This window comes from Pseudoduganella lurida (assembly GCF_007830455.1).
Taxonomy (GTDB): Bacteria; Pseudomonadota; Gammaproteobacteria; order Burkholderiales; family Burkholderiaceae_D; genus Rugamonas; species Rugamonas lurida.
In genome coordinates this window covers 633,286-687,826 of sequence record NZ_VLLB01000002.1, presented here as the reverse complement: position 1 = coordinate 687,826, position 54,541 = coordinate 633,286, and the positions used below count along the sequence as shown (strand labels likewise).

General features: G+C 67.0%; 35 protein-coding genes (1 of these 35 cut by a window edge). 25 read left to right on the top strand and 10 right to left on the bottom strand.

The genetic code is table 11. The annotated features are described in order from the left end of the window. Positions 1–545, top strand: a 545-nt coding sequence (locus IP91_RS09515; RefSeq protein WP_259772447.1) for a flagellin, incomplete at its 5' end; no start/stop codon positions are given. A gap of 736 nt (positions 546–1,281) precedes the next feature. Next, positions 1,282–4,335 carry a TonB-dependent receptor gene (locus tag IP91_RS09510; protein WP_145648676.1) on the top strand — a complete coding sequence of 1,018 codons (3,054 nt, stop codon included), beginning with the start codon at positions 1,282–1,284 and terminating at the stop codon, positions 4,333–4,335. A 141-nt stretch (positions 4,336–4,476) separates the two neighbouring features. On the opposite strand, the gene IP91_RS09505 is transcribed toward IP91_RS09510, so the two are convergent. After that, positions 4,477–5,577 (bottom strand): NADH:flavin oxidoreductase/NADH oxidase, encoded by a 1,101-nt coding sequence (locus IP91_RS09505; protein WP_145648675.1) that lies wholly within the window; start codon positions 5,575–5,577, stop codon positions 4,477–4,479. A 14-nt stretch (positions 5,578–5,591) separates the two neighbouring features. Between IP91_RS09505 and IP91_RS09500 the strand changes: the two genes are divergently transcribed. The 10 genes from IP91_RS09500 (at position 5,592) to IP91_RS09455 (ending at position 24,685) form a co-directional block, all read left to right on the top strand. Continuing rightward, on the top strand, positions 5,592–5,852 hold the full coding sequence (locus tag IP91_RS09500; protein WP_145648674.1) for a hypothetical protein: 261 nt from the start codon (positions 5,592–5,594) through the stop codon (positions 5,850–5,852). A gap of 56 nt (positions 5,853–5,908) precedes the next feature. Beyond that, the gene (locus IP91_RS09495) at positions 5,909–7,159 is read left to right on the top strand and encodes a XylR family transcriptional regulator (RefSeq protein WP_145648673.1); all 1,251 of its coding nucleotides are present in this window, start codon (positions 5,909–5,911) and stop codon (positions 7,157–7,159) included. 5 nt (positions 7,160–7,164) lie between these two features. Further along, positions 7,165–8,199 (top strand): aldose epimerase family protein, encoded by a 1,035-nt coding sequence (locus IP91_RS09490; protein ID WP_371860609.1) that lies wholly within the window; start codon positions 7,165–7,167, stop codon positions 8,197–8,199. Between the two features lie 116 nt (positions 8,200–8,315). After that, positions 8,316–11,786 carry a GDSL-type esterase/lipase family protein gene (locus IP91_RS09485; RefSeq protein ID WP_229474186.1) on the top strand — a complete coding sequence of 1,157 codons (3,471 nt, stop codon included), beginning with the start codon at positions 8,316–8,318 and terminating at the stop codon, positions 11,784–11,786. Positions 11,787–11,889: 103 nt separating this feature from the next. Beyond that, positions 11,890–14,901, top strand: coding sequence for a TonB-dependent receptor (locus IP91_RS09480; RefSeq protein WP_145648671.1), 3,012 nt, complete (start codon positions 11,890–11,892; stop codon positions 14,899–14,901). A 26-nt stretch (positions 14,902–14,927) separates the two neighbouring features. Then, positions 14,928–16,577, top strand: coding sequence for a GH35 family beta-galactosidase (locus IP91_RS09475; RefSeq protein WP_145648670.1), 1,650 nt, complete (start codon positions 14,928–14,930; stop codon positions 16,575–16,577). Further along, positions 16,574–19,435 carry a glycoside hydrolase family 31 protein gene (locus IP91_RS09470; protein ID WP_145648669.1) on the top strand — a complete coding sequence of 954 codons (2,862 nt, stop codon included), beginning with the start codon at positions 16,574–16,576 and terminating at the stop codon, positions 19,433–19,435. The genes IP91_RS09475 and IP91_RS09470 overlap by 4 nt, the downstream gene beginning before the upstream one ends. Before the next feature lie 23 nt (positions 19,436–19,458). Then, positions 19,459–21,630: a beta-glucosidase family protein gene (locus IP91_RS09465; protein WP_229474183.1), complete on the top strand. Its 2,172-nt coding sequence runs from the start codon at positions 19,459–19,461 to the stop codon at positions 21,628–21,630. Positions 21,631–22,113: 483 nt separating this feature from the next. Continuing rightward, positions 22,114–22,875, top strand: a complete 762-nt coding sequence (locus IP91_RS09460; RefSeq protein WP_145648668.1) for a ThuA domain-containing protein — start codon at positions 22,114–22,116, stop codon at positions 22,873–22,875. A gap of 127 nt (positions 22,876–23,002) precedes the next feature. Continuing rightward, the gene (locus IP91_RS09455; protein WP_145648667.1) at positions 23,003–24,685 is read left to right on the top strand and encodes a GH39 family glycosyl hydrolase; all 1,683 of its coding nucleotides are present in this window, start codon (positions 23,003–23,005) and stop codon (positions 24,683–24,685) included. 5 nt (positions 24,686–24,690) lie between these two features. Here IP91_RS09455 and IP91_RS09450 read toward each other — a convergent pair whose 3' ends face one another. Both IP91_RS09450 and IP91_RS09445 read right to left on the bottom strand, forming a co-directional pair. After that, positions 24,691–25,263 carry a histidine phosphatase family protein gene (locus IP91_RS09450; RefSeq protein WP_145648666.1) on the bottom strand — a complete coding sequence of 191 codons (573 nt, stop codon included), beginning with the start codon at positions 25,261–25,263 and terminating at the stop codon, positions 24,691–24,693. A 5-nt stretch (positions 25,264–25,268) separates the two neighbouring features. Continuing rightward, a complete protein-coding gene (locus tag IP91_RS09445) occupies positions 25,269–25,739 on the bottom strand; it encodes an NUDIX hydrolase (protein ID WP_145648665.1) in 471 nt (156 codons plus the stop codon). Between the two features lie 405 nt (positions 25,740–26,144). Here IP91_RS09445 and IP91_RS09440 point away from each other — a divergent pair, with 405 nt between their 5' ends. The 8 genes from IP91_RS09440 to IP91_RS09405 all read left to right on the top strand — a co-directional run bounded on the left by IP91_RS09440 (position 26,145) and on the right by IP91_RS09405 (position 39,585). Beyond that, a complete protein-coding gene (locus IP91_RS09440; RefSeq protein WP_199754553.1) occupies positions 26,145–27,512 on the top strand; it encodes a sugar MFS transporter in 1,368 nt (455 codons plus the stop codon). Positions 27,513–27,597: 85 nt separating this feature from the next. Beyond that, positions 27,598–30,258: a TonB-dependent receptor gene (locus tag IP91_RS09435; protein WP_145648664.1), complete on the top strand. Its 2,661-nt coding sequence runs from the start codon at positions 27,598–27,600 to the stop codon at positions 30,256–30,258. Between the two features lie 70 nt (positions 30,259–30,328). Then, positions 30,329–32,038, top strand: a complete 1,710-nt coding sequence (locus IP91_RS09430; protein ID WP_145648663.1) for a hypothetical protein — start codon at positions 30,329–30,331, stop codon at positions 32,036–32,038. A gap of 10 nt (positions 32,039–32,048) precedes the next feature. Then, positions 32,049–33,305, top strand: coding sequence for an ABC transporter substrate-binding protein (locus tag IP91_RS09425; protein WP_145648662.1), 1,257 nt, complete (start codon positions 32,049–32,051; stop codon positions 33,303–33,305). 112 nt (positions 33,306–33,417) lie between these two features. Further along, on the top strand, positions 33,418–36,012 hold the full coding sequence (locus IP91_RS09420) for a family 20 glycosylhydrolase (RefSeq protein WP_229474182.1): 2,595 nt from the start codon (positions 33,418–33,420) through the stop codon (positions 36,010–36,012). 64 nt (positions 36,013–36,076) lie between these two features. Beyond that, positions 36,077–37,450, top strand: a complete 1,374-nt coding sequence (locus IP91_RS09415) for an ABC transporter substrate-binding protein (RefSeq protein WP_145648661.1) — start codon at positions 36,077–36,079, stop codon at positions 37,448–37,450. Then, the gene (locus IP91_RS09410) at positions 37,422–38,129 is read left to right on the top strand and encodes a response regulator (protein ID WP_145648660.1); all 708 of its coding nucleotides are present in this window, start codon (positions 37,422–37,424) and stop codon (positions 38,127–38,129) included. The genes IP91_RS09415 and IP91_RS09410 overlap by 29 nt, the downstream gene beginning before the upstream one ends. Continuing rightward, the gene (locus IP91_RS09405; RefSeq protein WP_371860606.1) at positions 38,092–39,585 is read left to right on the top strand and encodes an ATP-binding protein; all 1,494 of its coding nucleotides are present in this window, start codon (positions 38,092–38,094) and stop codon (positions 39,583–39,585) included. Before IP91_RS09410 ends, IP91_RS09405 begins: the two co-directional genes overlap by 38 nt. A gap of 17 nt (positions 39,586–39,602) precedes the next feature. Here IP91_RS09405 and IP91_RS09400 read toward each other — a convergent pair whose 3' ends face one another. Both IP91_RS09400 and IP91_RS09395 read right to left on the bottom strand, forming a co-directional pair. After that, positions 39,603–40,043: a lysozyme inhibitor LprI family protein gene (locus IP91_RS09400; protein WP_229474180.1), complete on the bottom strand. Its 441-nt coding sequence runs from the start codon at positions 40,041–40,043 to the stop codon at positions 39,603–39,605. A gap of 74 nt (positions 40,044–40,117) precedes the next feature. After that, positions 40,118–41,194, bottom strand: a complete 1,077-nt coding sequence (locus IP91_RS09395) for a DUF4214 domain-containing protein (RefSeq protein WP_145648659.1) — start codon at positions 41,192–41,194, stop codon at positions 40,118–40,120. A 152-nt stretch (positions 41,195–41,346) separates the two neighbouring features. On the opposite strand from IP91_RS09395, the gene IP91_RS09390 reads away from it, so the two are divergent. Beyond that, positions 41,347–42,690 carry a chloride channel protein gene (locus IP91_RS09390; RefSeq protein ID WP_145648658.1) on the top strand — a complete coding sequence of 448 codons (1,344 nt, stop codon included), beginning with the start codon at positions 41,347–41,349 and terminating at the stop codon, positions 42,688–42,690. A 36-nt stretch (positions 42,691–42,726) separates the two neighbouring features. Here IP91_RS09390 and IP91_RS09385 read toward each other — a convergent pair whose 3' ends face one another. Together IP91_RS09385 and IP91_RS09380 are read right to left on the bottom strand one after the other, a co-directional pair. Beyond that, positions 42,727–43,125 carry a VOC family protein gene (locus IP91_RS09385; RefSeq protein ID WP_145648657.1) on the bottom strand — a complete coding sequence of 133 codons (399 nt, stop codon included), beginning with the start codon at positions 43,123–43,125 and terminating at the stop codon, positions 42,727–42,729. 157 nt (positions 43,126–43,282) lie between these two features. Beyond that, positions 43,283–43,513 carry a hypothetical protein gene (locus IP91_RS09380; RefSeq protein ID WP_145648656.1) on the bottom strand — a complete coding sequence of 77 codons (231 nt, stop codon included), beginning with the start codon at positions 43,511–43,513 and terminating at the stop codon, positions 43,283–43,285. 230 nt (positions 43,514–43,743) lie between these two features. Here IP91_RS09380 and IP91_RS09375 point away from each other — a divergent pair, with 230 nt between their 5' ends. Next, the gene (locus IP91_RS09375) at positions 43,744–44,502 is read left to right on the top strand and encodes a hypothetical protein (RefSeq protein ID WP_145648655.1); all 759 of its coding nucleotides are present in this window, start codon (positions 43,744–43,746) and stop codon (positions 44,500–44,502) included. Positions 44,503–44,587: 85 nt separating this feature from the next. On the opposite strand, the gene IP91_RS09370 is transcribed toward IP91_RS09375, so the two are convergent. The 3 genes from IP91_RS09370 to IP91_RS09360 are packed head-to-tail and all read right to left on the bottom strand — an operon-like array spanning position 44,588 to position 49,367. Continuing rightward, positions 44,588–46,960, bottom strand: coding sequence for a beta-galactosidase (locus tag IP91_RS09370; protein WP_145648654.1), 2,373 nt, complete (start codon positions 46,958–46,960; stop codon positions 44,588–44,590). A 23-nt stretch (positions 46,961–46,983) separates the two neighbouring features. Further along, positions 46,984–48,351: an MFS transporter gene (locus IP91_RS09365; protein WP_145648653.1), complete on the bottom strand. Its 1,368-nt coding sequence runs from the start codon at positions 48,349–48,351 to the stop codon at positions 46,984–46,986. After that, positions 48,348–49,367 carry a LacI family DNA-binding transcriptional regulator gene (locus tag IP91_RS09360; protein ID WP_145648652.1) on the bottom strand — a complete coding sequence of 340 codons (1,020 nt, stop codon included), beginning with the start codon at positions 49,365–49,367 and terminating at the stop codon, positions 48,348–48,350. The genes IP91_RS09365 and IP91_RS09360 overlap by 4 nt, the downstream gene beginning before the upstream one ends. Before the next feature lie 287 nt (positions 49,368–49,654). Between IP91_RS09360 and IP91_RS09355 the strand changes: the two genes are divergently transcribed. The 3 genes in view from IP91_RS09355 to IP91_RS09345 are tightly spaced (each overlapping or abutting the next) and all read left to right on the top strand, a layout consistent with a single transcriptional unit that may run on beyond the window. Then, the gene (locus IP91_RS09355) at positions 49,655–52,588 is read left to right on the top strand and encodes a TonB-dependent receptor (protein ID WP_145648651.1); all 2,934 of its coding nucleotides are present in this window, start codon (positions 49,655–49,657) and stop codon (positions 52,586–52,588) included. Further along, positions 52,588–53,931 carry a BNR repeat-containing protein gene (locus IP91_RS09350; protein WP_145648650.1) on the top strand — a complete coding sequence of 448 codons (1,344 nt, stop codon included), beginning with the start codon at positions 52,588–52,590 and terminating at the stop codon, positions 53,929–53,931. Before IP91_RS09355 ends, IP91_RS09350 begins: the two co-directional genes overlap by 1 nt. Further along, a protein-coding gene (locus tag IP91_RS09345) for a glycoside hydrolase family 88/105 protein (protein ID WP_199754552.1) crosses the window boundary here: on the top strand, positions 53,928–54,541 show its 5' portion. It continues 574 nt past the right edge of the window; only the first 614 of its 1,188 coding nucleotides appear in the window; its start codon is at positions 53,928–53,930; its stop codon lies off the right edge, out of view. Before IP91_RS09350 ends, IP91_RS09345 begins: the two co-directional genes overlap by 4 nt.

The following is a 54,541-nucleotide window of genomic DNA, read 5'->3' as shown; positions in this document are numbered from 1 at the left end:
TGACGAACTCGTCCGGCGCGAACATCAAGATCGAAAACGCCCGCGACACCGACAACACGGCGAACCTGAACGTGTCGTCGTACGACAATGCCGGCGGCACGACGGCACCGGTGGACCTGAAAGCGACCGGCGGCTCGTCGCTGGTGAACGGCCAGATCTCGTACGACTCGGAAGGCGCCTTCAAGGTGACGGACGATACCGGCCTGGCCAGCGGCGCGACGTCGACGCTGCAGGCGGTGGCGGACCTGGACATCTCCGACTTCGACGGTGCCCAGAAAGCCATCAAGATCGCCGATGCCGCGCTGGCCACGGTGAACACGCAGCGCGCTGCCTTCGGTGCCCTGCAGTCGCGGTTCTCGTCGGCGATCTCGAACCTGACGGCAACGACGGAAAACCTGTCGGCCTCGAAGAGCCGCATCGTCGACACCGACTTCGCTGCCGAGACCGCCAGCCTGACGCGCGGCCAGATCCTGCAGCAGGCCGGCACCGCGATGCTGGCCCAGGCCAACTCGCTGCCGAACGGCGTGATGAGCCTGCTGCGTTAAACGACATCGAGGTAGTTTTCTGAAAACCCGGCCGGGGCAACCTGGCCGGGTTTTTTTACGTGCGTGGTAAGAACTGATGCCTGACCATTCCCGGGCGTTGCCGATGGCCGCAACCGATGCCGTGGCGGGAATGATGTCGGACACCAGCGCCACCACCGTCACCAACGCCACCAGCGGCACCTGCCCAGCGTGCGGAACCTAACGGACGCCGCGCCCGCAAAGCGCGACCCTGTGCACCCACACAGGAGGTACCATGACCGGCTATGTACGACTCGACGATAACGACGCATCCATGCAGACCCTGCCGCGCACGCCCGCGGGCTGACCTGCTGGACGGCGCTGGTGCACGCCTGGGCCGATATCGAAGTGGCTTTCTGCGAGGCGATGCCGGCATATGGCCAGCTTGCCGAACCGGCCGATCGCAAACCCGAGCCAGTGATCGCGCGGCCGTTGCGCTGACAAAGTTCATGCGGCAACCACTGTTGCCGCAGCTTTACCATCTTCCATCTCTCTCCGGGCAACGGCGACGCCGACCATGCCGACCCGGCACGGTTCGCCCCGGCCGCATCCGTTGCTCAAATCCCACATCGTCCCGTCGAATAGCTTATTACCTACGTACTTCAGCTCAACTACGTGAGTGTTTGGCAGCGCCCGTGACTTACAAAAAGACATTCCTCCTAAGATCAGATGGCCCCGGGAGACAAGGGGCGTCTATATAACAACAGAAGGATGAGACATGAGATCCACACGGTACCAAGGACGGCGCCTGCGGCCGACGGCGATCGCCTTCGCGATTGCGGCACTGGCCGCACAGGCTCACGCGCAACAGGAAGCAGCGCAGGCAGCACCCGACCAGACCCAGCAGGCACAGCAGACCGCCTCGCCACAGCAGGACGCCGCCGCGCCGGCGGCCCGGCAGCAGAGCGACAAGGACCAGACCGTGATCGTCGTCACGGGCTTCCGCGCCAGCCTGAACAGCGCGCTGAACACCAAGAAGAATTCCGACGGCATCGTCGACGTAATCAAGGCCGAGGACATCGCCAAGTTCCCGGACGCGAACCTGGCCGAGTCGCTGCAGCGCGTGCCCGGCGTGGCACTGGCGCGCGGCGATGGCGGCGAGGGCAAGCAGATCACCGTGCGCGGCCTGAATGCGGGCTTCACGCGCGTGCGCATCAACGGCATCGAAGGCGTGGCGGCCACCGGCGCCTCGGACATCAACGGCAGCACCAACCGCTCGCGCGGCTTCGACTTCTCCGTGTTCGCCTCCGAGCTGTTCAACAGCCTGGAAGTGCGCAAGACCTCCGAGGCGGCCGTGGAAGAAGGCTCGCTGGGCGCCACCGTCGACCTGCGCACCGCGCGGCCGTTCGACTTCAAGGACCGCACGATCACCGTCGGCGCGCAGGAGTTCTACAACGACCTGTCGAAGAAGACCCAACCCCGCTTCACGGGCCTGATCTCGGACCGCTGGGACACGGCCTACGGCAAGTTCGGCGCGCTGGTCTCGGGCGCCTACGCGAAACGGCGCGCGCAGGAAGAGGGCTACGAGGCCGTCGACATCCTGTCCGCCAATGCCGACAACGGCTTCTGCTCGCCGATCGGCGCCGCCACGCAGAACCCGGCCAGCAATCCCGTCAAGGGCATCAACGCGGCCAACTGCGGCTTCGGCGTGCCGCGCACCGGCAACCTGGCCACCTACAACGACGTGATGGGCCGCACCGACAACTACGGCGGCACGGTGGCCAATCCGGCCCCCGGTTCCGGCGCCTTCCACCCGCGCATCCCGCGCTATCGCCGCTCGATGACGGACTACGAACGCACCGGCATCACCGGCTCGCTGCAATGGCGCGCCAACCAGGACACGGAAGTGAACCTGGACCTCATGTACGGCAAGTTCGAGAACAAGCGCTACGACAACTACATCTCGGCGATCTCGTTCGGCCGCGCGCTGGCCACGGCCAACGGCAAGGCGCAGACGTCGATCCTGGAATCGCACTTCAACGAGAACGGCAGCTGGGACTACGGCAAGTTCAACGACGTGGACATCCGCACCGAAGGCCTGCTGGACGTGTACACCACGACCTTCAAGCAGCACGTGCTGTCCGGCAGCCACCGCTTCAGCGACCGCTTCAAGGTCAACTTCCTGCATGGCACGTCGAACTCGGAGCTGGACGAGCCGATGCGCGCCACCGTGCAGTTCGACGCGCCGAACGTGGACGGCTTCTCCTGGGACTTCCGCAACAACCGCAACGTGCCGACCCTGAACTTCGGCATCGACGTGGCGAACCCGAACAGCTTCTCCTTCGCGCCGCAGGAAGTGGACGGCACGCTGCACGGCCAGTTCGTGGGCCGTTTCCTGAACACGCAGAACAAGCTGCGCACCACCGAGATCAACGGCGCCTTCGACGTCAACGACAACCTGGTGCTGAAGGCCGGCTTCTCGGGCCGCAAGAACGGCTGGAGCAATGTGGAAATCGGCTCCGGCGGCAATGGCCTGACCCTGCCGGCCGGCGTGACGGTGGCCGACATCTCGCAGCAGATCTCCGGCTTCGGCAAGGGCCTGGGCGCGAGCGTGCCGTCGTCGTGGGCGGCGGTGGACCTGGACAAGCTGCGCGCCATCTACGACATCGAGTGCCACTGCTCGGCGGTGCCGGGCTCCGAATATGCGTTCCTCACGCAGGCCAACCGCAGCGTGGAGGAGAAGATCAATGCGCTGTACGGCATGGTCGACTTCAACTACGACTTCGCCGGCATCACGTGGCGGGGCAACGTGGGCGTGCGCGGCGCGGAAACGAAGGCGACCTCGATGGCCCTCATCAACGTGGCCGGCCAGCTGAAGCCGAACTACGTGACGAAGAAGTACCGCGACTGGCTGCCGGCGCTGAACCTGACGGCGCAGCTGCCGAAGGACGTGTTCCTGCGCTTCTCGGCCGGCAAGACGCTGTCGCGCCCCGAGTACGTGGACCTGGCGCCATCGGCCACTGTGTCCGGCCAGTCCGGCACCGTCAGCATCGGCAATGGCGACCTCGATCCGATCCGCGCCAAGACGTACGACCTGCAGGCCGAGTGGTACTACGACAAGGGCGCGATGGTGTCGCTGGGCGTATTCCGCAAGGAGATCGACAGCTTCATCCAGACCGTCTCCGACCGCGTGCCGTACAACACGCTGGGCCTGCCGAACGAACTGCTGATCTTCAGCGGCTGCTCGATCACGGGCGGCACGCCGGGCTGCCCGACGCAGCCGGGCGACAACGTGGTGGTGAGCCGCAAGGTGAATACGCCGGGCGGCCCGCTGAACGGCCTGGAGTTCAACCTGCAGGCGCCGTTCAACTTCCTGCCGGGCGTGTGGAAGAACTTCGGCCTGCTGGCGAACTACACCTACGTGAAGTCGAAGATCACCTACATCACCCGCGTGGACAACCCGTCGACGGCGGCCAACGAGCAGCTCACGCTGCAGGCCAACTTCACGGGCCTGTCGCCGAAGGCGCACAACCTCACGCTGTACTACGAGGATGCCAAGTTCAGCGCTCGCGCCTCGCTGGCGCACCGTTCCAGCTACCTGAACGCGGTGCAGGGCGACGTGCAGGGCCACGACTTCACCACCGTGGATCCGATGACCAATATCGACGCGAGCATCTCGTACCAGCTCACGCCGAACCTGCGCATCTCGCTGGAAGGCCAGAACCTGACGGACGAACCGCTGCGCTACGGCCGCGACACCCAGCGCAACGACACGCTGCTGTACGTGCACTCGGGCCGCTCCGCGGTGGTGGGGCTGACGTACAAGTTCTGATGCCGTAACGACGATCGATCCTTGTGATGAGGCAGCTGCCGCGTTCCCGCAAGGGGCGCGGCTTTTTTACGACCGCTGCCTGCAGGGTCGACAGGAAAGATGCACGCGGGAGCGGCCAATGTGGCCGGGCGCCTGAAAACCTTACTCGGCCAGCGCGTAGCGTTCCAGCCAGTGCGCATACGGGGCCGGCAGCACCCATGAAGGCTTCTGCACGCCCAGGTCCTGCGCGGCGCGGTACGGGTAGTGCGGATTGGCCAGGTGCGCGCGGCCGATCATCACCAGGTCCATCTGGCCATCGGCCACCACGCGCTCGGCGTTCTTCGGCGCGTCGATGCCCCACGACGAAGCGACCGGCAGGCCCGCTTCGCGGCGCACGCGTTCGGCGTACGGTGCCAGGAAGGCCGGGCCCCAGGGGATGTTCGTTTCCGGGATCACGAAGTTGACGGATACGTTCAGCATGTCCAGGCCGCCCTCGCGCATCTTCTTCACCAGCGCGATCGATTCGGCCAGCGTTTCCTCGTCGCGGCCGTCGAACTCGATGACGCCGAAGCGGGCCGTCAGCGGCAGGTTCTGCGGCCACACTTCGCGCACGGCGGCAAACGTCTCGTACAGGAAGCGGCCGCGGTTCTCGGCGCTGCCGCCGTACTGGTCGGTGCGATGGTTCGAGTGCGGCGAGAAGAAGCTCTGCGCCAGGTAGCCGTGGGCGAAGTGCAGTTCCAGCCATTCGAAGCCGGCATCGCGGGCACGGATGGCGGCCGACACGAAGTCCGCCTTGACGCGTTCGATGTCGTCGATCGTCATCTCCTGCGGCACCTTCGGCAGGTTCTTGCCGAACGCGATGGGCGACGGGCCGATGGTTTGCCAGCCGCCCGGCGCATCGTTGGCGATATGGTCGTCGCCTTCCCATGGGCGGTTGGCGCTGGCCTTGCGGCCGGCGTGGCCGATCTGGATGCCCGGCACGGCGCCGGCGGCCTTGATGGAGGCGGCGATCTTCGCCATGCCTTCGACCTGGGCATCGTCCCACAGGCCCGTGCAGCCGGGGGTGATGCGGCCTTCCGGCGCGACGCCGGTGGCTTCCACGATCACGAGGCCGGCGCCGCCGCGGGCGAGCGCCGCGTAGTGGGCATGGTGCCAGTCGTTGGTGAAACCGTCGATGGCGCTGTACTGGCACATGGGCGGGACGGCGATGCGGTTGCGGAGGGTAACGTCCTTGAGCTTGAATTCGGTAAAGAGTGCTGACATGTTCGATTCTTGAAATGGATGCGGAAAGAGGGCAGTTGCCTGACGATGCGACCGTGCCGACCGGGCGGGACCGTCGCTGCCAGGATGATACCCGCGCCCCGCAATCCTTGCTGGAGGCTGCCAGAAATCGCGCCGCAAGCCCCATCACAGCCTCCCGAAAAACGCAATCCCGGCCGGTGATTTTCAGCCTTGAAGTGTTGCGCGGCGATGCGCAAAATGCAACATATGGCGCCGCGACGACCGCTTCGCCATTACAATTGGTCCAGACGCTTTGATAGCGCAACCAAATACAAATCCGGATAAAAAATCCGGAGCATGGAGGAGACACCACATGCCGAAGACGCACCGCATCGCGCTGCTTTTCAACGCGAACAAGATCTACGACCGCGAGCTGATCACGGGGATCGCCGCCTACCTGGCCGGGACGCGCACCGCCTGGGACCTGTTCCTGGAAGAGGACTTCCGCCTGCGCCTGTCCGGCATCGAGGACTGGCAGGGCGACGGCATCATCGCCGATTTCGACGACCCCACGGTGGCGCGGGCGCTCACGGCCACGAGCGTGCCGCTGGTGGCCGTCGGCGGCTCGTACGAGAACCCGGACGACTACCCGGCCGGCATCCCGTACGTGGCCACCGATAACTTCAAGCTGGTGAAGCTGGCCTACGACCACCTGATCGAGGCGGGGCTGCGCAATATCGCCATGTTCAGCCTGCCCGAGGCGCAGAAGAACCGCTGGGCCCAGGAGCGCGAGAAAGCCTACTCGCGGCTGATGGTGCGCGACAAGCTGGCGCCCGAGATCTACCGCGGCCAGTGCACCAGCGCCTCGCAGTGGAACGAATCGGTCGAGCAGCAGATCGCCTGGCTGCACAGCCTGCCCAAGCCGGTCGGCGTCATCGCCGTCACCGATGCGCGGGCGCGCCAGCTGATGCAGGCCTGTGCGCTGGCCGGCATCGAGGTGCCGGAGCAGGTGGCCGTCATCGGCATCGATAACGATCCGCTGGCGCGCATGCTCACGCGCATCCCCATGAGCTCCGTGATCCAGGGCGCACAGGAAATGGGCCGCACCGCCGCCCACCTGCTGGACCAGATGCTGCACGGCGTGCGGCTGGCCGATACGCGCATCCTGGTGCCGCCGGCCGGCATCAATGTGCTCGCCTCCAGCAAGCACGAAAGCGGCTGCCATCCGCACGTGATGCGGGCGCGCCACTTCATCCGCCAGTACGCCTGCCAGGGCATCAAGACGGACCAGGTGGCGGACTACGTGGGCATCTCGCGCTCCTCATTGGAAGGCTACTTCCGGCAGGAGCTGGGCTGCAGCGTGCATGACGAGATCCTGCGCCTGCGGCTGGAAGCGGCCACCGGCATCCTGGCGCGCGGTGACTGCAACCTGACGGACGTGGCGATCCGCTGCGGCTTCACCTCCAGCCAGTACATGCACTCCGTGTTCAAGCGGGAGCTGGGCTGCACGCCGCGCGCCTGGCAGGAGCGCTCCCGCACCGAGGCCGCGCCAACCACGCTGGCGTTCCGCGGCGGCAGCGGCGGCGATGCCGATGCGCGCGACTACGCCGGGATGAAAGCGTGATGCAGATGACCTACGTTGCCGCGTCCGCCGCCCGTGCCCAGCTGTTCACGCTGACCAATGCGCAGGGCATGCGCGTGACGATCAGCGAGCGGGGCGCGGCGCTGGTGTCGTGGTGGACGCCGGACCGCTACGGCCGCATGGCCGACATCCTGCTGGGCTATCCGGACGACGACCAGTACCGCCACAACCGCTCCTACTTCGGCGCCATCATCGGCCGCTGGGCCAACCGCATCGCGCGCGGCCGCTTCCAGCTCGATGGCCGTACGGTGCAGGCGGACGTGAACGACCGCGGCAACCACCTGCACGGCGGCGACGCGGGCTTCCATGCGGCGCACTGGGAAGGCGAGATGGCGCATGGCGGGCTCACGCTGTCGTACGTGTCGCCGGACGGGCAGGGCGGCTTCCCGGGCAACGTGGCCGTGCAGGTGTTCTACCAGCTCGACGACGACGGCAGCCTGTCGATCGAATACCAGGCCACGTCGGATGCGCCCACGCCGCTGAACCTCACGTCGCACCCGTGCTTCAACCTGAACGGCGGCAGCGGCGACGTGGGCGACCACATGCTGCAGATCGCCGCCGACTACTTCCTGGAGATCGACCCGGCCGGCATCCCCGTGGGCCGCACGGCCGTCGGCGGCACGGCGTTCGATTTCCGCCAGCCGGCCGCGATCGGCCCGCGCCTGCGCTGGCCCGATGCCCAGGTGCGGCTGGCCGGTGGGTTCGACCACTGCTACTGCCTGGACGAGCCGGAACCGCGCGAGGCGTGGCGCCTGCGCAACGTGGCACGAGTCGTCGATCCCGGTTCGGGGCGCCAGCTGCACGTGGCCACCACCGAGGCGGGGCTGCAGTTCTACACGGGGAACGGGCTGGAAGGGGTGCGGGGCCGCAACCGCGAGCCATATGCGCGGCACGACGGTTTCTGCCTCGAGGCGGGGGCGTATCCGGACCAGCTGAACGGCCAGCATGCGGCCAACGTGATCCTGCGGCCCGGGCAGGTGTACACGCAGACCACCGTGTACCGCGTTTCGCTGCAGGCCTGAGCCGGTGCAGATGCATCGCCTGAAGCAAATATCGTTCACCGCGCTGGTCAATTTCATAATTGCCGACCGTGCGGAACGTGGACCAGAATGACCCATAACCATAACGACGAGACACCATGCGCGCGCTTCCCGTAAAGCTGCTGCCGCTGCCCGGGCCCATGAAGCTGGCGGCACTGCCCGTGCCCGCCGCGGCCGCGTGCGCGCGGCCGTTTGCATTCTCGATCGCGCTCCTGTTCGCATTCTCGCCCGCATTCTCGCTTGCAGTCTCCCTTGCAGTCCTGTTCATGCAGCCTGCCGCAGCCGCAGCCCCGCCCACCATTACCCTGTCGAACGGCCAGGCCGCTGCCGGCTGGCGTGTTCTTGCGGCCGATCCTGAAAACGTTGTCACGCTGTCCGGCGCTGCAGTGACCGTGCCTCCGGGCGCGAAGCAGCCCGACGCCGTCGTGCGGGCGGCGGTGCACCAGGTCGAGGGCCGCCGCGCCGTCACGCTGGTCTGGCAGAAGTCCTGGTACGCCGCGCTGCGCTTCGAAGCGGCCGCACCGCAGGACCTGCGTCACTACCTCGCACGCGGCGTCGTGACGTTCGACTTGAACGTGCTGGAACTGGCCGGCGGCGGCATCGACTTCAAGCTGGATTGCGGCGCGGACTGCGAACGCAAGGTGCCTTACGTGCTGCCGGCCCGCGCCGCCGCCGGCAAGGGCTGGCGCACCGTATCGATCGCGCTGCAATGCTTCCACCGCGACGGCGACCCTTTTGAAGCGGTCGTGAAACCGTTTTCAGTGGAGGGCACGGGGGCTGGCGACGTGGCCATCGCCAATGTGCGCATCGCAGCGCAGGGCACGCCGAACACGCCGTGCGCCGACTACCGCACGCGCGCCGTCACGCCCGAGCCGCTGCAGCAGGCGTGGGCGCTGGACTGGTGGCTGCCGCGGCACGAACAGCGCATCCGGGAAAATGCCGAACGCCGCGCCGCCGGCACGGTGCCGCAACTGGTCTTCCTGGGCGATTCGATCACCGAAGGCTGGGCAAGGGCCGGCGCGCAGGAATGGTCGCGGCGCTATGCGCGCTACCACCCCGTCAACCTGGGTTTCGGCGGCGACCGCACCGAAAACATCCTGTGGCGCCTGCAGCACGGCGAGGTCGACGGCCTCGATCCGCGGGTCGTCGTGCTGATGGCCGGCACTAACAATACGGGCAGCCGGCAGGACGATCCGGACCATACGGCCGCCGGCGTGCGCCGCATCGTGGACGAACTGCTGGAACGCCTGCCGCGTACGAAGGTGCTGCTGGTGGGCGTGTTCCCGCGCGATGGCGTGGCCAGCCTGTCGCGCCGCCTGAACACGGCCGTCAATGAACGCATCGCCCGCCTTGCCGACGGGCGCCGCGTGTTCTACGCCGATTTCAGCGCCGCCTTTCTCGACGCGGACGGCGTGCTGTCGCCCGACATCATGCCGGACCTGCTGCATCCCAACGAGCGGGGTTACGCGATATGGGGCGCGGCGATGGACCCGGTGCTGCAGCCGCTGCTGACCGGCTATGCATGGGACAGCGTGGCGATCGGCGGCGGCGGCTTCGTGTCCGCCGTGATCCCCAGCCCGGCGCAGCGCGGCGTCGTGTATGCGCGCACCGATGTCGGCGGCGCCTACCGCCGCGAGGGCGACCGCTGGGTGCCGCTGCTGGACTGCCTGGACGAGGACCACACGGGCCTGCTGGGCGTGGAAGCGCTGGCCACCGATCCGCGCGATGCGGGCAAGGTCTACCTGCTGGCCGGCACCGCCTACCTGAACGGCGGCCGCAGCGCCGTGCTGCGTTCGCGCGATTACGGCAGGACGTTCGCCGTGACGGACGTGACGCCGCAGTTCACCGCGCACGGCAACGGCATGGGCCGTGGCAACGGCGAGCGCCTGGCCGTCGACCCGGGCGATGGCGACGTGCTGTATGCCGGCACCCGCGCACATGGCCTGTTCCGCAGCAGGGATGCCGGCGCGACCTGGCAGCGCCTCGACGGGCTGGACGTGACGGCCACGCCGAACGGCGCCGGCATCGCCTTCGTGCTGCCCGATCCGGCCAGCGTCTCAAACGGTGCGGCGCGGCGCCTGTTCGTCGGCATCTCGCGGCCGGGGCCGAATCTGTACCGCAGCGACGATGGCGGCGCGACATTCGCTCCCGTCGCCGGCACCCCACCCTGCCTGCTGCCGCAACGAGGCGCGTTCGATGGTGCCGGCAACCTGTACGTCACGTTCGCGAACGGCGCCGGACCGCATCCGCGGGGCGACGAACCCATGGACCGGGGCGCCGTGTGGAAGTACGCCATCGCTGCGGGCGAAGGGCAGGATGTCACGCCCGGCACGCGCGCGGCCTACAGCGGCATCAGCGTCGCACGCGATAACCCGCGGCGCGTGCTGGTCTCCACCATCAGCCTGTATGCGCAGCAGGGCGATGCGAAGGGCGACCGGCTGCTCATCTCCGACGATGGCGGCGCGCACTGGACCGACCTGGTGGCGCGCGGCTTCGTGAAGGACGATGCGGGCGTGCCGTGGCTGAAGGGCCACGCGATCCACTGGGCCAGCACGTTCGCGATCGATCCTTTCGACGCGCACGCGGCGTGGGTCACCTCCGGCAATGGCGTTTTTCATACGGCGAACCTCGACGCGGTGCCGGTCACCTGGCGCTTCGACGTGAAGGGGCTGGAGGAGACGGTGCCTTTGGGCCTCGTCAGCCGCGCCGGCGCACCGCCCGTCAGCAGCATCGGCGACTACGACGGCTTCCGCCACGCCGATCCCGCGCAGTATGGCCTCATCCACCAGCCGCAGATGGGCACCACGTTCGGCCTGGCCTTCGCCGGCACGCAGCCGCAGATACTGGCGCGCGCCGGCAAGGCGGTGCAGGTGTCGCGCGATGGCGGAGAACACTGGCGCGCCGGCCGCGCCATGCACGGCAGGAACGGCCAGGTGGCCCTGTCCGCCGACGGCAGGGTGCTGCTGCACAGTCCCGACAAATCCGCCGTCACGTATCGCTCGATCGACGATGGCGACACATGGAGCGCCGCCGCCGGCATCGACGGTGCCCGGCCCGTGGCCGATCCGGTGGACGCCACCCGCTTCTATGCCTACCGCGATGGCGCCTTTCTCGTCAGCTCGGATGGCGGCCGGTCCTTCGTTCCCCGCGCACAGCTGCCGCCTGGCGGATCGGATCTCGTGCGTCCCGTGCCGGGCGCCGGCGGCGATGTGTGGGTGGCCCTGAAGGACGGCGGACTGACGCGCACGCGCGATGCCGGCGTCACCTTCAGCCGGATCGATGGCGTGACCTACGCCGGTGCCGTCGGCTTCGGCAAGGCCGCGCCCGGCAGCGACTTCCCGGCCCTGTACCTCTGGGGCACGGTGGACGGCCTGCGCGGCGTCTGGCGTTCGCTCGATGCGGGAAACCACTGGCTGCGCGTGAACGACGACGCGCACCAGTACGGCGGCCCCGGCGACGGCCGCTTCGTCGTCGGCGACATGAATGTGTTCGGGCGCGTCTACATGAGTACCGCGGGGCGCGGGATCGTGTATGGCGAAGTGCGGCGGGAGGAGCGCGGCAGGGATTGACAGCAGGGATTGACAGCAGGTGCAGTACGGCGGTCCGGCATCGAACTGCGGCACAAGCAGGATGCGGACCGTCGCGGCGGTATAACCCAACCAGGAGACGGCAATGCAACAGTTCAGACTCACAGCGATGGCGCTGGCAGTGGCGCAGGTGGCGCTTCTGACGGCAGGGGCGGCACGGGCCCAGACGGCGAACGATGGCCCCACGGCCACGGTGGTCGTCACCGGCCAGCGGAGCTCCATCGAGAACGCCCAGAAGATCAAGCAGAACTCGGACGAGATCGTCGATTCGATCGTCGCCGAGGATATCGGCAAGCTGCCCGACCGCTCGGTGACGGAGGTGCTGCAGCGGGTGGTCGGCGTGACGATCGACCGCACCATGTCGCGCGCCGATCCCGAGCACTATTCCGTGGAGGGCTCCGGCGTGTCGATCCGCGGGCTGTCCTACGTGCGCTCGGAACTGAACGGGCGCGATTCCTTCTCCGCCAACGGCGGCCGCTCGCTCAACTTCGAGGACGTGCCGCCGGAACTGATGGCCGGCCTGGACGTCTACAAGAACCCCTCCGCCGAGCAGATCGAAGGCGCCATCGGCGGCCTGGTGAACCTGCGCACGGCGCTGCCGTTCGACTTCAAGGGCCCCAAGGTGTCGCTGTCGGCATCGTCCACGTACTCGGAACTGAAGAAGGGCAAGTGGTCGCCGTCCGGTTCCTTCCTGCTGTCGAACCGCTGGAAAACGGGCATCGGCGAGATCGGCGCGCTGCTCGATTATGCGTATTCGGAAAGCGGCACGCGCACCGATGCGCTGCAGGTGGAGCCCTACTACCCCCGCAACGATGTTGTCAACGGTCAGACGGTATGGGTGCCGAAGGGCGCGCAGTGGCGGACGCTGAACTTCAACCGCAAGCGCCAGGGCCTGTACGGCGCGCTGCAATGGAAGGCCAATGCCGACCTGCGTTCGCACATCACGTTCTTCAAGTCGAAGTACGAGATGCAGTGGGACGAGCAGGCGCTGTTCGCCGCCTCCAGCCCCTACAACATCCAGGTGGCCAACGGCACCTTCAGCCCGAACGGCACGCTGCTGACCGGCACGCTGTCCGACCCGATGGATTCCGGCATCTCGTTCGGCGACGACACGCGCATCGCCAAGCGCAAGTCCGACACGACGGACATCTCGTGGAACGTCACCTGGCGCGCCAGCGACCAGTGGGAGTTCACCGGCGACCTGCAGCGCATCAAGGCCAAGACGGACGGCTTCGATTCCACGGTGGCCACCGGCACGCTGCTGCCCGAGCAGCAGATCGACCTGCGCGGCAGCCTGCCGAACCTGATCTTCAACGATGCGCAGCGCGCCTACCTGGCCAACCCGCAGAACTACTTCTGGGCCTTCACGCAGGAGCACTTCGACCGCAGTACGTCCGAATCCAAGGCGCTCAAGCTCGACGCCAAGTACACCTTCGAACATCCGGTGCTGCGCGACCTGCGCTTCGGCGTGCGCTTCACGAAGCGCGATGCCGTGACCGAGCTGTCGAACCCGGACTACAACTGGTCGCCGATCTCGCAGACCTGGCAGCTGGGCGGTACGATCGACCAGCTGGCCTTCCTGGCCGACCCGCGCTTTTCCGGTGCCACGCACATCACCCCGTTCAATAATTTCTTCAACGGCAAAGTGAACGTGCCGGCACTGGTGTTCCCGGACGTGTCGTGGGCCACCGGCTATCCGGACTCGTACGCGGCCCTGCACAAGTTCTTCGACATCCTGTGCACCGAGCGCGCGGTGCGCCTGGGCCAGGCGCCCAACTGCGCACCGTGGACGGCAGCCGCGTTCGGCGGCAACCCGGCCGGCATGAACGAGCAGTCGGAAAAGACCAAAGCCGCCTTCACGCAGCTGCGCTTCGGCTGGGACAACCTGAAGTACCCGGTGGACGGCAACGTGGGCGTGCGCTACGTGCGCACCGAGATGGATGCGCATGGCTACACCGTCTACACCAACAACAATCCGACCATCCCCGCCGGCTTCACGCAGACCGGCCCGGCGATCCCGAACATCCCGGCGTTCGCCGCGGACCAGAACTACCGCAACGCCTACCGCAACGTGCTGCCCAGCCTGAACCTGCGGCTGAAGGCGCGCGACGACCTGCAGTTCCGCTTTGCCGCCTCGAAGGCCGTGTCGCGGCCGGACTTCTCGCAGCTGCAGGGCTATGCGACGCTGAACCAGAACGTGGACTTCACCAGCTTCCCGCTGACGCAGACGGCCGTGGTGCGCAGCGTGACGCAGACCGGCGAAGCGAAAGGCAATCCGATGCTGCGGCCGATCTCCGCCACCCAGGTGGACCTGACGGCCGAGTGGTACTTCGGCCGCGCCAGTTCGCTGACGGTGGCACTGTTCAACAAGCGGCTGAAGGACGTCATCGTCAACCAGTCCTATATCTACCCGCTGCCGGACGTGAACGGCAAGCTGTACAACTTCGTTGCCACGGGACCCGTGAACGGCGCGCGCGGCCGCGCCAGCGGCGTGGAGATCGCCTATCAGCAGTATTTCGACAAGCTGCCGGGTGCCTGGGCCGGCCTGGGCGTGCAGGCCAACTACACCTTCGTCGACAGCAGCCAGCACCTGTACGACGACCGCTACACGGTGTACTGCAGCGGCGGCGACACGAAGGCCAATATCAACCTGAACCAGAACGGCTGCGACACGGACGGCAAGACCTTCGGCAACCTGCCGCTGCAATACCTGTCCCGCAATGCCTACAACCTGGCGCTGCTCTACGACCACGGGCCATGGTCCTCGCGGCTGGCGTGGAGCTGGCGCTCGAAGAACCTGCAGGGCGTGAACGTGAACGGCACGCGCGGCGGCGACGGCCGCGACACCAATCCGGCCAGCCCGACGGTCGGCCAGAACGTGGTGGCCTGGGCCCTGCCGACCTGGGCGGACGACTATGGCCAGCTCGATGCCTCGCTGTCGTACCAGATCAACGAGCGCACTTCGCTGGGCATCGAGGCGCAGAACCTGACGGACTCGAAATACAAGCAGCTGATGCAGCAAGGGATCGGCATGATGGGCCGCGCCTGGTTCGTGTCCGGCCCGCGCTACACTGCCCAGCTGCGGTATTCATTCTAATTTGATCCCCGATCCGAACGGAGCCCATGAAAATCAAGACCATATCGAGACCATCCGCACTGGCCGTCCTGCTGGCCAGCCTGTTTGCCTTCGGCGCCCACGCCGCCGACCTGCCGCGCCTCGTCACGAAGGAAGGCCGCCATGCGCTGATGGTGGACGGCGCGCCCTACCTGATCCTGGGCGGCCAGGCCCACAACTCCAGCAACTACCCGAACGCGCTGCCGAAGGTGTGGGCCGCGATCAATGATGCGCAGGCCAACACGCTGGAGATTCCCGTCGCCTGGGAACAGATCGAAGCGACCGAAGGCAAGTTCGATTTCAGCTACGTCGACACGCTGGTGACCCAGGCGCGCGAGAAGAACGTGCGGCTGGTGCTGCTGTGGTTCGGCACCTGGAAGAACACGGGTCCGGGTTACCTGCCGGCCTGGGTGAAGTTCGACAACAGGCGCTTTCCGCGCATGGTGGACAAGGCCGGCAAGGACAGCTACTGCCATTCGCCGTTCGGTACCGAGACCCTGAAGGCCGACCGCAAGGCCTTCGTGGCGCTGATGGAGCACCTCAAGAAGCTCGACGGCGAGCAGCACACGGTGATCATGGTCCAGGTGGAGAATGAAGTGGGCACCTACGGCCTGGTGCGCGACTACGGCCCGGCGGCGCAGAAGGCGTTCAATGGGCCGGTGCCCGCGGCCGTGCTGGCGAAGCAGAAAGCGCCGGTGTCCGGAAAGTCGTCCGGCACCTGGCAGGCGGTCTACGGCGACTACGCAGAGCAGTACTTCCACACCTGGGCCATCGCGCACTACATCGAGGAGATCGCCAAGGCAGGGCGCGCCGTGTACGACCTGCCGATGTTCGTGAATAACGCGGTCCGCAATGCCGTGGAGCCGCTGGCGCCATGGAAGGGCAACTTCGCCAGCGGTGGTCCCACCTACGACGTGATCGGCATCTGGAAGGCGGCCGCGCCCCATATCGACGTGGCCGCGCCGGACATCTACGACCACGAATCGAACAAGATCTTCGCCACGCTGGACAAGTTCCGGCGGCCCGACAACGCGCTGTTCGTGCCGGAGATCGGCAATTCGGCCGACCTGGCGCGCGTGGCGTGGCCCGTGTTCGGCAAAGGCGGCATCGGCTTCGCACCGTTCGGCATCGATTACTTCGAATTCAGCAACTATCCGCTGGGTGCCAAGGCGACGGACCGCACGATGGTCGAGCCGTTCGCGCAGATCTTCGGCACCTTCCGCCCGATGATGCGCGAATGGGCACAGTGGGCCTTCGAAGGCCGCACGCAGGGCGTGGCGGAGTCCGACGAACGCACGCCGCAGACCATCACGCTGAAGAACTGGACGGCCACCGTGTCGTACCGCCAGCGCCAGTTCGGCGACCAGGCCGCGAAGGATCCGATGGAGGGCACGGACAAGCCGAACGGCGGGCTGGCGGTGGCGCAGACGGGCGACAACGAATTCGTCGTCGTCGGCCAGCGCGCCCGCATCAAGTTCGAGCCGAGCGGCCGCCATGCCGGCAAGCCTGCGCTGTATGCCCGCGTGGAAGAAGGGCGCTACGACGGCAAGGGCAACTGGGTGCTGGAACGCGTGTGGAATGGCGACCAGACCGACTATGGCCTCAACTTCGGCACCACGCCGACGGTACTCAAAGTGAAGATCGGAACCTATCAATGAAGATGACAGCAATCTCCGTCGCCTGCCTGCTGCTGGCCGGCGCGGCCTCGGCCGGCACGTTCCAGCAGACGACATCGGGCATCACGGTCGCTCCCGACAGCGGCGCCGCGAAGGAAGTGCGGCTGGAAGTCATGGCCGACCATATCCTCCACGTGGTGAAAGTCGACCAGGCCGGCAAGGCGCTGACGCCATCGCTGATGACGATCGCCAAGCCATGTGCCTGCCAGTTCGCCGTGAAGCGCAGCGGTGACACGGTGGCCTTGAGCACGAAGCTGGTGACGGCCACCGTGTCGCTGAAGGACGGCCGCGTGCAGTTCGCCGACCAGGGCGGCGCCGTGTTCCTGAAGCAGGATGCGGAGGACCTCCGGCCCGTCACGGTGGGCGGCAAGCCCTTCCTGGCCGTGAAGCAGGGCTTCAACTTCGGCACCCGGGACGCGTTCTACGGCACGGGCCAGCACCAGAACGGCCAGCTGAACCTGAACGGCGAAGACGTGCAGCTGCTGCAGCACAATATGGATGTCGCCGTGCCTTTCCTCGTCTCCGACAAGAACTACGGCGTCCTGTGGGACAACAACGGCATCACGCGCTTCGGCGATGCGCGCCCGTACGGTCCGATCGGCCGCGACCTGCAACTGACCGACGCCGATGGCAAGGCGGGCGCGCTGACGGCCCGCTACTACGTGGGCGGCAAGCTGGTGCTCACGCGCCGCGAAGAGAACATCAATTACCAGTACCTGAAGGACGTGGCCGAGTTCTGGCCGAAGGAGCTGAAACCCCTGAAGGAGCTCAAGGACGTGCGCGTCGTCTGGGAAGGCAAGCTGGCGAGCGGCAAGCCAGGCGTGCACAAGATGCAGCTGTACGCCGGCGACTACGCGAAATTGACGGTCGGCGGCAAGCAGGTGATGGACGTGTGGCGCCAGGGCTGGAACCCGTGGTACCACAACTTCGAGGTGACCTTCGTGCCCGGTAAACCCGTCGACTTCAAGCTGGAATGGAAGCCCGAAGGCGGCATGATCCACGTGACGCACAACGATCCGCTGCCGGCGCCGGAGCGGCACTCGCTGCAGTTCTCGTCCGAGGTGGCCGAGGCGCTGAACTACTACGTGGTGCGCGGCACCAGCATCGACCATGTGATCGGCGGCTACCGCACGCTGACCGGTATCCAGCCCTTGATGCCGAAATGGGCCTACGGCTTCTGGCAGTCGCGCCAGCGCTACGAGACGCAGGAGCAGCTGCTCGACACGGTGCGCACCTACCGCAAGGAAGGCTGGCCGCTCGATAACATCGTGCAGGACTGGTTCTACTGGCCGGAAAACGCCTGGGGTTCGCACGACTGGGATCCGAAGCGCTTCCCCGACCCGAAGGGCATGGTCGACGAGGTGCACCGCCTGCACGCGAAGATCATGCTGTCCGTCTGGGGCAAGTTCTACGACACCACGGCGAACTACAAGGAGCTGGCGGCGAAGGGCCATATGTGGACGAAGAACGTCGAGGATGGCGCGCTGGACTGGGTCGGCCCCGGCTACAAGAACAGCCATTATTCGCCGTACGCGCAGGAAGCCCGCGACATCTACTACCGCCAGATGAAGACGAAGCTGGTGGACCTGGGCTTCGACTCCTGGTGGATGGACAACAGCGAGCCGGACGTGCTGTCGAACTCGCGGCTGGAAGACTTCAAGAAGCTGATCGGCCCCACGCCATACGGTGCCGGCGAAGTGACGTTCAACGCCTACAGCCTGCCGCACACGTCGGCCCTGTACGACGGCCTGAAACGGGACCAGCCCAATAAACGGCAGTTCATCCTGTCCCGCTCCGGCTTCGCGGGCGTGCAGCGCAACTACGTGGCCGTGTGGAGCGGCGACACGGTGGGCCGCTGGAACAACCTGTACGACCAGATCTCGGCCGGCGTGAGCTTCGGCATGAGCGGCATCCCGAACTGGACGCACGATATCGGCGGCTATGCGCAGGAGACGCGCTTCCAGAGCGGCGACCTGGGCTCGGCGCAGGAGAACCGTGCCACGGGTAAAGCGAAAGGCACGCCGGAGGACCTGAAGGAGTGGCGCGAGCTGAACCTGCGCTGGTGGCAGTTCGGCGCGTTCACGCCGCTGTTCCGCTCGCATGGCGAAGTGGTCAAGCGAGAGATCCACAATATCGCGCCGGCCGGCTCGCCGATGCGCGACTCGATGGTGTGGTATTTAAAACTGCGCTACCGCCTGATGCCCTACATCTACGCGACCGCCTCCGACACCTATTTCAACTCCGGCACCATCATGCGCGGCCTGGTGATGGATTTTCCGCAGGATGAACAGTCGAAGGACGTGCGGGACGAGTACCTGTTCGGCCACGCCTTCCTGGTGGCGCCCGTGTACGCCTACGGTGCGCGCGAGCGTTCCGTCTACCTGCCGAAGGGCGCGCAGTGGTACGACTACCACACGGGCCAGCGCCACGAAGGCGGCCGTACCGTGACCGCACCGGCGCCTGAAACGCGCATGCCGCTGTTCGTCAAGGCCGGCTCGATCGTGCCGATGGGCCCCGTGACCCAGTACGTGGACGAGAAGCCCGATGCGCCGGTGACGCTGAAGGTCTACGCGGGCGCGGACGGCAAGTTCAGCCTGTACGAGGACGACGGCGTGTCGGAGAGCTACCAGCGCGGCGAATTCTCGCGCATTCCGCTGCAGTGGGACGACCGCACCCGCACGCTGACCGTGGGCGCGCGCACCGGCAGCTGGCCCGGCATGGTAGCGCGGCGCGTGTTCCGCATCCATGTCGTGAAACCCGGCACGTCCAGTGAGCAGACGCTGGATGCGGCCGACAAGGAGCTGACCTATGAAGGTAAAACCATGAGGGTGACGCTGTAATGATGAAGAAGATGGAGACAACAATGAAAACGAAGATGCCGGTCAAAAAAATGCTGGTGGCTGCAATGGCCTTGCTGCTCGCCGGTGGTGCCCACGCGGCGCCCGATCCGGATGCCCGCGCCCAGTCCACCGTGGCGCAGATGACGCAGGATGAAAAGCTGCGCCTGGTGTTCGGCTACTTCGGTGCCGAGATCCATGGCGTGAAGCCGCCCGCGGAAGCGATTCCCTACACGGCCGGCTTCATCCACGGCATCCCGCGCCTGAACGTGCCGCCGCAATGGCAGACCGATGCCGGCATTGGCGTGGCCACGCAGCCCTCGCCGCAGCCGCGCGAACGCACCGCGCTGCCGTCCGGGCTCGCCAGCGCCGCGACGTGGAATCAGAAGCTCGCCTACGACGGCGGCGCGATGATCGGCCGCGAAGCACGGCTGTCCGGCCACAACGTGATGCTGGGCGGTGCCGTGAACCTGATGCGCGAGCCGCGCAACGGCCGCAACTTCGAATACGGCGGCGAGGATCCGCTGCTGGCCGGGATCTCGACGGGCGAACATATCCGCGGCGTGCAGTCGAACCAGATCGTGGCCACCGTCAAGCACTACGCCTTCAACGACCAGGAAACCAACCGCAACACGATCGACGTGAAGATCGGCGAAGCGGCCGGCCGCATGTCCGACCTGCTGGCGCTGCAGATCGCCATCGAGCGGGGCGATCCCGGTTCCGTGATGTGCTCGTACAACCGCGTCAACGGCGTGTATGCCTGCGAGAGCGACTGGCTGCTGAACCAGGTGCTGAAGAAGGACTGGGGCTACAAGGGCTTCGTGATGTCGGACTGGGGCGGCACGCATTCCACCACGCAGGCCGCCAACAACGGGCTGGACCAGCAGTCCGGCTGGCCGTTCGACAAGTCGCAGTATTTCGGCCCCGCGCTGAAGGAGGCCGTGAACAACGGCCACGTGCCGCCGGCGCGGCTGGACGACATGGCGCGCCGCATCCTGCGCGCGATGTATGCGAACGGCCTGATGGATGCGCCGCAGCCGAAGGTGGAGCCGGAGAAAATCGACTTCGCCGCGCACGCGCTGATCAGCCGTTCCATCGCGGAGGAGGGCATCGTACTGCTGAAGAACGGGGGCGACCTGCTGCCGCTGGCCGCCGGCGTGAAGACGATCGCCGTCATCGGCGGCCATGCGGACGTGGGCGTGCTCTCCGGCGGTGGCGCGGCACAGGTGCATCCGGCGGGCGGCAATGCCGTCAAGGGCCTGGGACCGAAGAGCTTCCCGGGGCCGATCGTCTACCTGCCGTCGTCGCCGCTGAAGGCGCTGCAGGCCAGGATGGGCAGCGCCAGAATCGTCTGGCACGACGGGAAGGATGCCGCCGCGGCGGCCCGGGTTGCGAAGGGCGCGGACGTGGCCATCGTGTTCGCCACGCAGTGGACGGCCGAGAGCATCGATGCGCCCTCGCTGTCCCTGCCGGACAACCAGGATGCGCTGATCGCCTCGGTGGCCGGTGCCAACAAGCGCACGGTCGTCGTGCTGGAGACGGGCGGCCCGGTGACGATGCCGTGGCTCGGCAAGGTGGGCGCGGTACTGGCGGCCTGGTATCCGGGCACGGCGGGCGGCGAGGCCATCGCGCGCGTGCTGACGGGCGAAGTCAATCCGTCCGGCCGCCTGCCCGCCACGTTCCCCGTCTCGGAAGCCCAGCTGCCGCGGCCGAAGATCGACGGCAATCCGGCGGTCAACGACGGCCACCCCACCACCGACTATGATATCGAGGGCGCGGCCGTCGGCTACAAGTGGTTCGAAAAGACGGGCAGGAAGCCGCTGTTCGCGTTCGGTCACGGCCTGTCGTACACCACCTACTCGTACGGCGACCTGCAGGCGCGGCGCGATGGCGACAAGGTGATCGTCGAGTTCACCGTCTCCAACACGGGCAAGCGCACCGGCGCCGCCGTGCCGCAGGTGTATGTCGGTCCGAAGGCGGGCGGCTGGGAAGCCCCGCGCCGCCTGGCCGGCTGGGACAAGGTGACCCTGCAGCCGGGCGAGCGCAAGGCCGTCAGCGTGACGGTCGATCCGCGTCTGCTGGCGATGTACGACGTCGCCACGCACGCGTGGCAGCGCGCGCCGGGCGAGTACGTGTTTTCGCTGGGCGGGGCGTCGGATGCGATCGCGGCGAAAACCACGCTGGCGCTGCCGAAGTAAGCTCCCGCCACCATCATCGGCTCCGCGGGAGCGCCCGCAGCAACCTTTGCTGCTGCCACTTTCGCGGGTCTGAACCCAGTCGTTTGCGAATGCATCGAGAGCACTTGCACACACCTGGGATCAGGCTGCGGTGGCAACAGCCGCGCGCGTGCCGGGAATATCGGGGTGGTCCCTGTTTTTTTGGCTTTTTCTAAACCGCTCTAAACGCTTCTACTTCCTGATATTTCGCTGGAGTTCCTGCTAAGCGGCGGTACTGGCGTTCGCAGGGCAGGGCATCGGCATTTCGTAACGATTCCCAGGAAATAGAGGCGTTTAGAAGCAGGGAGAAGTATTTGGAAAAAGCCGATTTTCGCGGCACATACCGTATGCATACCCCCGCCAGCGCGATGGAGCGCGGCGCGAACCCGGCGCGGCGTTGACAAAGCCGTCACGCTCCATTAGCTTCGCCCGATAACAAAACAAATCAAAACAAATGGAGACTCGATGAAAGCTGTATTCAGGCTGGGTGCCGCCGCGGCGCTGGCCATCGTGACGCTGGACTGTTCCGCCGCCCAGTTCAACATCCTGGTGTTCTCGAAAACCGCCGGCTGGCACCACGAATCGATCCACGAAGGCGTGACGGCGCTGCGCGAGCTGGCGCAGCAGCACGACTTCAACGTGTTCTGGACCGAGGATGCCGGCCGCATCTTCAAGGACCAGGAGCTGGCGAAGTACCAGGCCGTCGTCTTCCTGTCCACCACCGGCGACATCCTGACCGACGAGCAGCGCCGTACCTTCGAACGCTACATCCGCAAGGGCGGCGGCTATGTCGGTGTGCATGCCGCATCGGACACCGAATATGGCTGGCCGTGGTACCGCCAGCTGGTCGGCCGCATGTTCACCACCCATCCGCCCGTGCAGACGGCCATGCTGAAGGTGGCAGACCGCGCCTTCCCCGGCATGGAACGCTTCGCCGACCGTTCGCTCGTGACCGAGGAGTGGTATGAGTTCGGCAAGGAGGAAACCGCCGGCCTACACTATCTGCTCACCGTGGACGAATCCACGTACGCGCCGAAGCCGAACGGCGGCATGGGCAGTTTCCATCCCGTGAGCTGGTACCACCCCTTCGATGGCGGCCGGTCGTTCTACACCGCGCTGGGCCACCTGCCGGGTACGTACGCCGATCCGGTATTCCGGCATCACCTGTACGGCGGCATCTACTGGGCAGCCACGGGCAACGGCATTGCCGGCAGCCCGGCGAAGTAGGCGCGCTGACAATCAACTTGGTGAGCAGAAGCGCCCCGGCGGCGATGGACTGCGGCCACCGCGCTACACTCGCGCGAGCCACCAACCGACCGGCCACCCTCCGGTCGCAACCAACGCCAGGAGCTCCATGCGCGCCTTCCCCGTCACCGCGGTCATCATCGCCGCCATGCTGCTGCCGTTCGCGGCCAGCCACGCCCAACCGGCCGCCGCCCCTTTCCAGGTCAATATCGACGTCGATGCCGGCAAACCCGTCGGACCTTTGAAACCGATCTGGCGCTTCTTCGGTGCGGACGAACCGAACTACGCGACGATGAAGGATGGCCGCAAGCTGCTGCAGCACCTGGGTGAACTGCGGCCCGGCGACGTTTACTTCCGCGCACACAACCTGCTCAATACGGGCGACGGCACCGGCGCGTTCAAGTGGGGCAGCACCAATGCGTACACCGAGGACAAGAACGGCAAGCCGGTCTACGACTGGACCGTGACCGACGCGATCATCGACAGCTACCTGCAGCGCGGCGTGCGCCCCTACCTGCAGATCGGCTTCATGCCGGAAGCGCTGTCCAGCGCGAAGCCCGGCACGCCGTACCAGCACACCTGGCGCCCCGGTTTCTCGTACAACCTGATCGAGGGCGGCTGGAACGCGCCGCCGAAGGATTACGCGAAGTGGGGCGAGCTGGCGTACCAGTGGACGAAGCATAACGTCGAGCGCTACGGCCGCGACGAAGTGAGGACCTGGTACTTCGAAGTGTGGAACGAGCCGAACGGCCCATCGTACTGGACCGGCACGCAGGCGGAGTTCAACAAGCTGCACGACTACGCGATTGCCGGCGTGCGGCGCGCGCTGCCCGAGGCGCGCGTTGGCGGGCCGGATGTCGCGGGCGCTGGCGGCAAGTTCATGGATGCCTTCCTCGACCACGTCGCCAACGGCACGAATTACGCGACCGGCGAAACGGGCACGCCGACCGACTTCCTCGCGTTCCATGCGAAGGGCAACCCCAGCTTCGTCGATGGCCACGTGCGCATGGGGATCGCCACGCAGCTGCAAGGTGTCGATGCGGGTTTCCGCAAGATCGCCGCCGTGCCGAAGCTGAAGGACAAGCCGATCGTCATCGGCGAGAACGATCCGGAAGGCTGCGCGGCCTGTCCCGGTCCGCAGAACGCCTACCGCAACGGCACCATGTACTCGAGCTACACGGCGGCCAGCTACAAGCGCATCTGGCAGCTGGCCGACCGCAACCAGGTCAACCTGGATGGCGCGCTGACCTGGGCCTTCACGTTCGAGGACCAGCCGTGGTTCGCCGGCTACCGCCAGCTGGCCACCAACGGCATCGACCTGCCGGTGCTGAACGTGTTCCGCATGTTTTCCAAGCTGGGCGCCACGCAGCTCACTGCATCCAGCGATGGCGAAGTGCCACTCGACGATATCGTCAAGGGTGGTGTGCGCAACCGGGCCGATGTGGGCGTGCTGGCCTCGCGCGCCAGCGACGGCAAGGTCGCCGTCCTCGTGTGGCACTACCACGATGACGACGTGGCCGGCCCGGAGGCCGCCGTGACGCTGAACCTGCGCGGCCTCGGCAAGGCGGGCAAGGTCACGCAGTGGCGCGTCGATGAAGCCCATGCCAACGCCTTCGCTGCGTGGAAGGCCATGGGCTCCCCGCAGTCGCCGAACGAAAAGCAGTACGCCCGGATGGAGGCCGCATCGGTGATGAAGCCCGTCGCGCTGCCGGCACTGGCGACACGCGGCGGCAGCGGCAGGATCACCTTTGCCTTGCCGCGGCAGGGTGTGACGCTGCTCCTGGTGGAGTGATCAGGTCACGTCGTTAACTGATAGCGGGCGAACTCACCGTTCTTCAGCGCATAGCGGAAGAATTCCTCGCGCGACAGGTCGGTCAGGATCGCGCGGATGACTTTCGCAACGAAGCCGTGCGCCACCAGTACCACGGTCTGGCCCTGGAAATCGCGGCGCAGTCGGTCCAGGCCAGCCGTCACGCGGTCGAACACCGCCTGGATGCTTTCGCCACCGGTTGGCGCGGCATGCCACTGGCGTGTGATGTCCTGCGCCCATAGCGCAGGGTACGCCGCCTGCGCTTCTTCGCGCGTCAGGCCTTCGTAGACGCCGACATTGCGCTCGGCGAATGCATCGATCACCGACGCTTCCAGCCGCCACGCCGTCGCCAGGATGGCCGCAGTCTGCCGGGCCCGCAGCCGGGGAGAGCAGGTCAGCGCGGTGGGACGCCCGCCCAGCGCGGCCGGCAGCGCGTGCGCTAGGGCCGCCGCCTGTTCGATGCCGACCGCGTCGAGCGGTGGATCGAGCGCACCCAGGTAGCGGTCTTCGATGTTGAACGCGGTGCGGCCATGGCGCACGACGACGAGAGAAATGCTCATCTGCTTCAGTCGCGCTGGACGATGTGCTGAACGCCAGCGAGCGGTTGGCACAGCGCCTGGCAAAGCGTCAAGGGCCGCAGACCGGCATCTGCCAGTGCCGACTTGTGCACCCACTTGAATTCCAGCCGGTGCCGACCTTCGACACCCGGGTGGGAACGCGTTTTGTCCAGCAGCGGCGAGCCGGCCGGCAGCGTGGCACGGAAATACAGGCCAATCTCGTGACAGGGCTTGTCATCCACGTTGAAGAAATTCTCGACGACGAAGAGCAGCGCGCCGCATTGCACCGTTACGCCCAGCTCCTCGCCAAATTCCCGCACCACCGTCTGCTGGCCGGACTCGCCCGGATCGACGCGGCCACCGGGCAAGGCCCAGACGTCATGGCCTTCCATGCGATGGATCAGAATGAAGTCGTCAGCGGCGATGACCGCCGCAGCGCGAAGCTGGAAGCGATGGCCGGCGAGGTCTACCGAGATCATGTGCTTGAAAAGGTCAAAGGTTGTCTGGCCAGGGGCGGCGCCGAAAACAGTTTATTCAGTTTCCCCGCGGGTGTGTGGCTCGGCCGTCACAAAGCTGTAATTTCCCGCATCGTTTTGTAATGATTTGCAAGGCGTGCCACGGGCCTGCGCCGCGGGGCGCGCCTGCAAATGCCGGGCTCTGTAAAGAAGTGTAAGCGCCAATGCGGCCTTTGAACAGGCATTATCAACAAAATCATATACTTATGAATTGCCGGGTGCGGGCTGGCGGTGCCGTCGCCCCGTTGCTAGGATGGGTCATCGAACAACGGGGACCCTCATGCAACAGCACTTCATCCGCCGCACCGCGCCGCACCCGCCCACCCCAGTGACCCTGCGGAGCGCCGCAGCATGGAAATGAGCGCAGACATGAGTAAGGGCGTGAACAAGGGCGCGAGCAAGGTCGAGCCAGTCGACCGTGCTGCCGACTCGACGCGCGAGGTGGTGGTCGGCATGCTTTTTGTAGGCCTGCTGTTCTTCATCCTTGGCTTCGTCACGTGGCTCAATGGCTCGCTGGTGCCGTTCCTGAAGATCGTCTGCGGCCTGAACAACTTCCAGGCCCTGTGGGTCACCTTCGCGTTCTACATCGCCTACACGGTGATGGCGCTGCCTTCGGCCGCGGTACTGAGCCGCATCGGCTACAAGCGCGGCATGACGCTGGGCCTGGGCATCATGGGCGCCGGCGCGCTGCTGTTCATCCCGGCCGCGCAGACCACGCACTACGAGCTGTTCCTGGCCGCGCTGTTCACGCTGGCCACCGGCATGACGCTGATGCAGACGGCGATCAATCCTTACATCGTCTGCATCGGCGCGCGCGAAAGCGCCGCCATGCGCATCAGTATCATGGGTCTGTTCAACAAGGGCGCCGGCGTGGTCGTGCCGCTGGTGTTCTCGTCGCTGATGCTGGCCGATATCGACAGCTTCTCGCACACGGCTCTGGCATCGCTGGAACCAGCCGCGCGTGAAGCCATGCGCGCCACGCTGGCGACGCGCCTGGTGTTCCCGTATGCCTGCATGGCCGGCGTGCTGTTCCTGATCATGGTGTTCATCCACTTCTCGAACCTGCGCGAGATCCCGGCCGAGACGGATGGTGTCGATGCGCAGGTGGAGCGCACCGGCGTGCTGCAGTTCCCGCAACTGGTGCTGGGCGCCATGGCGCTGTTCTGCTACGTCGGCGTGGAAGTCATCGCCGGCGACACCATCAGCCTGTATGGCCATGAACTGAATGTCGCCAGCTTCGGCGTGCTGACCTCGTACACGATGGTGTGCATGGTGATCGGCTACCTGGTCGGCGTGGTGGCGATTCCCCGCTACCTGTCGCAGCAGCGTGCGCTGGTGCTGTCCGCCGTCGTCGGCATCGTGTTCACGATCGGCGTGGCGACGGGTTCCACGCAATCGCATGGCATCTCGCAGGCGCTGCTGGGCTGGAGCGGCGTGCCGCTGGTGCCGGATACCGTCATGTGCCTGGCGCTGCTGGGCCTTGCCAACGCGATGGTGTGGCCGGCCATCTGGCCGCTGGCCCTGCAGGGACTGGGCCGCTACACGGCGAGCGGGTCCGCCGTGCTGGTGATGGCGATTGCCGGCGGCGCCGTGATGCCGCTGCTGTATGGCCGCCTGTCCGATCTCGCTACGCCGCGCGAAGCGTACTGGCTGATGCTGCCGTGCTACGCGCTGATCCTCTGGTACGCCGCGTCCGGTCACAAACTGCGCCGCTGGCGCCGCGCCACGCCCGCCTGATCCGCTTTCCCGATTTCCGTCGCAAGACTGTCTGCGCCCCGGCGCTGTGTGGTTCATCGTCTTTAACAAAAACAGGAGTCTCCAGATGTCCCGAACGAGCACCAGAAAAACCCTCATCAGCATGGCCGTCGCCGGGGCCTGCGGCGTTGCCGCATGGCCGGCACTGGCCCAGGAGGGTGCCACCGCACCCGCCGCGGCAGCGAACAGGAACGAAATTCCGGAAGTCGTGGTCACGGCCACGCGCCATTCCACCTCGCTGCTCAAGACTCCCGTGTCGATGACGGCCGTCACGCAGGACGAGCTGACCCGCAAGGGCATCACCGATATCCGCGGCCTGTCCGGTGAAGTGCCCAACCTGCAGCTGGGCAGCGCGACCGACGGCAGCTCCGGCGTGAAGATCTCGATGCGCGGCGTGAGCAGCAACGACTTCACCGAGATCGGCAACCCGGCCGTCAGCCTGCACGTGGACGGCATCTACACGCCGCGCCCGCAGTCGGCGCTGGCGCTGCTGTTCGACCTGGACCAGGTGGAAGTACTGCGCGGCCCGCAGGGCACGCTGTTCGGCCGTAACGCCACCGGCGGCAGCATCAACATCATCCCCGCGAAGCCCAAGTTCGGCTCGTCCGAGGGGATGGCCAATGTCGCCGTGGGCAACTACAACCTGCGCCAGGCCTCGGTCGCGCAGAACATCCCCGTCAGCGACAACTTCGCGATGCGCGTCACGGGCATGGCCGTCAAGCGCGACAGCTACCTGAACCAGTCGCAGGATTTCTATGCCGCGAACTTCCCCGAGTTCGGCATCACGCCGGCGCGCGACGCGGCCGGCAACGTCATCCCGGACGTGGACCAGCGCCACAACGTGCCCGTCGGCGCCGACAAGGCCTACGGCAACAAGAACGAATGGGCAGCGCGCCTGCAGGCCCGCTGGAAGATCGGCGACCGCCTGGAATGGCTGGGTGCCTACGAGCGCTACACCAACAACGGCGCCGGCGATATCGCCCTGAAGGACTGCGAGATGGCGGCCGGCACGGCCTACGCGTGCCAGGGCGACCAGTGGGACGTGAAGATCAACGTGCCCGGCGCGCTGCACTGGACCATCGACACCTACCGCAGCCGCTTCACGTGGTCGCCGACTTCGACCACCACGGTGGAGTGGAATTCGTCGTACGCGGTGCAGAAGCGCCGCCAGATCCGCGACGGCGATGCCGGCTACCAGCCGCTGGCGGCGGACGTGAACATCTACGGCGGCCTGCTGAACGACACCGCCACGTTCACCAACGGCTCGAAATTCCGCACCACCGTCAACGAGCTGCAGCTGCGCGGCGAAACGGGCAGCCTGCGCTACGTCACGGGCCTGTTCTGGATGCACGAGAAGAACGCCATCGAATTCGGCGAGGACGACATCTCCTCGATGGTGCAGCTGCCCGGCCAGCCGTACTACTACCTGTACGACCAGCAGGACCGCCAGTCCGACTCGAAGGCCGTCTTCGGCCAGGCCGACTGGGCGTTCGCGCCGAAATGGAACCTCACGGTGGGTGGCCGCATGACGCGCGACGAGCGCGAGGACAAGAACGGCAAGTTCTACGACTCCGGCACCTCCGGCGACCCGTACTCCTACTTCCAGGGCACGTTCAACCCGAACGCGGGCCGCTACTTCAACAGTTCGGACCTGCTGGTGGGGCAGGGCGCCTACTACGGCGTGGGCGGCTTGAACCCGGCCATCGTGCCGGACATCAGCAGCAACAAGGACTCCTGGAACAAGTTCACCTGGCGCCTCGGCCTGTCGTACCAGGCCACGCCGACGGACTTCCTGTTCACGTCCCTGTCCACCGGCTACAAGGCGGGCGGCTTCAGCGACAAGCAGAACATCTGCGCGCGCGGCCTGAACGGCAACTGCGCGGACATGACCCCGGGCCCGCACTACACGTTCCTGGCCTTCAAGCCGGAGACGCTGACCAACTTCGAGATCGGCTACAAGGGCCGCATGCTGGACAACCGACTGACCTTCTCGGCCACCGCCTTCCACAGCCGCTACAAGGACATGCAGATGACGGGTGCCGTCCAGGCGGGCAAGATCATCCCGCAGATCCCGTGCACCGCGGCCACGCCGGCATGCGATGCGGTGGTCCTGTACGGCACCACCAACGCGGCGGAAGCGAAGATCTCCGGCCTGGAACTGGAAGGCAAATACCGGCCATGGACGGGCGCCGAGGTCAACTTCTCGTACTCGCACCTGCGCGCGAAGGTGTCGTCGTACCCGGACTTCACGCAGACCTGGCGCGACGTGCCCTGCGGTCCATTCCGCGAAACGTACGGCGTGCCGGCCTGCGTGCGCTACAGCGGCACCGATCCTGCGCTGATCGGCAAGTTCCCCGTCAACGTGGTGGGCAACGACCTGCCGAACGCGCCGCGCAATTCGGCACGCATCGAGGCATCGCAGGAGTTCGCGCTGCCGGGCGACTACCTGCTCACGCCGCGCGTATCGGCCCGCTGGCAGGACAAGATGTACTTCAGCATCCAGAACCTGGACAATCCGCACGTGGGCAATATGCAGAACGCCTACGCCACGTACGACGCGTCGCTGCGCCTGACCGCGCCGTCCGGCAAATGGCATGCGGAGCTGTACGTGAACAACCTGAGCGACGTCTTTGCGAAGAACAATGCGCGCATCGTCGACCCGGGCTACGTGATCGGCCAGTACAACGACCCGCGCATGTTCGGCCTGCGGGTGGGCGCCGAGTGGTAAGCGTTTAACGTTGCAACACCGGCCGCCGCCGGCGGCTGGTGCACCGATCGTCAACCCGAAGGAGACTGTCATGCGTGGTGCGAAGAACGATGTGAAACGGATCGGACGGACCCTGCTCGCGGCCGGCCTGGGAACGCTGGCGGGCTGCGGCGGCAATGGCGCCGATGCGCCGGCCGGCGAGCGGTTGCTGGCCGGTGGCCTGACCGTGGCGGCAGCGCAGAAGTCGCCGTGGCCCGTGTGGTCCGGGCTGGACTACCCGTACAACGAGCCGCCGCTGGCCGCCGCGCCGGCCGTCACGTTCGGCATTGCGCAGCTCACCCAGTCCGCCTCGCAGACCGTCTTCACCGGCACGCACACGCTGGCATCGGGCAGCGTGCAGAACTACCGCATCGGCGTGTTCCTGCACAACGACGTGTTCTACTGGCAGGCCGATGCCGCCGTCACCATCGCCGCCAACGGCACGTTCACCGTCACGCTGCCGCGTTCCGTGGGCAGTGCCGACCGCGCCGTGCTGATCCTCTACCCGAGCACCTACAATCCGCTGTCGGCATCGAACTGCAACGCGGCCACGGCCACCTGCAGCGGGCGCGTGACCACCACCACCAAGCTGTCGCTGCCCGCCGATCCGGCCGTGCTGAAGGCTTATACGGCGGCGTACTTCCCCGCCGCCATGACGTCCACCAACGCCCAGATCGCCGGGCTGCAGGGCATGATGAACACGCCGCTGATCACGGGCGGCCCGTATGGCGACGGGCGCCTGATCCGCAGCTTCCGCGACATGGATTCGGCCTTCCTGTACGACCAGGCACTGGCCGTGATCGCCTTCAGCCTGGCCGGCGACCAGGCGCATGCGGACCTGGTCATCAATGCGATGGCCAAGCTGCAGGGCCCGTCCGGCGCCTGGGTATTCTCCTACCTGACGGATGGCGAGGACGGCAATGCCGGGGTGAACATGCGCATCGCCGGCTCGAACGCCTGGTTCGGCATGGCGCTGAACGCCTACCAGAAGGCCTTCGCCAGTAAAAAATATCTGGCGATGTCGACGAAGCTGCACAACTACCTGCTGGGCGAGCTGGTGAACATCACTGTCAACGGCACGGCGCAGAAGGGCCTGCGCTTCGCACCGACCAACTACGTGGCGGGCCGCGCCGGCATCTACGCGCTGGAGCACCAGCTCGACGCCTACGCCAGCATGCACCAGTACTACGCGCTCAATGGCGGCACCCAGTACCAGACGGCGGCCACGGCGCTGCGCAGGATGTCCGAGAGCCTGTGGAACGGCAGCCGCTTCCTGGGCGGCTACGATGCCAACACGAACACGCTCAATACCAGCGAGCGCTATCTCGACAATTATTCCTGGTCGGTGCTGGCCCTGGGGAACACGGGCAGCGCGAACCAGAACTTCGCGGCGGCGCTGCCGGCCATGTGCGACTACTTCACCACCACCGGCAAGCTCGATTACCCGTCGCGCAAGGTCACCGGCATCGTCGGCTTCTACGACGTGATCTATGACGGCGTGCCCTCGTCATCCCCGTTCGTGTGGAGCGAAGGCAGCCTGGGTGCCGTCATGGCCATGCGGCAGGGTGCCGGCACCATGACCTGCGCGGGCAACACGGCGACGGATATCCTGGAGTCGATGAACTACATGGTCGACAAGCTGCGCAACATGCCGTACGCCACGCAGAACGCCAACGGCGACTTCACCAGTTCGGGCAGCGTGGCCGGCACCGCCTGGCTGTACTACGCCAACCAGGCGAAGAACCCGTACGCGCATTATTGAGATGCCGCCGATGCCGAATCGTTTCATCCGCCTCCTCGGATGCGCCTTTCTGCTGGCGCTGTGCCTCGGCACGGCAGCACGCGCCGGCACGCTGGTGATCGAAAGCTGGCGGGTGGACGACAAGGCGCTGTGGGAACAGGTGCTGATTCCCGCGTTCGAACGCAACCATCCCGGCATCGAGGTGAAGTTCGCGCCGACCACGCCCACCGCCTATGACGCCGGCGTGGCGGGCCGGCTGGCAGCGGGTACGGCGGGCGACCTGGTCGCCTGCCGCCCGTTCGACGTGTCGCTGGCGCTGTACCGCAAGGGCTACCTGGAAAAGCTCAATGGCCGCCCCGGCATGCAGAACTTCGCGCCGACGGCGATGGTGGCGTGGCAGACGGACGACGGCAACGACATCTTCTGCATGCCGGTTGCCTCGGTCATCCACGGCTTCCTGTACAACAAGAAGATCTTCAACCGGCTGGACCTGCAGCCGCCGCGCACCGTCGACGATTTCTTCACCGTGCTCGATGTGCTGAAGAAGTCCGGCGTGGCGCCGCTGGCGCTCGGGACGGCGGAGCAGTGGGAGGCGAGCCAGATGGTCTTTACCAGCATCGGCCCGAATTTCTGGCGCGGCGAGGCGGGCCGCAAGGCACTGATCGGCGGCCGCGCGAAGCTGACGGACGCGCCGTTCGTGGAGGCCCTGCAGTTCGAGGCGCGCCTCGGAACCTACCTGCCGAAGACGGCCAACACGCAAAGCTACGCCGACAGCAAGGCGCTGTTCGCCACCGGGCGCGCGGCGATCTTCCCGACCGGCTCCTGGGAGATCGCCCACTTCGCGCAGACGCCCGGCCTGGAGCTGGGCGCCTTCGCGCCGCCGGTGCGCAGGGCGGGCGATGCCTGCTTCATCTCCGACCACATGGACCTGGGCCTGGGCATCAACCGCAAGTCGAAGAACCGCGCCGATGCACTGCAGTTCCTGGCGTGGGTCGGTTCGCAGGAATTCGCGGACCTGTACACCAACCGGCTCACCGGCTTCTTCACGCTGTCGAACCACCTGATCGCCATGCGCGACCCGGTGGCCAAGCAGATGGCCGAATGGCGCAACGCATGCGCATCGACGATCCGCTTCAACGCGCAGGTGCTGAACCGCGGCCAGCCCAGCATGGAGAGCGAGCTGTGGGAAGTCAATGCGCAGGTGTTGAATGGCAGCCTGGCGCCGCATGCAGCGGCCGCCAGGTTGCAGGATGGTTTTGCAAAGTGGTACAAACCGCAGCAAAAGTAGTACCAGCAGTACTTCACATCGGGTCCGATCCCTTGAATTCGACGTGAATCTTCGACCGGCGCCGGGCGCGGCGCCGGTCTTTTTTCCTGGCTGGCATGGAGAGACTTAGGGCATGCGAACACTGAACAAAACACTGAACGGCAGCCGTGCGCTGGCCCTGCTGATGGCCCTCATGGCGCCGGTTGCGCCCCTGACCGTGGCACGGGCGGCGCCTGCGCAACCGGCGGCATCGGCCGTGCCGGCCGATGTCGCCAGCGGCGCGCGCCTGCAGCTTCGCTGGGAACTGCAACGCAACGAATTTGCCGCCCAGGGCCCGGGCGCCCGCACGCAGGCGCGCCTGATCCTGACCAACCGCGACACCCGGCCCCTGCCGCCACAGGGGTGGTCGCTGTACTTCAATTCGATGGATGGCGTGACGCCGGGCGCCCTGCCAGGCAATCTGGTCCTCGAACAGGTTGCCGGCAGCTACTTCCGCGTGCGTCCGGACGCGAACTTCGCCGGCCTGGCGCCGGGGCAGACGCTCGACATCGTGTACTACCATCCCGACATCGTGATCAAGCTGGGCAAGGCGCCCGTCGGTCCCTACCTGGTGTATGACGCGGCGCCGGACGTGGGCGTGGCCATCAAGGATTACGCGCTGCTGCCCGTCACGCGACCGGAGCAGACCGACAAGGGCAACACGGGCCACCGGCCGCTCGTCACCCCGGCCGATACCTATCGGGCCAACCTGCATGCGGACACGCTGCCGGCATCGGCGGTGCCACCCGTGTTCCCCACTCCCCTGAAGCTGGAACAGGGCGCTGGCACGCTCGCGGTGAAGGCGCTGCCGGCCATCGCGGCCCCGGCCGCTCTCAGGAACGAAGCGGCGCTGGCACGTTCGCTGTTCCCGGCCGACCTGCCGGCCGGCGGACCGCCGCTGCGCCTGAGCGTGGGCCAGGTCGCGGGCCAGGACTCGCCGGAAGCATACACGCTGGCCGTTCGCAGCACCGGCATCGACATCGTCGGCAACAGCGCGGCCGGCGTTTCGTACGGCCTGCAAACACTGCGCGACCTGCTGCCCTTGCCCAGCGCGGCCGACCTGGCGCTGCCGGAAGTGTCCATCACGGATGCGCCGCGCTTCGGCTATCGCGGCTTCATGCTGGACGTGAGCCGCAACTTCCAGAACAAGGAAACGGTGTTCAAGTGGCTCGACCTGATGGCGCGCTTCAAGATGAACAAGTTCCACTTCCACCTGACTGAGGACGAGGGCTGGCGCCTGGAGATTGCCGGCCTGCCGGAACTGACGTCGATCGGTGCGGTGCGTGGCCACAGCGCGAAGCCGGGCGTGCGCCTGCAGCCCGCCTATGGTTCCGGTCCCGACCCGCAGGACCCGCATGGCAGCGGCTACTACAGCCGCGCCGACTACATCGCCATCCTGCGCTACGCGGCGGCGCGCCATATCGAAGTGATCCCGGAACTCGAGATGCCGGGCCACGCGCGCGCCGCCGTGCAGGCGATGGAAGCGCGCTACCACCGCCTGAAAGCGGCGGGCAGCAAGGAGGCGGCAAAGTACCTGCTCAACGATTTTGCCGACAAGTCCGTCTACAAGTCGCCGCAGCTGTACACCGATCACGTGCTCAATCCAGGCCTGGAATCGAGCTACACCTTCGTCGAGCACGTGGTGGACGAAGTGGTGAAGCTGCACCGCGCTGCCGGCGTGCCGCTGCACACGCTTTACATGGGGGGCGACGAACTGCCGAACGGCGCCTGGGAAGGCTCACCCGCTGCGCACGCGATGATGCAGAAGCACAAGCTGGCCACCACCGCCGACCTGTGGGACTACTTCTACGACCGCGTGGACGGCATGCTGCGCAAGCGCGGCCTGTTCATGTCCGGCTGGGAGGAGATCGCCGCGCGCAAGACGATGCTGGCCGGCCGCCACAAGCTGATCCCGAACCCGCGCTTCACGCAGCGGGGCTTCAGCGCCTACGTGTGGAACAACACGGAGGGTGCCGAGGACCTGGCCTACCGGCTCGCCAATGCCGGCTACGACATCGTGCTGGCGCCCGTCACGAAGATGTACATGGACATGGCCTACAACCCGAACCCCGAGGAGCCGGGCGTGAACTGGGGCGACTACATCGAGCTCGATACGGTGTACGACTTCATCCCGTTCGACTACCTGAAGAACGCCAGCGATGCCCAGCGCCTCGGCAAGGACGGCCTGACCGATTACGGCAAGGGCAAGGTGCGCGGCCTGGAGGCCACCATCTTCACCGAAACGCTGCGCGAACCGGCCAGCGTCGAGTACCTCGTCATGCCGCGCCTGCTGGCGGTGGCGGAGCGGGCCTGGGCCGCCGATCCGGCGTGGGCCACCGAAGCCGATAAAACGAAGGCGGCGGCACTGCACCGCACCGCCTGGTCCGGCTTCGTCAATGCGCTGGGCGGGCGGGTGCTGCCGCGCCTCGACCTGGATGGCGTGGACGTGGCGTACCGCATCGCGCCGCCAGGGCTGCTGGTGGAAGGCGGCCGCGTGCTGGTCAATCATGTGCTGCCCGGCTTCACGCTGCGCTACACGACCGACGGCAGCGATCCGACGTCGGCCAGCAGGCCGGTGACGGGGCCGATCGCGGAACGGGGCGTCATCAAGGTGGCGGCCTTCGACCGCAAGGGCAGGGCGGGGCTGGTGGCGCGCGTGGAGCACGTGGAGCACGTGGAGGACGACTAGGGCCTGCCGCGCACGTGCGCCGCTTCGTTATAATCAGGCTTTTCTGCGGAAAGTTGCGGACTGCGTGAGAGCGTCGACTGGAAAAGTAGCCCGGACCTGCGCCGCGTACCGGGGGCTGTGCGCGGGACTGCTGGCGGCTGCCACGTGCGGCGGGGCGGCGGCGCAGATTCCCGGATCGCTGCCGGCGCCGATCGCACTGCCCGTCGCCGCGAGCTCGCCGAATACGCTGCAGGTGCTGCACTGGTGGACCTCCGCCAGCGAGCGCAAGGCCGCCGACCTGCTGGCCGCGCGCCTGGCGGACGAACGGATCGAATGGCAGGACGACGCCATTCCCGGCGGCGCCGGCCTCGGTGCCGGCAAGGTCCTGAAGGGCCGCGTGCTGGCGGGCGACGCGCCGGAAGTCACGCAGATCATCGGCGTGTCGATCGCCGAATGGGCCGACATGGGGCTGCTGCTGGAACTCGATAACGTGGCCGCGGCCGGCAACTGGAACACGGCGCTGTTTCCCACCATCGTCGACCTGATCCAGCACCGCCGGCATGTGGTGGCGGCGCCGCTCGGCATCCACCGCGTCAATACCCTGTTCTACAACCGCGCCCTGTTCGCGCGCCTGAAGATCGCCCCGCCGCAGACGTGGAGCGAGTTCGACGCCGCGGCGCGCAAGCTGCGTGCGGCCGGCGTGCAGCCGCTGGCACAGAGCAGCGAACCGTGGCAGGTCGCGGCGCTGTTCGAGAACCTGGTGCTGGCCGAAGGCGGCCCGGCCTTCTATCGCGAGTTGTTCGTGCGCCGCAGCCCGGCCGCGGCAGCCGACCCCCGCACCGCGGAAGCGCTGGCGAGGCTGCGCACCATCAAGGGCTGGAACCCGCTGGACGAACGCCCTTGGACGGAGATCGTGCGCCAGTTCGCGCGCCGCCAGGCCGGCATGATGATCATGGGCGACTGGGCCAAGTCGGAACTGGCCGAACATGGCGCCACGCCCGATGGCGAGTATGGCTGCGGCGCGGCGCCCGGCACCGGCCGGTACCACCTGTACAGCGTGGACACGCTGGGCATGTTTGCCGGCGACTACCGCCACATGCCGGCGCAGGAAAAGATGGCACGGCTGGTGATGACGCCGGCGTTGCAGGCCGATTTCAATGCGCTCAAGGGCGGCGTGCCTGTGCGCCGCGATGCCGACCCGGCGCGCATGGACAGCTGCGCGCGCGCTTCCTGGACCACGTTCGGCAGGGGCGCCGCCGTGCAGGCGCCCAGCCTGGTGCACCGCATGGCCACCGACGAAGCCAGCCGCGATGCCATCATCGCCGAGGTGCACCGCTTCTTCAGCGACGACAGCGTGCCGGTGGCGCAGGCGCAGCGCCGCCTGGCCGCGCTGTTCAGACTATTCAACCTTCGAACCCAGGGAGCACCCGGTGCGCAAGATACTGATCGTAGACGATGACCAAAAGACCCGCGTGCTGCTCAAGACCTATCTCGAGAAGAACCAGTACGAAGTGATCCTCTCGCATGACGGCGCGAGCTTCCTGGCCGAGCTGCAGGCGCATGCCGACCAGCTGTCCCTCGTCATCCTGGACGTGATGCTGCCCGATACGGATGGCTTCGTGCTGTGCCGCCAGGTGCGCCAGCAGTCCAATGTGCCGATCATCATGCTCACGGCCAGCTCCGACGAGACGGACCGCATCGTCGGCCTGGAACTGGGTGCGGACGACTACATCGCCAAGCCCTACAGCCCGCGCGAGCTGCTGGCCCGCATCAAGGCGATCCTGCGCCGTTCCGCGGTGGAGACGCCGGCCGCGCGCTACTACCGCTTCGTGGGGTTCACGCTCGACCTGAAGGAGCGGAAGGTGACGGACAGTGCCGGCAACCCGGTGCTGCTGACGGGCCTCGACTTCCAGCTGCTGAAGTATTTCACGGAGCACCCCGGCGTGATCCTCGACCGCAGCCTGCTGTGCGAGGAGACCCGCGGCCGCGATGCCGGCCCGATGGACCGCTCGCTGGACGTGCAGATCAGCCGCCTGCGCCTGCGCCTGCACGACGACGGCAAGCAGCCGGCGCTGATCAAGACCGTGCGCGGCGCCGGCTATGTGTTCTCGGCGGAAGTCAGCGTCTCCAGTGTCTAGCCGCATGGGCCACTGGCTGCAGCGACTGTGGCCCGCCTCGCTGCTGGGCCGCCTGACCCTGGTGATGGTGGCCGGCCTGCTGGTCACGCAGCTGGCGGCCGGCGCGATCTGGGCCAGCCAGCTGCGCGCCAAGTCGCAGGTGGAAGTGCAGTCCGCCGCCCAGTACGTGGCGCACAGCGCGGCCGGCGCGATCCGCTTCTTCCGCAGCCTGCCGCCGGCCTACCGGATGCTGATCATCCAGCAGCTGCGCGAGATGGGCGGCACGCGCTTCTTCGTGAACTTCAACCATGCCTATGTGCCGGTCGAACAGATCGCGCCGCACCCGCTGGCGCAAAGCGTGATCGCCACCGTGGCCGCAACGCTGAAGAGCGACCTGCCGCATTCGCCCGGCTTCCGTCTCGCCTTTGCCTGGCCGGACCGGCTGGTGGTGGCGGAACACGATGTGCGCCTGAACGACCTGCCCAATTCCTGGGTCCAGCACGTGCTGCTGCTGCAGCCCGATCCGGCGCCGATCCTCGTCATCCAGACCGAGATCGAGCCGGGCAACTGGCTGTACATGGCGGCCCTGATGCCGAATCCGTATTTCCTGAACACGGGCGATCCGTTCGCGTGGGACCGCCTGATGCCGCAGGCCGCATCGCTGGCCGTCGTGCTGCTGCTTTGCCTGCTGGTGGTGCGCTCCATCACGCGGCCGCTGGCGGCGCTGTCGGAAACGGCGGCGGCGCTGGGGCAGGGCCATGACGAGGACGTGAAGCCGCTGCCGGAAACGGGCAGCCGCGAATTCATCAACACGGCGCGCGCGTTCGGCGCGATGCGCGAGCGGATCGGCCGCTACATCGAGGACCGCGAGCGGCTGTTCATCTCCATCTCGCACGACCTGCGCACGCCCATCACGCGGCTGAAGCTGCGCTCCGAACTGCTGGACGACGAGGCGCTGCGCAACGAGTTCGAGGAAGACCTCGACGAACTGGACATGATGGTGAAGGGCGCGCTGCAGTGCGTGAAGGACAGCGACATCCACGAGAACCCGGCCGAGATCAGGCTCGATGCGCTGCTGGGGCGCATGGTGCGCAGCGCCCAGCTGGCCGGGCAGACGGTGGCGTACGAACCTTCCGGCGTGACGGTCCGCGGCAAGCCGCTGGCGCTGAAGCGGGCGCTCGGCAACCTGATCGACAACGCGCTGTTCTACGGCGCCCGCGCCGAAATCGACGTGCGCGAAGAGCCGGGCAGTGTGCTGATCAATGTGCGCGACCACGGCCCCGGCGTGCCGGAGGAAGCGCTGGGCAGCCTGTCCGATCCCTACGTGCGGCTGGCCCACGGCCGCGAAAAGAACGATGGCGGCATGGGGCTCGGGCTGGGCATCGCGCGCGGCATCGTCGAGGCGCATGGCGGGCGGCTGGAACTGTCGAACCACCCGGACGGCGGCCTGAATGCGCTGGTGCGGCTGCCGGCCTAGGCACGTTTACAACAAGCCTATTTCGGCGCGGGGCAGGACAGGTCGCCTTCCTTGCAGCTGTCCAGTGCCTGCAGCTGCTTCACCCGCTCCGCCGTCATGGCTGCCAGGCATTCGCTGACGATCATCGGCTGCACGCTGCCGCCCTCGACGCCCGATGCCTGGAATTCGCAGGAGAGGTCGCGGAACTTCAGCCAGGCGACCTGCGCATCCTTCAGCAGTTTCTTCTGGTTCGCATCGAGGCGTGCCCGGTAGCCGTTGTAGACGGCATTGAGCTTCTTGTCCTGGTCCTTGAAGGACGTGCCCGCGCAGGCGTTCATGTCGCGCTGCGTGGTGGCCGCGTCGCAGGACGTCGCCTGCGCGCCCGTGGCCAGGCACAGGGCAGCGAAGGCGAACAGGATGGATTGCTGGACGCGGCCCGGGCGGGCGGCAGGGAGGCGCGGCTGGGGAAGGGAACGCAAATCGGATCTCCGGTCAAAGTGGATGGATCCCGTATCGTCGCATGCGGGCCGTGGCCGCGGCGCCCGGATCGGCGTCACGCGGGCACCTGGTAGGCCATCCCTTCCTCCATCACGCCGATCAGCTGCGCGTAGTTCTCGGCGCTTTCGGTGAAGGCGGTCAGCACGCCGGCCACGGAATCGCGGCCGGTGGCGAGGGTGTCCATCCAGAAGGCGAGGCCGCCGGCATCCGGCGCACGGTGCAGGATATGTTCGTAGAAGCCGGTAACGAGCGTCTGGTTGTCCGGGTTCGTGCCGTACAGCGCCGCGAATTCAGCCGAGGCGGTGAAGCCCTGCGCCACGGACCGCAGGCTCGCGCCGGCGTCCAGCTGGGCGATCCAGAAGCCCAGTCCCGCTTCGTCCGGCGCGCGGTCGAACACGCGGTACAGGCGGAAGGCCGCACCGGCCGTGCCGTCCACGTCGAACGCCAGCGCCACGTCGGCGAAGTCGATCCGCTCGATATTGACGAGCGTGTCGCTGCCGTCCAGTCCCACCAGGTCCGTGACGTACCGCCGGTGGCCGGTGGTGGTGACGTCGTATTCGTCCAGCCGGCCCTCGTACCACGCCGTATCGAGGCCGCTGCCGCCATCGAGCAGGTCGTTGCCGCCGCGGCCCTCCAGGAGGTCGTTGCCGGCCTGGCCGTACAGCGCGTCGTTCGAGGCAGTGCCCGTGATGGCGTCGTCGCCCGCGGTGCCATTGCCCACCTGGACGGGAATCGTGTCGAGGTCTTCCAGCACGGCGAGGCTCACGGCCGCATCGAGGCTGTGCTGCGCCCAGGACGCATCGACGTAGTAGGTGCCGGAGTAGGGCGCGATGAAACTCAGGCCATCCTGGCCCACCGGGCCCCAGCCATCGTCCTCGGCGATCGGATAGCCGTAGTCGTCGTACAGCACCAGGTGGTAGGGATCGAAGTGGCTGTCGGCGGTGACCGTGTACAGCGCGCCGCCCACCGCCGTGAAGCGGAACACGGGATTGGCGTGGAAGTCGTTCGCGGCGAACACGGCCTCGTTCTCGTAGCCGTCGTCCTCCAGGTGCGGGCCGAAGCGCAGGCGGTCGGCACCGTTCATGTCCGCGTAGCCCAGCAGCGGCAGGTCGGGGATGGTTTCGTACACCATGGGGGTCTCCTCCGGGTTGTTTGCGTCAGCATAAGCGTTCAACGGGGACGGTGCGCGCGGGGATTACACTTTGTTGCACGCGATTCGCCAGGCGGACAGGAATACATATTTGCGCAAATGTATAATGGCGGGCCCTCCTGTCCGGGTTCACCATGCTGCCTTCCCATCAAGCCTCGCACGATGTGCGATCCGCCTTCCAGCGCGAGTTCGCCACGCCGCGCATCTGGGCCACCCGTGCCGTGGTGGTCGGTGCCGCCGCTGTCGCCGGCCTGACCGTCGTCGGCTTCACCTGGCTGGCGGAATCCGCGCTGGCGCTGTTCCTCGGCATGGCCGCGCATGCCTGGTGGCTGCCCCTGCTCTGGACCCCGCTCTGCTGTGGCGCCATCGTCTGGCTGACGCGCCGGTATGCGGCCGGCGCCGGTGGCTCCGGCATTCCGCAGGTGGTGGCGGCACTGGACCCGGCGCTGTCGGGCGGGCGGCGGCCCCGTCTTGTATCACTCCGGTTGAGCATCGCGAAGATCTGGCTGACGACGGGCGGCCTGCTGGCGGGCCTGTCGCTGGGGCGCGAAGGACCGTCGGTGCAGATCGCGGCCGGCGTGATGCTCACGGCGCGGCGCTGGCTGCCGCGGCACAGCGGCGTGAGTGCCCATGCGCTGCTGGTGGCTGGCGGCGCGGCGGGCATCGCGGCCGCGTTCAACACGCCGCTGGCCGGCGTCATGTTCGCCATCGAGGAACTGTCGCGCGTGCCGGAACAGCGCAACAGCGGCCTGATCGTCGCGGGCATCGTGCTGGCGGGCCTGATTGCCGTCTCGTTCTACGGCAACGGCACGCACTTCGGCATCATCCGGCCCGGCCCGATCGGCCTGCCGCTGCTGTGGCCCGGCCTGCTCGTGACGCTGCTCACCGGCCTGGCCGGCGGCCTGTTCGCGCGGCTGCTGCTGGCCAGCCTGGGCGGCCAGTCGCCGGACGCGCCCACGCGCTGGCGCAAGCGCTATCCGGTGCGCTTCGCGATCGGCTGCGGGCTGGCGGTGGCCGTCATCGGCGTGCTGACGGCCGGCGCGACCTACGGCAGCGGCAACGAGGCAACGCGCGGCCTCCTCGACAGCAACGCCGCCATCCCCGGCGCCTTCGCGCTGTTCAAGTTCGTGGCGACGTGGCTGACGGCGTGGTCGGGTGTCCCGGCCGGCATCTTCGCGCCGTCGCTGTCGATCGGCGCCGCAATGGGCCACGATGTGGCGCTGCTGACGGGCTATCACCTGGGCGCGGCACTCGTCGCACTCGGCATGGTCGGCTTCCTGGCGGCCGCCACGCAGGCGCCGCTGACGGCCTGCATCATCGTCATGGAGATGGTGGACGGGCACAGCATGGTGCTGAGCCTGATGGCGTCGGCCGTCATCGCCAGCACGATCTCGCGCGTGCTCGCGCCGCCCCTGTACGGCGCGCTGGCCACGATGCAGCTGCCGGCGCGGTGGGTGCGGACGGCTGGCCAGGCGTGATCGGGGTGCGTGCCGGTGCGCCGGCACGCAGGGACATCAGGCTTCCGGTGCCGACCAGACCAGGTTCCACAGGTGCCCGTCGAGATCCTCGAAGCCCTGGTCGTACATGAAGCCGTGGTCTTCCGGCGGGTGCGGCGTGCGACCGCCCGCAGCGACGGCTTTGGCGATGAGGGCGTCGACTTCCCCCCGGCTGTCGCAGCTCAGGCAGATGACGACTTCATTGGCTTCCTTCGCCTGCACCACGGGCTTGTCGATCAGCGAGGCGAAGAAGGATTCGGTCGTCAGCATGGCCTGGATAGTGTCGCCGACGATGTGCATGAAGGCCGCGTTCTCGCCGCTGTAGCGGTCATTGAACGTGAAGCCGAGCGCGGCAAAGAAGGCCCTGGACTTCTCCAGGTCTTTTACTGGCAGGTTGAGGATGATCTGCTGTTTCATCGCGGCTCCTTGGTCGAGGTGGAATGGATTAACGATACTTCATTCCCACGACGGGTGGCGGCTCAGGAAATCGACATGTCGTCGAAAAATTTTCCGCGAACGGAGGTCCGTCGTGTGTGCCCGACCCGCCAGGATCATCCCATCACCGCCGGCACCTTCAGAAATCCATCGACGAGCGACTTTCCGGATCCGTCCGCCGTTCGGGGGGATTGCCTTCCTCGAAGCCGGCGACGAACAGCATCAGCAATTCGCTCGCCACTTTCTCGCGTCCCCCTTCGAGCAGGTCATTCGCAATCTTCGCCAGCTCGACCGTGCTGCCCTTGGCATCGGTATTGTCGATCGCATGCCGCGTCACCTTGCCGAGCTGGTACGCCAGTTCGGCACTCATCGTTTTTTCCGTGGTACTCATTCACACTCTTTCATCTGGTCGCGCGGTGGTTCGCGCAAAGCTGTCGCAGCCGAAGCTGCCCGTTCGGCGCAGCATAGCAGCTTGCTGTCGAGGGTGGCCACGGGGTTGGCGCGCGGCCGCGGCAGGCAAGCCCGCAGCCGGTCCCGCCGAGCCGACTGTATAATTGCCTGCAATTAACAGAATGGTGATTGACGGGGATGAGTCGACGCATGACACGCATGGAACGCTTCGGTGGCAGCGCCTTTGCGCTGACGAATGCCGTGATCGCCGTCCTGGCACACGCCGTCGCCTACCTCACCCATGAATTCTCCCACAGCATCTGCGCGTGGGCGCTGGGCTTCATGGCCAACCCCCTCGCGCTGGACTACGGCGAGGCGACGCCTGCCAACCTGGTCCTGCTGAGCAGTGTCGGCGACAACGTGCAATACGAGCCCATCCTGCAGGGCGGGCACGGCTTCGCGGCCGCGCTCATTGCGCTGGCCGGTCCTTACCTTGGCAACGCGTTGCTGTACGTTTGCCTACATGCGCTCACGAAGCGCGCGGCCATGCATCCCCTGGCCCTGGCGTTCACGTTCTGGCTGCTGGCCATGTGCGTCGGCAACGTCTGGAGCTATGTGCCGATCCGTGCCCTCACCACCCACGCCGACATCGCGATCGCAGCCAGGGGACTGGACATCGGCGTGCTGGCGATGTTCCCGTTCCTGATGGTGCTGTCGCTGCTGCTCGTCGGGCACTTCCTGGCGCGCGCCTGCCCGCGGTTCATTTCCGCAATGGCCTGCGGCGACAACGCGCGCACGGCAGTACTGGTCGCGATGACCGCCACCTGGGTGTTCTTCTTCTACGGAATGATCGGTGTCGTTGCGAACTATGGCGCGATGGCCCAGGCGTTTTCGCTGGCGTCGATGCTGCTGCTGATGCCATGGAGCGTTGCCTGGTTGTGGCAGCGCTGCAGTGTGGCCGGCGGATGAGCCAAGCCGGATGCGCGGGTCAGGCCCCACCATGGCATGGTGCCTGACCCCGGAATCACATCGCGCGACTACGGGAGCGCCGCCCTTACGCGTCTTCCACCACCAGCTTGTCACCGACATACACGCGATAGCGGCGGATGCGGCCCGTGACCGAGTCCGGGCCCTGGCGCGGCGTGTAGCGCAGGCCGGCGATGTCGAACGGGGCGCCCAGGTCCAGCACGAGGCGGTGCGGCGGCTGGGCCACCGTCCTGCTGTAGCCGGAGTGCCAGAAGTCGGTGTTCTGGCCGTTGATGGCGTTCAGCGCCGTACCGTCTTCCTTCGAGGCTTCCTCGCTGCTGGCAAACGCGATGGTCCACAGCGACTGGTTCAGCGTCTTGCCGTCGGCGCCCAGCAGGGCCAGTTCGGCGATGGCGGCGAACGGCTTGCCGTCGAACGCGTCGAGCGCTTCGATGCACAGCTGGCGGCCACGGGCCGGCCTGGCGAACTTGATGTCCTGCGTCGCGCCACCCTGTTCGAAGCGGCCTTCATGGACGGGCGGCACGCCGTTGAGTTGAACCTTCGCAGTGCTTGGCGGCCGGGCCAGGTCGCGTTCCGGACGCAGCTGGTCCAGCACGGGTTTCGACAGGCCGGCGAGGCGGTTCCTCTGCGGGCCCGTCAGGTCCAGTACCACCACGTCGTTGCGGCCGGTGCGCAGCCACGGGCCGGGCAGGTACATCGTCTGCGTCGGGCCGATGCTCCAGTAGCGGCCCAGGCAGTGGCCATTGACCCACACGATGCCCTGGCCCCAGCTGGACATGTCGAGAAAGGTATCGGCAGCGAGCGACGCATCGAAGCTGCCGCGCCAGAACGCGGCGCCGGCTGGCGGCTTGCCGGTGGGCGCCTTCTGCCAGGACAGCGGAGGCAGCACGGCATCGGCATCGAAGTCGATCGCGCGGATCTCCCAGTTTTCGACAGCGACGGCTTCCTTGCCCTTTTCGCGCAACGTCACGGGGCCATGCAGGCCCTTGCGGTCATGGATCTCCACGCCGAAATTCACGCGGGCGATCGTGTACAGCAGGATCTCCAGCGTGGCCGGCTTCGCACGCGCCGGGATGTTGACGCGGAAGCGGCGGTAGCGCGTGTCCAGCGTGCCGATTTCCACGCCGTCGAGGTGCACCCAGGCCAGGTCCCGCACCTTGCCCGCTTCCAGCACGGCGGCCGGCCCGGCCGGCAGCGTCACGCGGTAGACGATGATGCCGCGGCTGATGTCGTACTGCTCGATCGGCTTCGGCGTGATGTCGCGGATGACCTTCGGCGGCAGGTTCGCCAGCACCGGTGCGCTCTCCGTCAGCGTGAACGCGGGGATGGTGACGACAGGATTGCGCGCCGGCGGCGCCGGCAGCGTTTCGCCTTCATGAAGATGCTTGCTGATGCCGGTCCGGTACGCGTCGAATTTCTCGCCGATCCAGCCCGCTTCGCCGATCGGCGCATCGTAGTCGTAGCTGCTGGTATCGGGCCGGAACGGCCGGTCGCAGCCGCCCCACAGCCCGAACGACGTGCCGCCGTGCGCCATGTACAGGCTGAACGAGCCGTTCGCGGCCAGCATCGTCTCGATGTCGGCCACGGCCTTCGCGGGACTGCCCGTCTTGTGCGGCGAGCCCCAGGTGTCGAACCAGCCGGAGTAATACTCGCCGCACATCAACGGACCCTTCTGCACTTCGGCCAGCGCCTTGAAGCCGCGTTCCGGATCGCTGCCGAAGTTCGCCACCGAGAACAGCTCGGGGATGTGCGTCTTGGCCACCGCGTTGGTGGGATTGCACTGGAACAGCGGCACGTCGAAGCCCGAGTCGACCAGCACCTTGCGCATGGCACGCATGTAGTCCAGGTCCTCGCCGAAGAAGCCGTATTCGTTCTCCACCTGCACCATCAGGATCGGGCCGCCATGGGTGACCTGCTGCTTGCCCAGGGCGCGGCCCACTTCGGCCATCCAGCGGCGCGCCGGCGCCAGGTATTTGTCATCGCGGGTGCGCAGGAACGCATCGCCCGGCTGTTTCAGCAGCCACCACGGCAGGCCGCCCATCTCCCATTCCGCGCACGCGTACGGGCCGGGACGCAGGATCACCCACAGCCCCTCGGCCTGCGCCATGCGGCAGAACTCGGCGGCGTCGCGCTGGCCGGACCAGTCGAATTTCCCTTCGCGCCATTCGTGGTAGTTCCAGAACAGGTAGGCGCAGACGGTGTTCAGGCCCATCGCCTTGATGGCTTTGAGCCGGTGACCCCAGTATTCGCGCGGTACGCGGGCGAAGTGGATCTCGCCACAGCGGATCTGCAGCGGCTTGCCGTCCAGGAGGAAGTCGTTCGGGCCGATCGCGAAGCGCGCGTTGGCGGGCGTGGCCGCCTGTACGGCGGGCAGCAGCGTGCTGCCGACGGCGGCGGCGGTGCCGAGCAAAACGCGGCGTCGGGTAGTTGGAGTGGTCATGGTGGTTCGCGTGAAGCCGGCGGTCAGCCGGCGGTGGAGGGGAGGGCGCCGCGCGCGGCCAGCAGCCGTGCCATGCAGAGCAGGCAAAGCAGGCCGGACACGGCGCCGGAAAGGAGCGTGAGACGGTAATCGTGGTTCGAGAAATCCAGCACGGGACCCTGCAGCGCGCCCAGCACGATGGTGGTGCCCACCACGATGAAATCCTTGGTGGCGTTGTACTGCACGAAGCGCGCGCGGGGGAACAGCGCCATCGGCATCGAGGCGGCGGCAGTGAACCAGGCGCCCGAGACGATCACGTGCACCAGGTAGAACACCTTGAAGCTGGCCGCATCCGTGACGGTGAACCAGCCCAGCGTGGCAGCCGCGCAGTAGACGGTCATGACCACGGCGGACACGCGCACGGCACCGTAGCGGTCCACCAGCCAGCCGATGCCGAAGGCGGACACGATCGACACCACGTAGCCGCTGGCCGTCAGCAGGCCGAGCGTGGCTTTCGGCAGCCCGGCCGCATGGGCGAAGAACTGATAGAAGGTATTGAAGGGATTGAAGGTGGCGCTGGCGCAGACGAAGATGCCGATCGCCCACAGCAGCGGGCGCACGGCGACGCCGCGGGGCAGCAGAGTGCGCGAGCGCTCTGACGACGAGGCGGGTGCCGGGCTTTCCTTCACCATCACGCACATGAGCAGGATGCAGCTGCCGAACACGATGCCCGTGCCGGCCAGGATGGTGGCCAGGTGCCGCTCGGTGAGGGCGAACAGCCAGGTATGGAAGGCGATGCCGGCGCTCAGGCCCACGATGCGGAACAGCGCGTAGAAGCGGCCCAGCCAGCCGAACGGCACCACGTCGTTGACGAGACCCGTGAACAGGGACAGGGCGCACAGCGCGGCGCAGTCGAACACGGTCCAGAACACGCCGAACACGGCCAGGCGGCTGGTCTGCGCTCCGGGCGACCAGGCGCCCAGCAGGGCATGCAGGGCGGCGCCCAGCGCGGGCGAGAAGGCGGCACCGGCCAGTGCCGCGCAGCCGACCGGCGCGGCCACGAACAGGAACGGCCGGCGCCGCCCCCAGCGGCTGCGGAACCGGTCCGAATGCCAGCCCACCAGCGGCACGACGAGCATCGACAGCATGGCCGGCATCATCGACAGCAGCAGGGACGTCGTCGTGTCCGAGGCGCCGGCCACGCGCAGCAGTTCCAGGCCGGAGGGCAGCGCCGCGCGGTCGCGCATGGCGATGCCCAGGTCGCCCAGCAGCAGCCAGCACAGCACGCCGGCCAGCGCCGCGCCGGTAGCGGTGCCGGTGACCGTACCGGCGGTGCCGGCAACGGCGGCCGCGCCGGTCTTTCCTGAACCGGCGTTCATCGTCGGGGTGGGGGCCGCCGGACTGGCCATCATCCGGCAGCGGGGACGGGACCGGTCGACTGCCGGATCACCAGCTCCATCGGGAAGGCGGTCTTCACCGCCGGCACGGCTTCGCCCTGGATCATGGCGACCACGTCGCCCACCGCGCGCGCGGCCAGTTCCGCCATCGGCTGGCGCATCGTGGTGAGCGGCGGGAACACGTGGCTGGCGAGCGGAATGTCGTCGAAGCCGATCACGGAGACATCCCCGGGCACCTTCAGGCCACGGCTGTGGATCGCATCGATGACGCCGAAGGCCATCTCGTCGTTCGCGGCGAAGATGGCGGTCGGCGGCGGGTCCAGGGCGAGCAGCTTCTGCGCCGCCGCGTTGCCGGAGGCCTGGGCGAACGCGCCCTCCGCGATCAGGGCCGGATCGACGGACACGCCGGCATTGCGCAGCGCATCGCGGTAGCCCCGTTCCCGTTCGCCGCTCTGGCCCGTGTGCGAGGTGCCGCCGATGAAGCCGATGCGGCGGTGGCCCAGGTCCAGCAGGTGCGTGACGGCTGCTTCGGCCCCCTTGCGGTTCTGCAACGCGACGACGGGGGCGGCCACTTCCCGGCCATCGAAGTGCACCAGCACGCAGGGCACGCGGCCTTCGCCGATCACGTCCAGGAAGCCATCCGCGGTATTGGGCATCACCAGCAGCAGGCCGTCGCACAGCTTGCCCAGCATGTCGCTGGTGCCGGCTCTCGCCGGGCTGTCGAAGCGTTCGGCGTTGAACAGCAGGATGTCGTAGCCGCGCGCGCGGGCTTCGGCGCTGATGGCGCGGGTGATCTCGTGCAGCACCACGGAGCCGTAGTTATTGACGAACATGCCGATCAGGTTGCTGCGGTCGCCCCGCATGCGGCGCGCCAGCATGTCCGGCGTGTAGTTCAGCTGGCTGGCCGCGGCCATGATGCGGGCCCGCGCCGCTTCGGACACATAGCCCACGCCGCGGATGGCGCGCGAGGCCGTGATCGGCGACACGCCGGCGATCTGCGCCACTTCACTGAGCTTGCTGGCCTTGCGCATGGTGATCCAATGCTGGGAGAGGGTCTGACTGTACCATTAAGACAAGTTCCCGCAGTACATTGTGGTCACGTTACCACATCCTGTAAAGGACCTTGAGCGGACTTTGTTTAATGAAGTCAAAGGCTTAGGATTGCCACAATGAAACGATCAAATTGATGATCATTTGTGCAAACTAGTGCTGTGGTAACGTGACCACATCACGCGGCACAGGGCCGGTCCCTGGTTTTTGTGTTCACCGGCAGCCTCGTGCCCCTGGCCCGACCAGACAAATCCTCAGTGGAGACACCATGAACAAGAAGATCCTCGCCACGCTGCTGCCGCTCGCGCTGGCTGCCGCCTACGGTTCCCAGGCCCATGCCCAGGAAGCCGTGCCCGCCGTGACCCCGGCCACCACCAGCGAAGGCGGCGCCGCCGGTACCGAGACCGTCACGCAGGATGCCGCCCAGGCGCCCGCCACTTCGGCACCTGCCGCACCGGCCGCCGATACGCCGGTCAATACCGTCGTCGTGACCGGCTTCCGTTCCAGCCTGCAGAAGGCGCTGAACCTGAAGCAGGCCGCCATCGGCGTGCGCGATTCCATCGTGGCCGAGGACATCGGCAAGTTCCCCGAAGCGAACATCGCCGAATCGCTGCAGCGCGTGCCGGGCGTGATCCTGAACCGCGACGACAGCTCCGGCGAAGGCCAGCGCATCTCGATCCGCGGCCTGCCGACCGAGTACTCGGTGACGACGCTGAACGGCGCGCCGGTCAACACCACGTCCACCGCCACCATCGGTACCGCCGCACGGGGCTTCAACTACGACGTGTTCGCGTCCGAACTGTTCGGCCGCGTGGACTTCTTCAAGTCGCCGCTGGCCGAGCTGACCGAAGGCGGCCTGGGTGGCGTCGTCGACCTGCAGACGCCGCGGCCGTTCGACAATCCGAAGAAGACCATCCGCTACGGCCTGACGGGCACCTACAACACCAGCTCCAAGCACGGCGATCCGAACGGCTTCGCGCTGTACTCGAACACCTGGGGCGATGTCGGTTTCCTGATCGGCCTGTCCCACTCCGGCAGCGTGAACAACCGCTCCGGCTTCGAGGCCACGGGCGGCTACAACAGCTCGTTCGCCGGCAGCCAGAGCCCCGTGAAGGGCAACTTCGCGCTGGCGCTGGACTACGGTTCGCCGCGCGCCAACCTGTCCGGCTACACGCGGGACCAGATCGACAAGGCACTGCTGCCACGCATCTACCGCTTCTACGGCTCGGCCAACGACCGCACGCGCGACGGCATGGTCTCCTCGCTGCAGTACAAGAGCGGTGACCTGAACATCAGCTTCGACACGATGTACTCGAAGCTGAAGAACGAGCGCGACGAGATGTACTTCGGCCTGCTGGTCCGCAACAGCAAGACCACCGACCGCACGGCACCGGCCGGGCAGGGCAACAACAGCGGCCTGATTCCGCTGAACGTGAAGATCGATCCGTCGTCGAACCTGCTGACGGGCACCTTCGGCAACACGTCGTACAGCAGCGGCGTCACCTACGCCAACGACGAGACGGAATTCGGCTACGGCGCCCTGAACGCCCGCTGGAGAGCCAGCGACAAGCTGGTGCTGACGGCCCAGGCCAGCGCCAACAACAGCAGCGCGCTGTCGTATCAGAGCACGCTGTCCGGCCAGATCTTCGGCGTCGATTCCACCATCGACTACGGCGACGACCACGTGTATCCGTCGCTGTCCTCGACCACCAGCTACACCAACCCGGCCAACTTCGCCGGCTTCGACATCGGCACCGGCTGGACGAAAGAGACGGACAAGGGCCGCCAGGCGCGCATCGTTGCCGACCTGGACTACGACCTGCCGGGCGGCTGGACGGGCCACTTCAAGTCGGGCGTGAGCTTCGTGCAGACGACCAAGGGCATCGACAAGCGCAACGGCACCACGGCCGCCAAGGCGAAACTGACCTCGCTGGGCAATGCGGGCCTGCGCGCCGGCATGACGTCGGACCTGCCGATCGGGAACCTGGACATGGGCGCCGGCTGGCCGAGCGCCTGGGGCACCTTCACGCGCGACTACACCTACGGCACCTTCAACCCGCTGGTGTACAACACGAGCGCCGCGTTCACGCCGGCCCAGAGCTTCACGGCCGAAGAAAAGGTCTCGACCGTGTTCGCCCAGTCCGACTTCAAGGGCGAAGTGTTCGGCAAGGAACTGCGCATCAATGCCGGCGTGCGGTATTCGGAAACGAAGACGGGCATCGACAACTTCAAGCAGCAGGGCACCAGCCTGACCTACGGCGCCAACCAGGAAGAGGGCAAGTACAGCAACGTGCTGCCGGCCATGAGCGCCGCGCTGGACGTGACGGACACGCTGATGTGGCGCGCCTCGTTCGGCAAGACGATCTCCCGCGCCTCGCTGGGCATCATCGCCGCGCAGACGGTCATCCCGAACCAGTTCGACAACTCGGCCACCGCCGGCAACCCGAACCTGAAGCCGCAGCAGTCGAAGAACTTCGACACGAGCCTGGAGTGGTACTTCAAGCCGGGCAGCCTGCTGTCGGCCGGCTACTTCCGCAAGGTGCTGACGGATGCGACCGTGTCCAACACGTCGATCACCACGTTCGGCGCGCTGGGCCTGCCGGATACGGCGCTGGGCGCGATCTTCCAGGATGCCAACGGCCGCGTCGACCCGAACCTGCCGATCACGCTGCGCAGCTACACCAATGCCGGCCGCCAGGTGCTGAAGGGCTACGAGCTGTCGTACCAGCAGGCCTTCGACTTCCTGCCCGATCCGTTCAAGGGCTTCGGCGCGCTGGCCAGCTTCACGCACATCGATCCGTTCAACAGCGCCAAGTGGATCACCAACGCCGGCAAGGAAATCGAAGTCAACTCCGTGCCGAAGTTCGCCTACAGCACCACGGGCTACTACGAGAACGGTCCGTTTGCCGCGCGCCTGTCGTGGAACTACAAGGGCCGCTCGCTGCATGGCGATAACCCGCGCAACAACGGCGATGACCTGATCCGCTGGCGCGCTGCCCGCGGCTACCTGGACGGCAACATCAGCTACAAGATCAGCGAGAAGCTCGAGCTGCGCCTGGATGCGCTGAACCTGTCCAACACGCTGGCCTACGATTACTTCGAAGACGCCACCGGCACCTACGGCAGCGGCAAGAAGACCCGCATGGACTACGCCAAGTACGACGGCCGCACCATCAAGATCGGCATCCGCGGCAAGCTGTAATGCGGGGAACCTTCCTGACACTGACTGCGGCGGCGGCGATGCTGCTGGCCGCCGCAGGCTGCGCGCACCAGGCTGGCAGTTCGCAGCCCGGGGACGTCAAGCTGGTGGATGTCGGCCCGGGCTGGGCCGACAATTCCGTCAACACCGTCGTCTTCCGGCGCAATGCGCTGGTCTCGGACGGCGGCATGCAGTTCATCGCCTACTACGATGCCGAAGGGCGCGTGGTGCTGGGCCGGAGAAAGCTCGGTACGACGGACTGGGAGCTGTCGCCCACCCAGTACACGGGCAACGTGAAGGACGCGCACAACGCCATCAGCATCGGCATCGACGGTGCCGGCGTGCTGCACGTGGCCTGGGACCACCACAACAACCCCCTGCATTACGCCCGCGGCACCGCGCCGCATGCCATCACGCTGCGCGCCGCGGAGCCGATGACGGGCAAGGACGAAGGCTCCGTCTCCTATCCCGAATTCCACCGGCTGGCCGATGGCGCCATGCTGTTCCTGTACCGCGACGGCGGCTCGGGCCGGGGCAACCTGGTGCTGAACCGCCGCGATCCCGTGTCCGGCCAGTGGACGCGCCTGCACGACAATGTGCTGGGCGGCGAGGGCAAGCGCAGCGCCTACTGGCAGACCGTCGTCGACGCATCGGGCACCATCCATCTCTCCTGGACCTGGCGCGAATCGCCGGACGTGGCCAGCAACCACGACATCGCCTATGCGCGCTCGCGCGATGGCGGCCTGACGTGGGAGGACAGCCGCGGCCGGCGCCTGGCGCTGCCGGTCGTGGCATCGACCGCCGACTACGCGGCGCGCATCCCCCAGGGCAGTGAGCTGATCAACCAGACATCGATGGCGGCGGACGGTGCCGGGCGGCCGTACATCGCCACCTACTGGCGCAAGGCCGGCGAGACGGTGCCGCAGTACCGCATCGTGCACTGGACGGGGCAGGGCTGGCAGACGCTGGACCTGCCGTTCCGGCGCACGCCGTTCTCGCTGAGCGGCGGCGGCACCAAGGCGATTCCCGTGGCGCGGCCGCAGCTGGTCGTCGATGCAAAGGGCGACAAGGCGCTGCTGGTGTTCCGCGACGAGGAACGGGGCAGCCGCGTATCGGCCGCCAGCGTGGACCTGGCACGCGGCACCTGGGCCGTGCGCGACCTGACCGCCGATGGCGTGGGCGCGTGGGAACCGAATATCGACATGGACCGCTGGCGCGGCGCGGGCGAACTGCACCTGTTCGTGCAGGCCGTGCGGCAGGCGGACGGAGAAGGACTGGCGCACGGCGCACCCTCGATGGTGCGCGTGCTCGAATGGCAACCCGCAAAAGACAAGGATCAACAATGAAACGACGGATCATCTGCGGCATCGTGGCCGCCGCCTGTGCGCTGGCCGGCTGCGCCACCGACACGACGACGGCGCAAGGCGGCGCCCCGCAGGCCGCACCGGTTGCCGGCAAGCCGGCAGCGAAGGCCGGCCGCGCGGAAGTCATCGCCGCCATGAACAAGGTGAACACCTACTGGCAGAAGACCACGCCTTCGAAGGAGTGGGCGTTCTGGAACGTGGCCACCTACCACACGGGCAACATCGAGGCCTACAAGGTCACCCGCGACGAAGCGGCGCTGCGCTACACGAAGGACTGGGCCGAGCACAACCGCTGGATCGGTGCCCGCTCGACCGACAAGTCGAAGTGGAAGTACACCTATGGCGAGACGGAAGACCACGTGCTGTTCGGCGACTGGCAGACCAGCTTCCAGGTCTATGCGGAGCTGTACAAGCTCGATCCGAATCCGGCCAAGATCGCCCGCGCACGCGAGGTGATGGAATACCAGATGGGTACTCCCAACAAGGATTACTGGTGGTGGGCGGACGGCCTGTACATGGCCATGCCCGTGATGACGAAGCTGTACAACATCACCGGCAACAAGCAGTACCTGGCCAAGATGCACGAGTACTA

Excerpts from the sequence above, each read along its gene's own strand:
- IP91_RS09430 (WP_145648663.1), top strand. The coding sequence starts at position 30,329 with ATGCGTGGTGCGAAGAACGATGTGAAACGGATCGGACGGACCCTGCTC.
- IP91_RS09450 (WP_145648666.1), bottom strand. The coding sequence starts at position 25,263 with ATGAGCATTTCTCTCGTCGTCGTGCGCCATGGCCGCACCGCGTTCAAC.
- IP91_RS09470 (WP_145648669.1), top strand. The coding sequence starts at position 16,574 with ATGAAGATGACAGCAATCTCCGTCGCCTGCCTGCTGCTGGCCGGCGCG.
- IP91_RS09425 (WP_145648662.1), top strand. The coding sequence starts at position 32,049 with ATGCCGAATCGTTTCATCCGCCTCCTCGGATGCGCCTTTCTGCTGGCG.
- IP91_RS09390 (WP_145648658.1), top strand. The coding sequence starts at position 41,347 with ATGCTGCCTTCCCATCAAGCCTCGCACGATGTGCGATCCGCCTTCCAG.
- IP91_RS09500 (WP_145648674.1), top strand. The coding sequence starts at position 5,592 with ATGGATGCGGAAAGAGGGCAGTTGCCTGACGATGCGACCGTGCCGACC.
- IP91_RS09395 (WP_145648659.1), bottom strand. The coding sequence starts at position 41,194 with ATGGTGTACGAAACCATCCCCGACCTGCCGCTGCTGGGCTACGCGGAC.
- IP91_RS09445 (WP_145648665.1), bottom strand. The coding sequence starts at position 25,739 with ATGATCTCGGTAGACCTCGCCGGCCATCGCTTCCAGCTTCGCGCTGCG.
- IP91_RS09350 (WP_145648650.1), top strand. The coding sequence starts at position 52,588 with ATGCGGGGAACCTTCCTGACACTGACTGCGGCGGCGGCGATGCTGCTG.
- IP91_RS09475 (WP_145648670.1), top strand. The coding sequence starts at position 14,928 with ATGAAAATCAAGACCATATCGAGACCATCCGCACTGGCCGTCCTGCTG.
- IP91_RS09465 (WP_229474183.1), top strand. The coding sequence starts at position 19,459 with ATGAAAACGAAGATGCCGGTCAAAAAAATGCTGGTGGCTGCAATGGCC.
- IP91_RS09405 (WP_371860606.1), top strand. The coding sequence starts at position 38,092 with ATGTGTTCTCGGCGGAAGTCAGCGTCTCCAGTGTCTAGCCGCATGGGC.
- IP91_RS09455 (WP_145648667.1), top strand. The coding sequence starts at position 23,003 with ATGCGCGCCTTCCCCGTCACCGCGGTCATCATCGCCGCCATGCTGCTG.
- IP91_RS09460 (WP_145648668.1), top strand. The coding sequence starts at position 22,114 with ATGAAAGCTGTATTCAGGCTGGGTGCCGCCGCGGCGCTGGCCATCGTG.
- IP91_RS09420 (WP_229474182.1), top strand. The coding sequence starts at position 33,418 with ATGCGAACACTGAACAAAACACTGAACGGCAGCCGTGCGCTGGCCCTG.
- IP91_RS09360 (WP_145648652.1), bottom strand. The coding sequence starts at position 49,367 with ATGCGCAAGGCCAGCAAGCTCAGTGAAGTGGCGCAGATCGCCGGCGTG.
- IP91_RS09490 (WP_371860609.1), top strand. The coding sequence starts at position 7,165 with ATGACCTACGTTGCCGCGTCCGCCGCCCGTGCCCAGCTGTTCACGCTG.
- IP91_RS09380 (WP_145648656.1), bottom strand. The coding sequence starts at position 43,513 with ATGAGTGCCGAACTGGCGTACCAGCTCGGCAAGGTGACGCGGCATGCG.
- IP91_RS09510 (WP_145648676.1), top strand. The coding sequence starts at position 1,282 with ATGAGATCCACACGGTACCAAGGACGGCGCCTGCGGCCGACGGCGATC.
- IP91_RS09375 (WP_145648655.1), top strand. The coding sequence starts at position 43,744 with ATGACACGCATGGAACGCTTCGGTGGCAGCGCCTTTGCGCTGACGAAT.
- IP91_RS09480 (WP_145648671.1), top strand. The coding sequence starts at position 11,890 with ATGCAACAGTTCAGACTCACAGCGATGGCGCTGGCAGTGGCGCAGGTG.
- IP91_RS09370 (WP_145648654.1), bottom strand. The coding sequence starts at position 46,960 with ATGACCACTCCAACTACCCGACGCCGCGTTTTGCTCGGCACCGCCGCC.
- IP91_RS09495 (WP_145648673.1), top strand. The coding sequence starts at position 5,909 with ATGCCGAAGACGCACCGCATCGCGCTGCTTTTCAACGCGAACAAGATC.
- IP91_RS09485 (WP_229474186.1), top strand. The coding sequence starts at position 8,316 with ATGCGCGCGCTTCCCGTAAAGCTGCTGCCGCTGCCCGGGCCCATGAAG.
- IP91_RS09385 (WP_145648657.1), bottom strand. The coding sequence starts at position 43,125 with ATGAAACAGCAGATCATCCTCAACCTGCCAGTAAAAGACCTGGAGAAG.
- IP91_RS09505 (WP_145648675.1), bottom strand. The coding sequence starts at position 5,577 with ATGTCAGCACTCTTTACCGAATTCAAGCTCAAGGACGTTACCCTCCGC.
- IP91_RS09440 (WP_199754553.1), top strand. The coding sequence starts at position 26,145 with ATGAGTAAGGGCGTGAACAAGGGCGCGAGCAAGGTCGAGCCAGTCGAC.
- IP91_RS09355 (WP_145648651.1), top strand. The coding sequence starts at position 49,655 with ATGAACAAGAAGATCCTCGCCACGCTGCTGCCGCTCGCGCTGGCTGCC.
- IP91_RS09435 (WP_145648664.1), top strand. The coding sequence starts at position 27,598 with ATGTCCCGAACGAGCACCAGAAAAACCCTCATCAGCATGGCCGTCGCC.
- IP91_RS09365 (WP_145648653.1), bottom strand. The coding sequence starts at position 48,351 with ATGATGGCCAGTCCGGCGGCCCCCACCCCGACGATGAACGCCGGTTCA.